At 39.9% G+C, this 57671-nt stretch carries 48 protein-coding genes, 1 other RNA gene and 3 pseudogenes; 30 read left to right on the forward strand and 22 right to left on the reverse strand.

What is annotated here, in order from left to right; translation table 11 throughout:
• Positions 1-127 precede the first annotated feature (127 nt).
• The 5 genes and pseudogenes from psbO to IQ274_RS36760 all read left to right on the forward strand — a co-directional run.
• Positions 128-370: pseudogene (gene psbO / locus IQ274_RS26200) on the forward strand (photosystem II manganese-stabilizing polypeptide); the annotation flags it as partial.
• An 815-nt stretch (positions 371-1185) separates the two neighbouring features.
• Positions 1186-1962 carry an RNA polymerase sigma factor SigF gene (locus IQ274_RS26205; protein WP_163934369.1) on the forward strand — a complete coding sequence of 259 codons (777 nt, stop codon included), beginning with the start codon at positions 1186-1188 and terminating at the stop codon, positions 1960-1962.
• A 165-nt stretch (positions 1963-2127) separates the two neighbouring features.
• The gene (locus IQ274_RS26210) at positions 2128-2982 is read left to right on the forward strand and encodes a hypothetical protein (RefSeq protein WP_163934367.1); all 855 of its coding nucleotides are present in this window, start codon (positions 2128-2130) and stop codon (positions 2980-2982) included.
• A gap of 2 nt (positions 2983-2984) precedes the next feature.
• Positions 2985-3236: a hypothetical protein gene (locus IQ274_RS26215; RefSeq protein WP_163934365.1), complete on the forward strand. Its 252-nt coding sequence runs from the start codon at positions 2985-2987 to the stop codon at positions 3234-3236.
• A 469-nt stretch (positions 3237-3705) separates the two neighbouring features.
• Positions 3706-3831, forward strand: a pseudogene (locus tag IQ274_RS36760) (ABC transporter ATP-binding protein); the annotation flags it as partial.
• Between the two features lie 11 nt (positions 3832-3842).
• Here the strand turns inward: IQ274_RS36760 and IQ274_RS26220 are convergent.
• The gene (locus tag IQ274_RS26220; protein ID WP_114086120.1) at positions 3843-4523 is read right to left on the reverse strand and encodes a tetratricopeptide repeat protein; all 681 of its coding nucleotides are present in this window, start codon (positions 4521-4523) and stop codon (positions 3843-3845) included.
• A 627-nt stretch (positions 4524-5150) separates the two neighbouring features.
• Here IQ274_RS26220 and IQ274_RS26225 point away from each other — a divergent pair.
• Entirely contained in the window at positions 5151-5477 is a 327-nt protein-coding gene (locus IQ274_RS26225; protein ID WP_094327544.1) for a YbjQ family protein, read from the forward strand.
• Positions 5478-5835: 358 nt separating this feature from the next.
• Entirely contained in the window at positions 5836-6468 is a 633-nt protein-coding gene (locus IQ274_RS26230; RefSeq protein ID WP_163938379.1) for a hypothetical protein, read from the forward strand.
• A gap of 78 nt (positions 6469-6546) precedes the next feature.
• On the opposite strand, the gene IQ274_RS26235 is transcribed toward IQ274_RS26230, so the two are convergent.
• A complete protein-coding gene (locus IQ274_RS26235) occupies positions 6547-6708 on the reverse strand; it encodes a hypothetical protein (protein WP_194143935.1) in 162 nt (53 codons plus the stop codon).
• A 447-nt stretch (positions 6709-7155) separates the two neighbouring features.
• Between IQ274_RS26235 and IQ274_RS26240 the strand changes: the two genes are divergently transcribed.
• Positions 7156-7485 (forward strand): general stress protein, encoded by a 330-nt coding sequence (locus IQ274_RS26240; RefSeq protein ID WP_163938383.1) that lies wholly within the window; start codon positions 7156-7158, stop codon positions 7483-7485.
• Between the two features lie 176 nt (positions 7486-7661).
• On the opposite strand, the gene IQ274_RS26245 is transcribed toward IQ274_RS26240, so the two are convergent.
• Together IQ274_RS26245 and sufR are read right to left on the reverse strand one after the other, a co-directional pair.
• The gene (locus tag IQ274_RS26245; protein WP_012411123.1) at positions 7662-7922 is read right to left on the reverse strand and encodes a hypothetical protein; all 261 of its coding nucleotides are present in this window, start codon (positions 7920-7922) and stop codon (positions 7662-7664) included.
• Between the two features lie 58 nt (positions 7923-7980).
• Positions 7981-8664 carry an iron-sulfur cluster biosynthesis transcriptional regulator SufR gene (sufR, locus tag IQ274_RS26250; protein ID WP_163938386.1) on the reverse strand — a complete coding sequence of 228 codons (684 nt, stop codon included), beginning with the start codon at positions 8662-8664 and terminating at the stop codon, positions 7981-7983.
• A gap of 250 nt (positions 8665-8914) precedes the next feature.
• Here sufR and sufB point away from each other — a divergent pair, with 250 nt between their 5' ends.
• The 6 genes from sufB (at position 8915) to IQ274_RS26280 (ending at position 19046) form a co-directional block, all read left to right on the forward strand.
• Positions 8915-10354: a Fe-S cluster assembly protein SufB gene (gene sufB, locus IQ274_RS26255; protein ID WP_109009508.1), complete on the forward strand. Its 1440-nt coding sequence runs from the start codon at positions 8915-8917 to the stop codon at positions 10352-10354.
• A 105-nt stretch (positions 10355-10459) separates the two neighbouring features.
• A complete protein-coding gene (gene sufC / locus IQ274_RS26260) occupies positions 10460-11251 on the forward strand; it encodes a Fe-S cluster assembly ATPase SufC (RefSeq protein WP_194143936.1) in 792 nt (263 codons plus the stop codon).
• Complete coding sequence (gene sufD, locus IQ274_RS26265) at positions 11251-12642, forward strand: Fe-S cluster assembly protein SufD (RefSeq protein WP_194143937.1); 1392 nt, start codon at positions 11251-11253, stop codon at positions 12640-12642. Before sufC ends, sufD begins: the two co-directional genes overlap by 1 nt.
• 15 nt (positions 12643-12657) lie before the next feature.
• Positions 12658-13920 (forward strand): cysteine desulfurase, encoded by a 1263-nt coding sequence (locus tag IQ274_RS26270; protein ID WP_194143938.1) that lies wholly within the window; start codon positions 12658-12660, stop codon positions 13918-13920.
• Between the two features lie 595 nt (positions 13921-14515).
• Positions 14516-16750, forward strand: coding sequence for a hypothetical protein (locus tag IQ274_RS26275; RefSeq protein ID WP_194143939.1), 2235 nt, complete (start codon positions 14516-14518; stop codon positions 16748-16750).
• A gap of 13 nt (positions 16751-16763) precedes the next feature.
• Positions 16764-19046 carry a hypothetical protein gene (locus IQ274_RS26280; RefSeq protein WP_194143940.1) on the forward strand — a complete coding sequence of 761 codons (2283 nt, stop codon included), beginning with the start codon at positions 16764-16766 and terminating at the stop codon, positions 19044-19046.
• Positions 19047-19114: 68 nt separating this feature from the next.
• On the opposite strand, the gene IQ274_RS26285 is transcribed toward IQ274_RS26280, so the two are convergent.
• The 5 genes from IQ274_RS26285 to IQ274_RS26305 form a co-directional block, all read right to left on the reverse strand.
• Positions 19115-20317 carry an FtsW/RodA/SpoVE family cell cycle protein gene (locus IQ274_RS26285; protein WP_163934309.1) on the reverse strand — a complete coding sequence of 401 codons (1203 nt, stop codon included), beginning with the start codon at positions 20315-20317 and terminating at the stop codon, positions 19115-19117.
• A gap of 345 nt (positions 20318-20662) precedes the next feature.
• Entirely contained in the window at positions 20663-22111 is a 1449-nt protein-coding gene (locus IQ274_RS26290) for a sensor histidine kinase (protein WP_163934306.1), read from the reverse strand.
• Between the two features lie 10 nt (positions 22112-22121).
• Complete coding sequence (locus tag IQ274_RS26295; protein WP_163934303.1) at positions 22122-22673, reverse strand: heme NO-binding domain-containing protein; 552 nt, start codon at positions 22671-22673, stop codon at positions 22122-22124.
• A gap of 300 nt (positions 22674-22973) precedes the next feature.
• Positions 22974-23708 carry a TenA family transcriptional regulator gene (locus IQ274_RS26300; protein WP_194143941.1) on the reverse strand — a complete coding sequence of 245 codons (735 nt, stop codon included), beginning with the start codon at positions 23706-23708 and terminating at the stop codon, positions 22974-22976.
• Positions 23705-24472, reverse strand: a complete 768-nt coding sequence (locus IQ274_RS26305; RefSeq protein ID WP_163934297.1) for a class I SAM-dependent methyltransferase — start codon at positions 24470-24472, stop codon at positions 23705-23707. Before IQ274_RS26305 ends, IQ274_RS26300 begins: the two co-directional genes overlap by 4 nt.
• A gap of 500 nt (positions 24473-24972) precedes the next feature.
• Between IQ274_RS26305 and IQ274_RS26310 the strand changes: the two genes are divergently transcribed.
• Positions 24973-25974 (forward strand): hypothetical protein, encoded by a 1002-nt coding sequence (locus tag IQ274_RS26310; RefSeq protein ID WP_194143942.1) that lies wholly within the window; start codon positions 24973-24975, stop codon positions 25972-25974.
• A gap of 423 nt (positions 25975-26397) precedes the next feature.
• On the opposite strand, the gene IQ274_RS26315 is transcribed toward IQ274_RS26310, so the two are convergent.
• From IQ274_RS26315 to IQ274_RS26330, 4 genes are all read right to left on the reverse strand, one after another.
• Entirely contained in the window at positions 26398-26604 is a 207-nt protein-coding gene (locus tag IQ274_RS26315; protein ID WP_012411143.1) for a phycobilisome linker polypeptide, read from the reverse strand.
• A gap of 223 nt (positions 26605-26827) precedes the next feature.
• A complete protein-coding gene (apcB, locus tag IQ274_RS26320; RefSeq protein ID WP_069068902.1) occupies positions 26828-27316 on the reverse strand; it encodes an allophycocyanin subunit beta in 489 nt (162 codons plus the stop codon).
• Between the two features lie 65 nt (positions 27317-27381).
• Complete coding sequence (gene apcA, locus IQ274_RS26325) at positions 27382-27867, reverse strand: allophycocyanin subunit alpha (protein ID WP_012411145.1); 486 nt, start codon at positions 27865-27867, stop codon at positions 27382-27384.
• Between the two features lie 366 nt (positions 27868-28233).
• On the reverse strand, positions 28234-31554 hold the full coding sequence (locus tag IQ274_RS26330; protein WP_228058382.1) for a phycobilisome rod-core linker polypeptide: 3321 nt from the start codon (positions 31552-31554) through the stop codon (positions 28234-28236).
• A 541-nt stretch (positions 31555-32095) separates the two neighbouring features.
• Between IQ274_RS26330 and IQ274_RS26335 the strand changes: the two genes are divergently transcribed.
• Both IQ274_RS26335 and IQ274_RS26340 read left to right on the forward strand, forming a co-directional pair.
• Entirely contained in the window at positions 32096-32626 is a 531-nt protein-coding gene (locus tag IQ274_RS26335) for a hypothetical protein (protein WP_163934289.1), read from the forward strand.
• Positions 32627-32726: 100 nt separating this feature from the next.
• The gene (locus tag IQ274_RS26340; protein ID WP_228058378.1) at positions 32727-33788 is read left to right on the forward strand and encodes a glycoside hydrolase family 2 TIM barrel-domain containing protein; all 1062 of its coding nucleotides are present in this window, start codon (positions 32727-32729) and stop codon (positions 33786-33788) included.
• A 215-nt stretch (positions 33789-34003) separates the two neighbouring features.
• Here IQ274_RS26340 and IQ274_RS26345 read toward each other — a convergent pair whose 3' ends face one another.
• From IQ274_RS26345 to IQ274_RS26380, 8 genes are all read right to left on the reverse strand, one after another.
• Positions 34004-35155, reverse strand: a complete 1152-nt coding sequence (locus tag IQ274_RS26345; protein ID WP_194143944.1) for a glycosyltransferase family 2 protein — start codon at positions 35153-35155, stop codon at positions 34004-34006.
• Positions 35156-35188: 33 nt separating this feature from the next.
• On the reverse strand, positions 35189-35962 hold the full coding sequence (locus tag IQ274_RS26350; RefSeq protein ID WP_194143945.1) for a glycosyltransferase: 774 nt from the start codon (positions 35960-35962) through the stop codon (positions 35189-35191).
• A gap of 26 nt (positions 35963-35988) precedes the next feature.
• Entirely contained in the window at positions 35989-37305 is a 1317-nt protein-coding gene (locus IQ274_RS26355; protein ID WP_194143946.1) for an EpsG family protein, read from the reverse strand.
• A 26-nt stretch (positions 37306-37331) separates the two neighbouring features.
• Entirely contained in the window at positions 37332-38315 is a 984-nt protein-coding gene (locus tag IQ274_RS26360) for a glycosyltransferase (RefSeq protein ID WP_194143947.1), read from the reverse strand.
• 38 nt (positions 38316-38353) lie between these two features.
• Positions 38354-39088 (reverse strand): methyltransferase domain-containing protein, encoded by a 735-nt coding sequence (locus IQ274_RS26365; protein WP_194143948.1) that lies wholly within the window; start codon positions 39086-39088, stop codon positions 38354-38356.
• A 47-nt stretch (positions 39089-39135) separates the two neighbouring features.
• On the reverse strand, positions 39136-39870 hold the full coding sequence (locus IQ274_RS26370; protein WP_194143949.1) for an FkbM family methyltransferase: 735 nt from the start codon (positions 39868-39870) through the stop codon (positions 39136-39138).
• Between the two features lie 132 nt (positions 39871-40002).
• Complete coding sequence (locus IQ274_RS26375; RefSeq protein WP_194143968.1) at positions 40003-41481, reverse strand: lipopolysaccharide biosynthesis protein; 1479 nt, start codon at positions 41479-41481, stop codon at positions 40003-40005.
• Positions 41482-41555: 74 nt separating this feature from the next.
• Entirely contained in the window at positions 41556-43766 is a 2211-nt protein-coding gene (locus IQ274_RS26380) for a GumC family protein (RefSeq protein ID WP_194143950.1), read from the reverse strand.
• A gap of 894 nt (positions 43767-44660) precedes the next feature.
• Between IQ274_RS26380 and IQ274_RS26385 the strand changes: the two genes are divergently transcribed.
• Together IQ274_RS26385 and galE are read left to right on the forward strand one after the other, a co-directional pair.
• On the forward strand, positions 44661-46073 hold the full coding sequence (locus IQ274_RS26385) for a sugar transferase (RefSeq protein WP_194143951.1): 1413 nt from the start codon (positions 44661-44663) through the stop codon (positions 46071-46073).
• A 10-nt stretch (positions 46074-46083) separates the two neighbouring features.
• Positions 46084-47100, forward strand: a complete 1017-nt coding sequence (gene galE, locus IQ274_RS26390; protein ID WP_194143952.1) for a UDP-glucose 4-epimerase GalE — start codon at positions 46084-46086, stop codon at positions 47098-47100.
• 88 nt (positions 47101-47188) lie between these two features.
• On the opposite strand, the gene IQ274_RS26395 is transcribed toward galE, so the two are convergent.
• Entirely contained in the window at positions 47189-47920 is a 732-nt protein-coding gene (locus IQ274_RS26395) for a 2-phosphosulfolactate phosphatase (protein WP_194143953.1), read from the reverse strand.
• Between the two features lie 92 nt (positions 47921-48012).
• On the opposite strand from IQ274_RS26395, the pseudogene IQ274_RS26400 reads away from it, so the two are divergent.
• From IQ274_RS26400 to ssrA, 11 genes and pseudogenes are all read left to right on the forward strand, one after another.
• Positions 48013-48081: pseudogene (locus IQ274_RS26400) on the forward strand (element excision factor XisI family protein); the annotation flags it as partial.
• A gap of 82 nt (positions 48082-48163) precedes the next feature.
• Entirely contained in the window at positions 48164-49345 is a 1182-nt protein-coding gene (locus IQ274_RS26405) for a class I SAM-dependent methyltransferase (RefSeq protein ID WP_194143954.1), read from the forward strand.
• A 507-nt stretch (positions 49346-49852) separates the two neighbouring features.
• On the forward strand, positions 49853-50335 hold the full coding sequence (locus tag IQ274_RS26410; protein WP_163936151.1) for an ATP synthase subunit I: 483 nt from the start codon (positions 49853-49855) through the stop codon (positions 50333-50335).
• 60 nt (positions 50336-50395) lie between these two features.
• Positions 50396-51157, forward strand: a complete 762-nt coding sequence (atpB, locus tag IQ274_RS26415) for a F0F1 ATP synthase subunit A (RefSeq protein ID WP_175586935.1) — start codon at positions 50396-50398, stop codon at positions 51155-51157.
• A 148-nt stretch (positions 51158-51305) separates the two neighbouring features.
• Positions 51306-51551, forward strand: coding sequence for an ATP synthase F0 subunit C (gene atpE, locus IQ274_RS26420; RefSeq protein ID WP_012411162.1), 246 nt, complete (start codon positions 51306-51308; stop codon positions 51549-51551).
• A gap of 182 nt (positions 51552-51733) precedes the next feature.
• Positions 51734-52165 carry a F0F1 ATP synthase subunit B' gene (locus IQ274_RS26425; RefSeq protein ID WP_194143955.1) on the forward strand — a complete coding sequence of 144 codons (432 nt, stop codon included), beginning with the start codon at positions 51734-51736 and terminating at the stop codon, positions 52163-52165.
• Positions 52166-52358: 193 nt separating this feature from the next.
• Positions 52359-52931 carry a F0F1 ATP synthase subunit B gene (locus IQ274_RS26430; RefSeq protein WP_114086143.1) on the forward strand — a complete coding sequence of 191 codons (573 nt, stop codon included), beginning with the start codon at positions 52359-52361 and terminating at the stop codon, positions 52929-52931.
• Positions 52928-53482 carry an ATP synthase F1 subunit delta gene (gene atpH, locus IQ274_RS26435; protein WP_163936145.1) on the forward strand — a complete coding sequence of 185 codons (555 nt, stop codon included), beginning with the start codon at positions 52928-52930 and terminating at the stop codon, positions 53480-53482. Before IQ274_RS26430 ends, atpH begins: the two co-directional genes overlap by 4 nt.
• Positions 53483-53666: 184 nt before the next feature.
• Positions 53667-55187: a F0F1 ATP synthase subunit alpha gene (atpA, locus tag IQ274_RS26440; RefSeq protein ID WP_114086145.1), complete on the forward strand. Its 1521-nt coding sequence runs from the start codon at positions 53667-53669 to the stop codon at positions 55185-55187.
• A gap of 98 nt (positions 55188-55285) precedes the next feature.
• Positions 55286-56233 carry a F0F1 ATP synthase subunit gamma gene (locus IQ274_RS26445; protein WP_114086146.1) on the forward strand — a complete coding sequence of 316 codons (948 nt, stop codon included), beginning with the start codon at positions 55286-55288 and terminating at the stop codon, positions 56231-56233.
• Positions 56234-56684: 451 nt separating this feature from the next.
• Positions 56685-57074, forward strand: a transfer-messenger RNA (tmRNA) gene (gene ssrA, locus IQ274_RS26450).
• The last annotated feature ends 597 nt before the right edge of the window (positions 57075-57671 follow it).

The following is a 57671-nucleotide window of genomic DNA, read 5'->3' on the forward strand; positions in this document are numbered from 1 at the left end:
GCATAGATGAGGGGGAGAAAAGGGGTTGCCCTCGGCAACCCCTTTTCTCCCCCCTTAAAATGATTATCATTCTTGAGAAAACCTGTCTCTTGTTTTTCTTGGAATAATTTATTCTTTGGAAGTCCCTAATGCCGTCGCTCTCCCCGCCCAAGCCGATGATGAAGAACTTACCCGCACTAACGTCAAGCGTGCTGAAAATCTTAACGGTAAGATTTCTCTGCAAATCGCTAAAGTAGATAGTTCTAGTGGTGAAATTGCTGGTACTTTCGAGAGCGAACAGCCATCTGATACAGACTTAGGTGCTGGCGAACCAAAAGAAGTCAAGATTCGCGGTCTATTTTTTGCACGGGTTGAATCGACTCGTAGCTAAATTCTCTAGAGCTTAGATAACTGGCCTGGCATTCAGAACTACAATTCTGTAAACATCAGGTTTGATCGCAAAAGTTAACTTCTTTGCCCACATTTTCAGGGCTGTTTCATTCCTATAAAAGCCTTACAGAGACGAAAAGAGACAAGAGAAGAATTATTCCTTCCCTTGTCCCCAATTTTTCAAGAGGCTTTGAAAGAATGAAACAGCCCTGCCTTTTTTCAGGGTGGTACATAGGTTTCTGACAAGAGGGGAAAGTCTAAAGCCTAATATGCTTGGGTTAGTGATATTTTGCCCTGCAATATCTCCCCAGTACAACAAAGATCAATCTCGCACTTTGTTATGTTTGCTTGCGTAAATATACATACTATTTTTCAAATATTATTAGTTATTTTTAATTGTTAGCTGAATTTCGGTTGAATGGACACGTAATTTTACTGTAAATCAAACTTTTACTATCTAACAAAATTCTGACTATTGTTGTTTTATTTTTGGAAATTAGCTTCACCATTAATTAATTAAAGTTAAGTAAAATCTCGGTTTGATATTTAGTGATTAATTTTATATTTTATTTCTATGTAGTTCTAAAAATAGCTACAGATTATCCCAAAGATAAATAACAAACTAAATACCAACTTCACCCATTTAAATTTTGCGCGGTTGTCAAGCAATTCTATTGGGATTTTACCTAAAAAAAGTTGTTAATCCCATAGTAATTGCTATTACATATAGCGCGATATTTTGTTTAATATCGCACAATCGCAACTTAATTTAAAAGTGAGTAATTGATTGTTAATTTACTCAATAAGTACGGTGCTATGCCTACCACAGTCACCAATGAAATAAAACATGAAATTTGGCAGTTGTTGCGAGAATATCAGCAATCTCGGTCAGAAAATGTTCGCAACCAACTGGTAAAACTCAACTTTGGACTTGTGAGAAAAGAAGCTCACTACTGGACGAATCAATGTCATGAAACCTACGATGATTTGCTCCAGGTTGGATGTTTGGGTTTAATCAGAGCGATTGAAAAATTTGAACTTTCCAAGGGACATGCCTTTAGTTCCTATGCTCTTCCTTATATTCGGGGTGAAATTCAACACTATCTCCGAGATAAAGGTGTCACCGTGCGAATTCCTCGGAAGTGGTTAGCACTCCAACAGCAAGCAATAGGAGTGTCACGTTCTTGGCGTGAAAAGCATAATCGCCAACCAACAGATACCGAATTAGCAACAGCGCTAGAAATTTCTCCAAACGAATGGCAAGAAATTAAGTTAGCGTGGATAAATCGCGCTCCCTTGAGTCTTGATGTGCCAATCCAAGATGGAGAAGAAGGTTCTACTTGTTTGGGAGAATTGGTTCCCGATCCTCACTATCGCAGCTTTCAATTGGCACAAGAAGACCAACTTCGCTTGCAACAAGCATTGGTTCAACTCGAACAACGCACCCGTGATGTCTTGGAATGCGTATTTTTACAAGATTTGACACAAAAACAAGTTGCAGAACATCTCGGGATAAGTGTCGTGACAGTTTCCCGTAGAGTCAAGAAAGGTCTGGATTTGATGAAACAGCTGATGGGTGTAGCAGACGATTAACTGCAAATAAACTAAATCCGCAGTTATGCTGGGCTGTTAGTGTTAAAAATAACCCTTGAAATGTAAAAAATTAGGTTATAAAGGTAACATACTTTGCCTTTGATACAAATTTTAGGCATGTATATTTCCATTTTTCAATTTTCCAATGGCTTTTGAGAACAGCTCATGGGCAGAAATTCAAAAATTACAATTGCAGCTATTTTATCCTTAGCGATCGCTGGATGTGCTTCTGAAGATACACCACAAGCCGTCAATCCTGCGCCGATTCCTAAAATAGTAGCAAAGTCCACACCAACGGCTCAATCCTTTAAGAATCCAGTGATACTTGCCAAACAGGTTTCACAAGTTACTCCTGCATCTGCTAACTTGATTCAATCTACTAATGCTACAGAGCGGACACCGTTAATTCTAGTATCAAAAGAACGGACTGACCCATTTGCCCAAATTTTTGGGCAGACGGTTTCGGGAATGCCTAAAACATCTGGAACTGGAAAACCTGTTCCTATCTTGCCTAAGCTACCGACTGCATCGCTAGCAGGACAAAAACTTTCAACACCTCGCATAGCTTTAAATCAGAAGAAAAATATTGCTTCTGTACCAAAAAAAGTTAATTCTACTTTGACTTCAGTCTTACCTAAGGTTTTGCCTCAAGTTGTCCCCAACCCAACTTTAGTATCTGTGTTGCCACCAGCAGCACAACCTGAGTTAGCAAGGGCAGTTATTGTGACTGGTGTAGTTCTAATTAGTAAGGAACCGCAGGCAATTATCAAAGTACCAGATGAGCCGACGAGTCGCTATGTGCAAGCAGGACAGCGATTAGCAAATGGCGTACTGATTAAACGAATTGAAATGAATGGAGGCTCTAACCCGATTGTAATTCTCGAACAATTTGGTATCGAAGTTGCCAAAATGGTAGGGGAAGGGTCTGTCAACTCAACACCATCAGCTACATCTGCTAATGGCAATCCTATTTCAGTGGCAACGCCCTCCTCAAATCCTCTTAATGTTGGAGCTTCATAGAGATGGAGACTAAGGAAAAAATTGAATTCGCTGGTTGTCCTTTAGCTGTCTATAGAGAGATAGCAGCTCATTTACGTCAAGTTGAAGGGGTAGAAGTGGATTTAATTCCTCAATCATCCCAACAGTTTGATTACAATCAAAGTCAAATTGGTGGTTTGTCCATTTCGTGGACAGCGAATTCTGGTTCACAAAGTCAGCAACAAGTTAAGCAAATTTTGGCTTACTATCAAAATCGCTATATAAATCCTATTTGATTTGTGAAACCTATTTGATTTGTGAAAATTCAAGCCTCAGATTCCCGACTTCTTAGAGAAGTCGGGAATTTTGTTGTTCATAAATCAATACGGTTCAAAGCGCTACTTGTATAAAATCGTGGGTTTTTGAGACGCGATAAATAGCCGTCTCTACAAGTGTTTTGGTCTTATCTGAACTGTATTAGTTCATAAATGACCGAGTAGGACTATGGTGTATGACGACTTAATACCAATTATTTATTAAACTGCACAAAACCGAGCTTGGTGAAACTTGGGAATTTTGCCCCTTGTTTGGGAGCAACCTCAGAGAAAATCTGTATTAGTACTGAGGTTATGGCTGGAGGATGTTGAGCTAGCAGAAAAATGTAATGATTTGGTAAAAATCCTGTCTGGGAGTATGAAACGGAAAAGGTTTGTGATAAAGCAATTGGGTGTGTCTGAAGTGAGAAATGATAGTGTCCGTAGTTGAGAATATTTGTTTTTCCCATCTTTGGAAGCAGTAAATGTCTACTTAAATCAATAGCCCGATAAAACCGGAATGGTGGTGCGTCCCTCTAATCTGGAAGATATTTTTGTGGAATTAACGGGACGCTAGTTAGATTAACCTCATCCTCCTAACTGCCGCAGCATAGCTTCTACTCTGTCCACTCCTTGTAAGTCATTGCGCCGCTTGTACAAGTCGCGGGCTTTTTGAAGCAAGCTGTTGGCTTGTTTGGTTTGTCGTCGCTGTTTATACATCGAACCCATCAACTCATAAGTCTGGGCGTTGTTTTTATCCAAATCTATTGCTTGTTGATATGCCCAAGTAGCAGCATTATAGTCTCCCATACGAGATTGCGTCACAGCTAATCCTAAATAGGCGTTAACGTTATTACGGTTTAGCTGTATGGCCCTACGGTAGCCTTCTTTTGCCCCAGCGGTGTCTCCCAAATTGGCTTTGATGTAACCCACAGCGTAATAAAAATCACTGTTGTTAGGGTTGATGGCGATCGCACGACGATAAGAAGTTAGTGCTGCCTGGTAATTTCCCTGTTGAGCGTATAGGTAGCCAATACCTGAATGGATTTTAGCATTTTTAGGATCTAGACTAGCTGCTTGCTGATAAACTGCGATCGCACCACCATAATCGCCACTATCTACTAACCTCCGTCCTTCTTCTAGTAGTTGCTTTAATTGTGGGTTTTTGGCTTGCGCCACTAATACCTGAGCTTGAGCTACTGAAGGTATGGTGAAGGCAAAACATCCTAGTAACACCACACTAAACACGAATGATGTTGGCTTGTACACAGTAAATTTCCTGAAATTTTAGAGGACTTTTTTCTTGTACATTAAAACAAAAATATGGATTTTTGAAAACTGTATTTATTCGTATGAATTTAGATGTTAATAGTTCATTCACTGTTCCTTTACATTCAGCACTCCATAAGAGAGTTTTGACTGAAGGATGAGTATAAGCTATCAAAGATTAAATTAAGTTATCCTATATAAAACAGTACAACAGCAAAACGACACCTTTCTTAATCAGTATTTATACGCATTTTCTAAAAAATATTAATAGGCACTTAACTTAATCCTATATCTTGATAGGTCAAGCTTACAGGGTTTGGTATTCTATTTAATTCAATAATTTGCTGACTATATATAATTTTTAGTCTTTTATACTACTTTTTTAGAAGTCATCATCCCGGCATTAACATCCTTTTATGGTCATTACACGGTAAGATAAATTTGATCAGTCAAATGTTCCTTTAAGTCCTAGTTTTTGGTGAGGATAATACTAAAGCTGAAAGCGCAATCTCAAGTTGTGCGAGAGGATGTTTATTCAACCTATATTTTGTAATAAAAGTTACAATTTTCACACATTTGGATAAACATCTGAATAATCAATATGTATATTATTTAGGAGGTTAATTTATGATTATAACTACTACTGATGTAATTCAAGGAGCCGTGATTGAGTCATATTTAGGTATTGTGACAGCCGAAGTAGTCTACGGCAGCAATTTCTTACGGGATTTTTTGGCTGGTATTCGCGATATTATCGGTGGACGCACTGCTAGCTATGAGCGTCTATTTGAGCAGGGTCAACGCAAGGCATTAGAAGAATTAGAACAACGGGCACAACGTTTAGGAGCAAATGCTGTAATCGGGATTGAAATTGATACTGGCACAATTAATCTTGACCAATCAGGAGTTCTTTTGCTGATTACTGCCACAGGTACAGCTGTAAGGATGCGTTAGTTTTTATTGGCTATCTAAATTATTTTGTTATAACTTTAATAAGTATTACAAGCTTTTTTACTAAGTTAAAGCTCCAGTCAGATAGATTATTTTATTATGTCAGGAGATAAGTGTATTTTAATTTAAGTATTTTCCTGAATCATATCTAGAAAATTATTAAAAAATAAATACTAAAATTATTGGATTAAATATTGTTAAACAATTGTTAAACAAATTGGAATTTTATTACTAAAGATAGATTAAATAACTATTTCTATTGATAGATATAAAATTATATGATTTAGCTATTTAATTTTAAGCATAAAGATGAATATACCTCAGATAAAGTTTGCGGAAACAGTACTGGAGAACATAAACTATGTCATACGTAAATCGGACAGGTAATGAAGTTATTTCTACTGACCCTGTGGTAGCAGGGCGAGTAGCCGAGTATCATGACCTTGTTCGCTGGGGGCCGATTATTTCGGGTTTACTAGTATCTTTAGCTACTCAACTAATTTTAAGCGCTATAATTGGTGCGGTTGCAGCAGGCACAGTTGAAGGTTCAGGTGCGCCCAGATCAATTGCTCCTAACGCTGCGGGTAATGCAGGACTTTGGTCAACTATCGCTTTGCTAATATCCTTATTTACTGGTGGTTGGGTTACAGCCCGTGCTTGTGGACCAATGAACCGTAATACTGCTCTTCTTAATGGTGCAATTCTTTGGGCAACGACTTTGGCAGTTAGCTCATGGTTGCTAGCAAGTGGAGTATCTGGGGCTTTTGGTGTTGCTGCTTCTAACGCTGGAGAAGTTATAAACCAGGTACAACAGCAAGGTGGTGTTAATGTACCACGAGCAAATATAACTGCCCAACAAGCTCGTGATGCGGCTGCTAATTTGCGTTCGGGACTGTGGTGGTTTGTGTTTGGTTCTTTGTTGGGTTTAATAGCCTCAATGATTGGAGCCGTAACTGGAGCTCGTAGTCCTAGGGCTAACAGTTACAATCCTTAAATAGTTGTTCGACAAACAAAATTTTATCAACTTTAAAAGCACTTTTTTAAGGTGCTTTTTGTTTATTATTTAAGATTGCTATTTGTAGCATCCAATTGATTCTGCCGTTGCCAAAATACGACTATCAATTGCTTCTAAAATTTGGCTTAAACTTAAAACAGTAGCGATTGATGTTACTGGGAGGATATCAACAACTGTAACCAAACTTGCAAAAATAGTTTTTGCTCTGTACTCTGCCATTGGCTCAAGTTTTACAGCCGCAATATTGGTAATTGGCGAACTCTAGCTGGAATATAAGAAAAAACCTAATAAACGAATGTCTATCCAGATGCCTCAGGAGCATTGACAATTAATACTATGCTTTCTGTTCTAGTGGAATATTAATTTCATTTTCAAGATAATATTTTACTTTTACTACTTTATAAGACTACGCAATATTAACCAGATATTAAAAAAAAGTAATTCATTATTTCACTATTTTTTACATACTAAATTTATAAGTAAATAGCAACTTTCGTTGTATATCCGAAGTTGGATACTAGTATAGGATGTTTCGTACTAAAGGAGCATGAATCTATAATATTTGAGTAGCTAAATTAAAAAAGTCAATGTGTTAATACAAAACCTATATAGGGTTTTGTATTGCTAAAAAACCAAGAGTTTTAGTTAATTACAAGGAGTACTATCATGGCAGACACAAGCAAACGTGGTTTTGCTTCAATGGATGATGACAAGCAACGGGAAATAGCAAGTAAGGGCGGACAAGCTGCCCATGAGAAGGGTACCGCCCATGAATTTACATCTGAAGAAGCTCGTGAGGCTGGGCACAAAGGTGGTGAAGCAGTGAGTGAGGATAGAGAACACATGGCTGAAATCGGTCGTAAGGGTGGCAAGAAATCTCACAGTGGCGGTCGTAATCAAGATAGTGATGATGCTGATAGTGAAGAAAAAGGTACCCAAGGAGGCACGCCAGAACAACATGCTGAGGCTGGGCGGCAAAGTCACAAAAATAAATAGACTCATCGCCTAGCATTTAAAAGATTCTCACTTTAATATTGCGGTTTAGGATAATTTTCAACATATCCTATCTGTTAGTATCCCGCTTCTAAGCAACAATAATGTTTTTTAGATGCGGGATATCCTATATGAATATTTTTTCAAAGTCAATGAGATGCAAATTCTACTACTACAGATCACCACTTAAGATATGAACCTTCAATGCCCTCTTCACGGCGGATTTTACCATCTTTCTCAAACCAGGCTATTATTTGCTGTGCTGTCAAATCTTCAATAACAACACCATATTCTTGGGCGATATGTTTCAACAGCTTAAGTGATGAAATTGTCAATCTTGTTAAAAACTTTTCTGGGGAAGACAACAACGCTGCGTCTACTTTCGCTGACTCTTCCAGAGTTAAAAATTGTGCTGATGGTTGCTGTGTTGGTACATCCATAAACGCTATCTCAAATTTAGTTGATTATTAAAGAGGGGGTAGTAGTTTTCACAAATGACTAATGACGAACTTGTACTAAATAGCCACAACGATGTTCGCCATCGATAATCCAGTGGGTGCGCTCTACGGTACAATCTGGTAAGACGGCTGCAAACATTTCTAATTCGTGACCACAGATGCTGGGGAAAGACTCGGCAACGTTGGAAATGGCGCAGTTATGTTCCATTAAGATAAAGCGATCGCTCTCAAAGGAGTCACTGACATCAACGGGGTAACACTCCGCCATGAAGCCTTCCGCTTTTCTCAACTCTACTAAGTTGGCTACACGTTCTCGCAGTGAACCGTTACCGACGCGATCGCGATATTCTTTGGCTTTGCGCTGCCACTGTTTCTCTAAAATCGATTTAAATTGGTCATGTCCTACCGTTTCGGCTAAGGTGTCTAGCAGCGAAACCGCAAAATTTCCGCTTGCATCACCAAAGCGATCGCTCATTGTTCGATGCAAGCGATCGCGTCCTTGACGACTCAGTTCATAAAGATGCTGCGGCCGCCCCATCCCCGCCGCTTGCACTGATGTCGAATACAAAACTAGCTCCTCCGTCTCCAAATCTTTGAGATGGCGACGAATAGCTTGGGGGGTAACGTCTAAAACTTCAGCTAGCTCTAAAGCTGTTGCTTTTTCGTGTTTGTGCAGATACTCAAGGATATCTTGCTTGGTTGAGGACTGGTGGGTAGTCGCCATCTTCATGTGGTGCGAGACGTTTAGCGAACGCCCCAAAAATTTATTTGAAAATTTGACTTTGACAACATTGTTGTTGTTAATTTAGCGTAAAATGAAGATAGATTAAACAACATAGCTGTTGTTTTACTCTCCACCACTATTCTAGCAGCCGTGTAACCATTCCGTAACGGTAGATGGGAATCGGCTAAAGAAACCCCGTCTCCCATCCTTATAGAGAGATTCAAGTTCCGAACACGAGAGATTATTACTGATGAGTGCCACTGTCAAAACCTTAGTCAACCAACCCTACAAGTACGGCTTTGTCACCGATATCGAAGCCGACACTATTCCGCGTGGACTAGACGAGGACGTTATCCGCTTGATCTCCTCTAAGAAGAACGAGCCGCAGTTCATGCTGGACTTTCGCCTCAGAGCTTATCGCCAGTGGCAAAAAATGACGGAACCAACTTGGCCGAATGTCAAGTATCCGCCAATAAATTATCAGGATATTATTTACTACTCAGCGCCAAAACGTAAGAAAGAAAAACTAAACAGCTTGGACGAAGTTGATCCAACCCTTTTAGAAACCTTCGAGAAGTTAGGCATTTCCCTATCTGAACAGAAGCGGCTGGCAAATGTCGCCGTTGATGCAATTTTCGATAGCGTCTCTGTCGCCACTACATTTAAAGAAAAGCTAGCGGAAGATGGCGTTATTTTCTGTTCGTTTTCGGAAGCGTTGCAAGAACACCCAGAACTGATCAAAAAATATTTGGGTAGCGTTGTTCCCATAGCTGACAATTATTTTGCCGCATTGAACGCCGCCGTATTTAGCGATGGTTCTTTTGTCTATATTCCTAAAGGCGTGAAATGCCCAATGGAACTGTCTACCTACTTCCGCATCAACTCTGGTGACACGGGACAATTTGAGCGGACTTTGATTGTCGCCGAAGAAGGTAGTTATGTTTCTTACCTCGAAGGTTGCACCGCACCGATGTATGATAGCAACCAACTACACGCCGCAGTTGTGGAACTCGTCGCCCTCGACAACGCCGAAATTAAATACTCCACTGTGCAAAACTGGTACGCTGGAGATGCTAACGGTAAAGGCGGTATTTACAACTTTGTCACCAAGCGCGGTTTGTGTCAGGGCGTAAATTCCAAGATTTCCTGGACTCAAGTAGAAACAGGTTCGGCAATTACTTGGAAATATCCTAGCTGTGTGTTGGTGGGTGATAACTCTGTGGGTGAGTTTTACTCGGTGGCACTGACAAATCATCAGCAGCAAGCTGATACTGGCAGTAAGATGATTCACGTAGGTAAGAATACCCGCAGTACAATTATTTCTAAAGGAATCTCCGCAGGTAATTCTAGTAATAGCTATCGGGGTTTGGTGAAAGTCAATCCGACGGCGAAAGGGGCGAGAAATTATTCTCAGTGTGACTCAATGCTGATTGGGGATAATGCCCATGCCAACACTTTCCCTTATATTCAGGTGCAAAATAACGGTGCGAAGGTGGAGCATGAAGCTTCTACTTCTAAGATTGGGGAAGATCAGTTATTTTACTTTGCTCAACGGGGTATTTCTTCGGAAGATGCTATTTCGATGATGATTAGCGGTTTCTGTAAGGATGTTTTCAATCAGCTACCGATGGAGTTTGCTGTGGAAGCTGATAAGTTGTTGAGTTTGAAGTTGGAAGGCAGTGTTGGATAAATGGAAGCAAGGATAAACACAGGGACATCGGCGTTCTGTGTTTATCTTTTGAAAGAGTAACGAACCGCGAAGACGCTAAGAGCGCGAAGAGAGAAGGGAGAGAAAATGATTATTGAAAATAGTGAAGTTGTGCTGTCAGTACGGAATCTGACGGCTAATGTTGATGGGACACCGATTTTGAAAGGTGTGAATCTTGAGGTGCGATCGGGTGAAATTCATGCGATCATGGGGCCGAATGGTTCTGGTAAGAGTACCTTTTCTAAGGTGTTGGCTGGGCATCCGGCGTATGAGGTGACTGGCGGTGAGGTGATTTTCCAGGGACAGAATTTACTGGAGTTGGAACCGGAGGAACGCGCTAGAAGTGGTATATTTTTGGCGTTTCAGTATCCGTTAGAAATTCCTGGTGTGAGCAATTTGGATTTCTTGCGGGTGGCGTACAATTCCCGGCGTAAGGCGCAAGGTTTAGAAGAAATAGACGCTTTTGATTTTGACGATTTGATTGAGGAAAAGCTGGATGTGGTGAAGATGAATGCCAGTTTTCTCAGTCGGAGTTTGAATGAAGGGTTTTCTGGTGGCGAGAAGAAGCGGAATGAAATTCTGCAAATGGCGCTGCTGGAACCAAAGTTAGGAATTTTGGATGAAACTGATTCGGGTTTGGATATTGACGCGCTCCGAATTGTGGCGAATGGGGTAAATCAACTGGCAAGCCCAGACAATTCGACAATTTTGATTACTCACTATCAGCGATTACTTGATTATATTGTGCCTGATTTTGTGCATGTGATGGCACAAGGGCAGATTATTACGAGTGGTGGTAAAGAACTGGCGCTGGAATTAGAGTCTCGCGGTTATGACTGGGTGTTGGAAGAATTTGCAGCTGCTGAGGTAGGTGTGTAATGAATATTCAAGTATCTCCTAGTCCAATACCTAATTCAAATGCAGTTAGTTTGACATCGATGTTAGATAGAGATGATTATCTGACTGGGTTGTTAAATCAAGTAACAGCAACTAAAACAGAAGGTTGGTTGCAGGAATTACGCCAAAGTGCTGCAAATTGGGTACGTCACTCAATTATCCCGACTACCCGCGAGGAAGAATGGCGATTTACTGATTTGTCGTCTCTACGGCAAATTCAATTTAATTTTCAGCCAGGCGAGATATCAAATGCAGAGGGTACACCTTTATCGCTGCCAGAAGCACTAAAAAGTCGTTTAGTGTTTGTTAATGGCAAATTTGCACCTACTTTATCTGCAATTGCCAACTTACCACCTGGCGTTAAGGTGAGTAATTTAGCTAGCTTGTCTGCGCATAATCGTGAGCATTTAAAACAGTATTTAGCTCAAACAGAAGGAGCGCAAGAAGTATTTACCGCGCTCAATACTGCTGGCATAAATGATGTAGCGGTAGTGTGGGTTTCCAAAAATGTAGAAGTGGAAACGCCAATTCATTTACAGTTCGTAACTGTGGCTGAACCTTCAATTTTTTCTCTACCGCGTTGTTTGGTAGTAGCTGAGGCTGGAAGCAGTCTTATTTTACTTGAAGAGTATACAACTCCTTCAGGTCTTGTAGGCAATTTTGTAGAGAATACCACACCAGAATTTGTTGGCTTTACTAACGCGGTAACGGAAATTTGGTTGGGAGAAAATGCTCAGGTAAATCACACTCGCATTCAATGCGAATATCTGGCCGATTTTCATATAGGTAAAACTGCTGTAACCCAAGCTCGTGATAGTCGATATACTTGTCATGCCATAACTTTAGGCGCAAAGTTGTCACGGCACAATTTAGAAATTTTGCAAACTGGTGAGCAGACACAAACTACTCTCAATGGTTTGACGATAATTTCTGGTAAGCAGTTGTCTGATACTCACAGTGCGATCGCACTCAATTATCCCCACGGTACAAGTGACCAATTGCATAAATGTATTGTAGGCGATCGCGCTCATGCGGTGTTCAATGGTAAAGTTTTTGTACCCAAACTAGCGCAGTTAACAAATGCATCCCAGTTGAATCGCAATTTGCTGCTATCGTCTAAAGCCAGAGTTGATACCAAACCCCAATTGGAAATTACAGCAGATAATGTCAAATGCGCTCACGGTGCTACTGTTAGCCAATTAGAAGATGACGAAATATTCTATCTGCAAAGTCGGGGAATTGATGAAAACGATGCTCGGAAGTTGTTAATTAACGCCTTTGCTGCTGAAGTTATCAACCAAATACCGATTCCCTCTCTGCGAGAAATCCTTTTAAACACAGTAAATAATCTCAAGTCCCTGACTAATGAGTAATAACGTAATCTACCAATGACTTTTACTCCTACCAAAACCCTTGCTGATAAACTTCGCGCTGACTTCCCGATATTGCATCAGGAAGTCAACGAGAAACCCTTGGTTTATCTCGATAATGCAGCGACATCGCAAAAGCCTTTGTTCGTATTAAATACCCTGCGGGATTATTACGAGAAATATAATGCTAACGTGCATCGAGGTGCCCATTCTCTGAGTGCTAAAGCTACTGATGCTTATGAAGGTGCTAGAGATAAAGTTGCCAAATTCATCAATGCTGCATCGCGTCAGGAAATCGTCTACACCCGCAACGCAAGTGAGGCGATTAACCTAGTAGCTTATAGCTGGGGAATGAACAATTTACAGCCGGGAGATGAAATTATTCTCTCGGTGATGGAACACCACAGTAATATTGTGCCTTGGCAATTGGTGGCACAAAAAACGGGTGCAGTACTGAAATTCGTAGAATTAACACCAGAAGAAACTTTTGATTTGGAACAGTTTAAAAAGCTGATTTCCGAAAAAACAAAGTTAGTTTCGGTGGTGCATATTTCTAATACTTTGGGTTGCATTAACCCAGTGTCAGAAATTGGTGCGATCGCTCACAGCTACGGTGCTAAATTCTTAGTTGATGCTTGCCAAAGTGTTCCTCATTACCCTGTTGATGTACAAAAAATAGATTGTGATTGGTTGGTAGCATCTGGTCATAAAATGTGCGCTCCAACTGGGATAGGATTTCTGTATGGCAAGTTAGAATTGCTAGAATCAATGCCACCATTTTTTGGTGGTGGTGAGATGATTGCAGAGGTGTATTTAGACCATTCTACTTATGCAGAATTACCGCATAAATTTGAAGCTGGTACACCTGCAATTGGAGAAGCGATCGCACTTGGTGCTGCGATCGATTATCTTAGCAGTATCGGCATGGATAAAATCCACGCCTACGAAGCAGAATTAACCGCTTATTTGTTCCAACAATTAGAGCAAATTCCCCAAATTAGAATTTACGGCCCCAAACCAAATGCGAAAGGTGAAGGTAGAGCCGCTCTTGCGTCATTCACCGCCGGGGAAGTCCACGCTAACGACTTATCTACATTATTAGATCAAGAAGGCGTTGCCATCCGTTCTGGACACCACTGCACTCAACCATTACACCGTTACTTAGGTCTTGCTGCAACCGCACGAGCAAGTCTATCTTTCTACAATACCCGTGAGGAAATTGATATTTTCATCAAAGCACTGAAAGAAACTCTCGACTTTTTTGCAGGTTTCCTTGCTTAAAGTTACAAAATATTCAGATACTAATTGTGCCAAATATCAGCAAAATATCTTGCTAATATTTGGCACAATTTAATTATCTGGATTATTTATAGGAGAAACTAAGGTTTTCGAAACTTCTTTTCTTGGTCAAATGGTTGAAATTGACTTGAGCAAATATTATATTGTAAATAGTTAAAATTATACTAAAAGCTTTACGTATTATATTAATAATCATTCAGTCAATCATAGCAAGTTTCTACTTTTGTAAAGCAATAATAAGTATGTATTTTTGCTGAGTTATTAAATAAACATTTGGTATGGGTACTAAAAATCAGTTTTTGTGGTAGTTTTATCAGAAACACCCAATTTTTCGCCCATAAACTTGGGTTATCAAGCTTTATTGGGAATTGCGACAGATATCCAATTGATAAATTTCTATTTGAATATACTATATAGCTTTTATGAAAATGACTTTTATCAATTGAGAAATTTATTACACAATATTGAATATATACATTTGAATAATCAAACCAAAAAACGATTGTCACTTTTTCGCAGATATTAATTTTTTAATAGTATTAGTCATGGAAAATAATAAAATAGTATAAATAATAGCATGGAAAAAAGTGTTATTAATGCCAGCCTTTCTACTCAGAACCTAACTTTTCGTCCAGGTGATACTCCTGTATCATTTGAGGTAACTGTTAATAATGACAGCGATCGCTTTGTCAATTTTCAGGTAGAAATTACCGCCGCCGGAGAAACCCGGAACACTGGATACCGATGGTATCGACTCGAACCAGAGGTAGCAGCAGCTAAACCACCAGGAAGCAGTACCATATTTCAAGTCTTCATATTTAATACACCCATTCCAGGATTTGTCGGTACTGTCAACCTGATGGTGAATATTTTTTCGCCGCAATTAGCACAACAGTGCAGACTTGTGCTACGTCTGAAAATCGAACGAGATAACAGACCAACACACTTAAGTGTCGAATTGCCTGTGCGAGAGTTCCAAGTTTATCCCCGCAATTCAGTAGATATACCAGTGCGGGTGCGGAACTTGGGGCAACAACCAACTGATGTGGGGCTACGTTTTACAGGCGTTGATCCATCCTGGCTAACAGGTAGTGCAGAACGCCGATTATCTTTAGATCCAGGTGGATTAGCAGAAGCCACATTTCAATGTCAACCTCCTTCTGTAGTGCAAGCGCCCAGTCAAAATTACCCTTTTACTATTGAAGCTGTTAGCAATAATGGTTATCCAACCAGTGCTGAAGGCAACATTGAAGTCTTACCAGTAGGTTTTATAGACTTTACCACCACTGAAAAACACCTCAAAACTCCTAGTAAATCGGCATGGTTGCCTGACTGGAAATCTGATACAGCTTCCTTTGAATTACTATTTAAAAACGCTAGCAACCTCAACCAGCAAATTAATGTCCAGGTACAGGGTAGAGACTGGCGAAAATGTACTTTCAAAAAGCTTCCTGAAAATGCCAATCTCCATTTAGGAGAGACAAGTAAGGTCATCCTTGATGTTAAAACAAAACGCCCTTGGGTCGGAATCGGTAAAACTCTTTTATTAGAGGCTAAATCTGAATTATCCGACCAACGTTTAGGGAGTACAGACCCTGCCACGCAGACATTAGAAGTTGAGGCTCTACCAATTATACCTCTATGGCTACAGCTAGCTGCGATCGCACTCTTAGCTGCACTCCTAGCATTAATACTGCAACCAAGAGATATAATGCATACACGTTCTGTAAACTCAATACGCTTTAGTGGTATTGGTTTATCTGTGGTCAGTGGCTCAGATGATTGCACATTAAGACTTTGGAGAATTGCTGCTGACAGCTTGAACCCCGATGACACAGTAACATACGCTGGGCAACCCGTAGCTTGTGACCAACGGCAACAGCCTAAAGGTTTAATGGCGATTACTGATGATGCTGTAGAAGTCTTACGCTTCATGCCATTACAAAATGATCGTGTTGCCGTTGGTCTCGATAATGGTGTAATTGAACTTAGAGATGTACCATCAGGTTTAAAGATTAGCGAACTTCAAGACTTTAAAGATCCTAAAGCAAAAGGCGATCGCGTCTTTGACCTAGCTTTCACTTCAAACTCACTTAACTTATTCAGTGGCTATGGCAGTGGTAAAGTTAGAGTATGGTCAAGATCAGCGCCTAACAGCGATTTTCTGCCAGAACCGCAAGTTATCGACGTACAAAGTACATTGAAACTATCAGGTTTCCAAGTCCGGGCATTAAATCTCAGCCCAGATGCTAAAACTCTAGTAATTGCCGGAAACTTTAAGCGTTTTATCTTGTGGCAGTGGAACCCAACTCAATCCGATAAAAAATTCCCAAGTTTATCAGTGCAAAATCTAGAAAAACTAGACCCATTAGTTGGGCGTGAAGACTATATTTGGGGATTGGCTTTTGTTCCTAACTCCACAGAAAAAATACTAGCAACTTCCGATTCTGCGGGATTCATTACGATTTGGAATTTGAATCAGTGCCAAACTCTCAAAAATCCCAATCCGCAGGAAAAAGTTAATGAACTCAATTGTTCGCCAATAGATCGCTGGCCAGCATCAAAAACATCTGTGCGTAGTCTAGCATTTAGTGATGATGGTGGTTTGCTAGTAAGTGGTGGCGATGATGGACGAGTGGTGCTTTGGTACTTAACTCCCGAACATAAGCTCGACAAAATAAAAGCAGCAGAAGGTAAAACAATTTATCAAAGCGCTAAAAAAATCAATAGTATCGATTTGAAAACTAATCAAGGAACCATGATTGTTAGTGGTGGTGAAGATTTTCAAGTCAAACTACACCGCATCAAATAAGAGAGTCAATGACATGCAAGCTAAATTCAATCCACTGCAAGTTATTATCAACCCACCTGGAATTCAATTTGGAATGCCAGGAGATACCATTGAACTCTATGTTGTTGTAATCAATCAAGGAGACCAAGATGCGGTTATTGACTTACATTTTGTTTTTGACGAAGTATTTCAAAATTTAACCGGTTGGTCTAGTTCTCCCAGAGAAAGTTTAGCATTAGCTTCCCAACAGAATAGCGACGAAGTAAAATTTGAGTTTCAAATTGCCGCAAACACTCTTCCCGGAACCTATGACTATACATTAGTCGTAGATTCACCTCTACATTATCCTCAAGATACACCCATAACCTTCCCAAACCAAATTAAGGTTCTGCTACAAGAACAGACTGCAATTCGGGTGAATGACCCGACATTTTCCATTAGACCTAACACCAACCCCAACAAGCCGCTAATTTTCAATCCTAGTGAGCCTCTGCAAGTAGAGGTTATAGTTGATAATCGCTCTTATCTTGTCGATAGGTTCCGTTTGAGTTGTCCCGACTTAGACGAAGACTGGTTCACAATTAATTACCCCGCAAGTGGATACGAGGGTTCTGGATTGGTGTCGGAAGCTACTGCCCTAGAACTCAACCCTGGCACTAAAGGTCAAATATTGTTGAAATTTCACCCACCTGGAGATACACTCGCAGGAAGCTATTCTCCGACAATCCGCTTGTATTCGGAGAACTCTCCCGATTTAGTACTGCTAGACTTGGTGTACATTCAAATTCCGACAAATTATCGCTTAGATATAGAACTTCATACGATTTTGGGACAAGTTAGCCGTAGTCTAGGCAAATATGAATTATCACTAGCAAACCAGGGTAATATTGTCCGCGAACTGATATTAAGCTTAAAAAGTCGAGACGAAGAAGAACTATATACTTACAAATTTGATCCGACTGAAATAAGATTATTACCGAATAGAAGTGCTGTGGCCAACTTGACGGTCAAACCCAGACCTTGGTGGCGTAAACCGTGGTTTGGGGCAGGGTTAGTGGTTAACTTTCAACTCGACATCAAAGACCAAAAAAATTTACCCCTACCTAACACATTGCCTCAAGGCAGCTTGGTATGGAAACCCCGTCCTTTGTGGCAATTTATTCTGTTAATTTTGGCAATTTTGGGATTATTAGGAGGAATAGGATTTATCCTTTGGCGAATTTTAAATCCCGATCCTTTGAAATTAGAAAATTTTAGTGCAAAAGACTCTCAAATTACTGAAGGTGATGAGGTTGCTTTGAACTGGGAGATTCACCACTATAAACAATTGCAAAAGTTGGTTCTGACGGCTAAAGGTTCCCAACCCATTGAGCCTATTATTTATGACTTTAGCAATGGCATTCCTGAAGCACTGGGTAAGGGAAGTACACCTCTTTGTCAGATACAAGAAAGACAAGAGCTTATTTGTAGTAACGTCAAAACTGGAGTGAAAACAAAAGGAAATTACACTTTTCAGTTACAAGCCTCTTATCAAAATGGTATACAATTATTTTCTCGAACTAATCAAGTAGCAACCCAAACAACCCAAGTAGAAATAGCTGAGAAACCAATTGCTGAAGTTGTTCATTTTCAAACAGATAAACCACAGTATACAAAAGGTCAAAATATTCTTTTAAGTTGGACTATCGCACGTCCATTACTGCTGCAACAAATTCAAATTGGTGGCAGTGCAGATGATGAAACATCTTACGGCGAACCAATTACTTATAAAATTAATCAAGGTAATCTTACAGACCCTAAGCTTAAAAAGCTATGTACACAACAAAATCAAGAGCTACGATGTATAAATATTCCTATACCTGCATATAAAGCAGGAAAATTTGCCTTTCAAATCAAAGCTTTTTCTAATGGAAGTCAAAAAACTAGTTTTAAAAAGACTGAATCTAAAATAGAAATTTTACCAAAACCATTTAGGATTGTTTCTTTCACAATCAACGGTAGCGATCAACCAAATCTGGTTCTCAATGAAGGAACAACTGCTACCCTAAGTTGGAGAGTAGAAGGGGAAAAAGAAAATATTCAAGTTAAACTTTTGCCATACGGCGATGAAGTTGCATTAAGTGACTCAAAGCAGTTTCCAGTTAATCTAGCCTTCCCACCTCAAATCACGCTGCAAGTTAATGATATATCTAATAAGCAACCACCCCAGCAAAAAGGATTTGTAATCACAGTCCTCAAAAAAGTAGTACCTACTCCTATACCTAGCATTAACCCAATTCCACCTAACCCATTTCAAAGCCCCTTACCTCTCAGGTAAATTTTATCAGGCTCTTAGGCACATTCTAAATAGGCTGTGAAAGGTTGCTTGCCCTATTTCCAACTAACTCAATTCTTATTTTTCTGAAAACCTCGATGTCTTCGCCCATTTTGAAACAGGGGTTTTCGTAACGGTACTACCTCAGCTTCATTACTCTCGCGTGCTACCCGAATCAGCAACCCAGCAGCTATTAAGCTAGCAATCATAGAATTACCACCATAACTAAACATGGGTAAAGGTAAGCCTGTAGTTGGTAGAGAACCTGTAGCCACACCAATATGGAGCAGTGATTGTCCTATCATCAAAATCGTCACGCCGATCGCTACTAATCGATGCACTATATTTTTAGCCTTCAGCGCCACAATTAATCCGAGGGTGGCGAATGTAGCTAAAAGTGCTAACAACACCATACTGCCAACAAAGCCAAACTCCTCAGCGAACACGGCAAAAATAAAATCGGTATCCTGAATGGGTAAATAAAACAGTTTTTGTTGAGAAAGCCCAAACCCGGCTCCCCAAGTCTTACCAGAACCCACAGCTAGTAGACTTTGCACCAACTGGTAGCCATCTCCTGTAGCATCGGCCCAAGGATTGAGGAATGACATCACCCGCTTACGCTGATACTCTTTTATGCTAATACTGAGTATCGCCAACATTACTCCGCCAATTGCTGTTCCTCCCAGGTACTTGTAAGGTAAGCCAGCCGCGAGAGCAATTAGCCAAATAGTCATACCGCAAAGTGCTGTTGTACTTAAGTTGGGCTGGGCAAGAATTCCTAAAAGTACCAAACCAAAAATACCCAACCAAGCAAAGCGAACCCGCCAACTGATACGTTCCCACTGACCAAAAAGCCGCGCACTTTGCAGCACCAAAAAGGGTTTAATTAATTCTGAAGGTTGAATAGGAATTGGCCCGATCGCAATCCAACGGGCTGCGTCAAAAGCCTTTTTTCCCAATCCTGGGATTAGTGTGACGAAAATTAATGCCAAAAACAGCAACAAAAACCAATGGGATACTCCCAAAATTTTCTGCAACGGCAAATTAACAATAATATTAAATCCGATTAAAGAAACTAAGACCCAAAGTAGTTGACGCTTAAAGTAGTACAGTCCATCACTCTGACGTGCGTCAGCGACGGGATAGGATGCTGAAAATAGCATTATCAAGCCGACAAACAGCCAAATCAAAGTTAACCAGCGCAACAAACGCGCTTCTAGTGCCCAGTTGGAGACTGAACTATCAAAAATTGGAATCAGGCGGCGTAGATTCACGAGCAGTACAGGTAAAAAGTTAGGAATTAGGAGTTAGAAATAAAACTCATAAATCATAACTTATAACTCATAAGTAAGCTTTGCAACCATAAATCTTAGAGTTGTTAACTTCAATACACCGTTAGTTAAATATTTTTGACAAATTTGGTTGGCTATGAATGCCATACCCTTAGACGAAACAAGCTATGCTTACCATCCCATAGAGATGGCATCACTACACGTAAACTAAAACAATATTTTATACATTAAACGCAGTAGTTTTAAAAACAATTGAGAATTCAGAGAGTTAAAAAATAAATGGTTAGTGCTTCTCTCCCAGTGCAAGCATTTCTTAATTCTCATAATTCATAAAACATAACTCAACGATTTGACGCAATCAACTGCTTGTGTGTCCATAGAGAGGGGAATTTCAATCCAGAATTCAGTGCCCTGCCCGGGTTCTGATACACATTTCAGTGTTCCCCCATGTTTTTCAACTACAATTTGATAGCTAATTGACAAACCTAGTCCTGTACCCTTACCCACAGGCTTAGTTGTGAAAAATGGATCAAACAGTCGTTCCTTAACTGCTTCTGTCATTCCTGAACCATTATCAGCAATTCGGATAACACAGTTCGTTTCAATGACTTCTGTAATAATTGTAATTATATTCGGACTGGCAAGAATTTCTGCGATCGCGCGTTTATCGTTATGGCTTTCGAGTGCATCGATGGCATTACTGATAATATTCATGAACACTTGATTGAGTTGTCCGGCGTAGCAATCTACCAAAGGCAAGTTTCCATAGTTTTTAACTACTTTGATCTCAGGATGATCTACGCTATTCTTAAACCGATTCTGTAAAATCAGCAAGGTACTATCTAGTCCGTGGTGAATATCAACCTTTTTCATTCCTGCTTCATCAAGACGAGAGAAGTTCCGCAGAGACAAGACAATTTCAGAGATCCTTTCGGCTCCTACTTGCATCGAATCTAAAATTTTGGGCAAATCATCTAGTAAAAAATCTAATTCGATTTCATTAATGCATTCTTTAATTTCTGGCACAGGATTGGCATAAAATTGCTGGTAAAGAAGCACAAGCTTTAGCAAACACTGTGTATAATCTTTTGTATATTTTAAATTCCCGTAAATAAAGTTAACGGGGTTGTTAATTTCGTGAGCAACTCCTGCAACCAACTGCCCAAGGCTGGACATTTTCTCAGCCTGAACCAATTGGGCTTGAGTTTGCTGTAGCTCCCGGAGGGATTTTTCCAATCTTTTAGCCTGAGCCTCAGCAATTTCCGCTAGATTCTCCTTAATTTGCAGCGCACTCCGCAGTTGTGCCCTTTGTTGTTTCAGTTCGCTTGTTAACTTTTTGGCATCACCCAAAGCGGTGTTTTGAGATTGTAGTAAAAACAGAAAATCAACTATTGGGTCGTGAATCGCAAAGTCTTTGAGTTTGATACCCAAAGGAGCCAAGCTAGTTGTATCTGTAATCCAGGGAGAACCTAAAAAAAATATTACCTCCTCCTCTGGTTGATACATCATCTGACCCTTGAGCTGCATTCCATTGTGAAGAAACTCTAAAATAAATAGGGCACGAGGCTGCTTACTAATAGCATCAAAATCAATCAGAATCTTTGGACGGTTAATTTGAAAATGTTGCTCAATCAATTTACCAACTAATGGCTCAGGACTAATGCGTCCCAAGACCTCACCAGTTTGTACAATTTCACGATTACGGCTAAATGCAAAGTGGAAGGGAAAAGCTTTCGCCAATAACTCTGGTGAAAGCGTAAGGTGAGGAGGAGCCATGCTGCTACACTCAATTTGGTTTATAAATCACTAAAAATTCATCATGTTCAGCACCTTCATCCCGATTCTGGGTTTGGGTAATATGAACTTCTGTATCAAACCTTGTTCCCAATCCTTTGATTAGACCAATAACCATTGGAGTTAGCCCTTCTCGATCAGAACGATAGTGTAAACTTAGAGAATTTTCCTCCATATCAGTACACTCAAATGATGGGGGCTGGAGTTTAGGAAAGCTAACTCCTACACGAGCATGAAGATTGTCGAGGTTTTCTAAAAACTCAGGCAATGTATCTCCACTCATGTCCAGCATTTCACCATAGCCTTCTTGGGCTGTGTACTGAACCCAGAATTCCCCAAAGGCTTGCATAATTTGTTTGGGAGATAAACTTAGAACGACACTAGCTGCTTTTACCAACTTGTGGGTGATGTCATCGGGATAGCCTTCCATACTGAGGAAAACATCTATGTCCACCTCTGCTTTGTGCTTAATTTGTTTCCAAGTCTCTTCGCCAAAACGACTGCATACCATGTCTTGAATCGCCTTGTTCACTAAACCGTACATGGAAGCCTCCTGATGACTACACCTAATTTTGCTTTGTGAATTTGCCCAAGACTCGACAACTAATTTCTTAAAAAGATTATTTTAATGACAAAATTTTCTGTAGTTATACTTTGAAAATGCTTTATTTACAGATTTAAAATCCCAAAAAAACAAGTAAAACTGTTTGTATTCTAATGCTACAAATCCTCATTGCTACAACCGTATTTTTACTTATTGCTTTGCTAGTTTTGAGGATTTGTAGTAAGGACTTTAGTGCTTACTACAAACTTGTTTACCCATCAATTTAAACTTGACACAATACTACAGCAATGCATCAAAATGCACCCATGAATCAGGATACAAGCTGTATTTAGAGATTTGACGCTGAATTCCATTAAAAAATTGGACACGCGCATCCATAGCTTCTACAATAGCCAGTTTTACCTTGATATCCTCCTCATTCATGGTAATTCGAGGTTCAATCACTGCTGCTAGCTTTGCTGCATGACTATCATCTACATCAATATGGACTTCAAAAAAGATCAGGGCTTCTTTGGGTAAGGGAGTAGCACCAATAATTCCTTTATATAGTTGCGTGTAGAGTGAGCTAACAATCCCTTCGGAAGCATAACAGACAGCACCCAGTGCAGCTAAGTAGCCATATTTATGTGGTATCTGCAAGTAAGTTTCAATCAGGGCACAAGTTTCAGGTGCAGTGGGTAGTGCTGCCAAAGTTTCGTCGTCGATACCAAGGGCGCGGGTAAATTGACGAAACAACTCTGGGTGGGACTGAGTTATATCTCCTTGTCCCATTTCGTCAAAGAGGTTTTCTAAGATGACTAACTGACTACTTTCATCTTCGCAACAAGATAAGATGCTAGCTAAAATCCGATTAAATTCTTTGGAGAATTTGTACATCTGAACAGCTAGTATCTGTACGTCTGGTAAAAATAAATTTCCAGTTCGACAACGGATTAGGAATTCATGGCTCCATAGAGGATGATTAACCGTTATTTCACGGAAGGAATTTATCACTAAAGAAGATGTCTGTGTCATCGTAATATTTGTAGGGCTAGATGAAGTGGTTGGTCAAGTAAGGGGCTAAAAAATGATTTGTCTACTGCGATATGTTCTGAAGTTACACGCAATTCCTGTAAAATTGGCATAGTATTAAAGCCACCAATTCTAAGGGCATTAAAATAATCTTCAAGAGTTTTGTGAATCAATTGGACATTTAACCAGGAGCCATCTCGTTTCCAAATACGACCAGGAAACTGCTGATCTCGCTTACTGAAATAGCCTGCACCCTCAACTTGAAAATAAAACGGATATGCTGCCTCCCGCATATATGGAAAAGATGGATGGGGAACGCTAAATACAAATCGACCGCCGGGACGAAGAATGCGTGCAACTTCTGCCATACATTCTTGGGTTTGAGAAATTGTCAAATAGTTAAATAGAAATACTGCAACAACTAAGTCAATTTCGCCATCATCAAACTGCTTGAGATTGGTAGCACATCCTACTTCGTAGCTAATACTTAAAGGATGTTCTACTTCTTGCAACTTTGCGGCTTCAATCATGCCTTGGGAAAGGTCTATTCCATATACTTGTGCAGCACCACGCCTATGTAATTCTCGACTGCAATAACCTTCTCCACAACCTATATCAACTACTCGCAGTCCACTAACAGGCTCACAAAGCTCTAGTACAGAAGGGCGTGCTGTAAAGTCTGAGAGAGAACTAGGTTCTCCTCTAATCCAGTCTGATGCTGTGTGATTGTATAAGTTTATAGTTGAGTCTTTGTGATTATTTGACATTTTTAACTATCTATTTATATTAGATTTATGTTGCTTTTAACCAATCGGAGTTTAGTAAGAATTAAATACTGTATATGTTTTAACATTTTGCTAATTTAATGCTAATGTTGATTTTACTGATTTTTGTTTTCTGGTTAATTTTGTGTTAAAAAAGCATAGGTTTCAAGATATAACCTAGTTCAAATATTCTAAACTTTTTAATTTCTTTAAATATAAAAAGTTTAATATAATTAGGCTTCATGAAGTTTTCGGAATACTTAGTTAATGCCTATTTCACACATAAATACTTTGAGGTTTAAACCTTACCTTTACATATACTTTACTAATCTGGTTAAAATTAACTCTTTAAATCAAGATAAAAAATAGAAAGTAAACAGTATATTTTACGAAGTATAAGGAGAATAATCTTGTTAGGTTGTAATAGTCAGATCGTTTTTAAAATGAAATGGCTTGGGATGTATGAGTGATTTAAATAATTTAGAATAACCTTGGAAGAGATCATGTTAGAAGAACTGTTAGCCAAGTCAGTAGTGGGCGATCGCGTAGAATACGATCGGGCGATCGCATACTCTCAACTTGGAGATCGACTCTTTGATGAGCTTGCTGATAAAATTGCTACAAGACGACAGTACCGATTATTGTTTGAACACACATTAAAGGCTGAGTTGTTCCAGCAGATCCGCATTGCTGCTGCTGGTTATATTTCAGCGTGTCTGAATAGTCACATAATTCTTTCAGAAGCTGAAATGCTGGAACGACTATTGGAAGCAAGAAATACATTACCGAACTACACCGGTACTGGTCTTTTGATGCCCAAGCGAGAACATACTTTAGCATTTAACCTCTTTCAAAAAAGTGTAGCTGAGGCTTTCTACCAACTAGGAGCAAATGAACTGATTGATGCAGTAGATTTACCAGTCAATCTCCGCATAGTTTATGGTAAAATTGATGCAAAAAAATTGAGTTTGCCCTTCGCTAGCTCAAAATGCCATAGTGATGTCTGGGCAGGTGTTGCTGCTGATGCGACTGTAGTAGTTCTGCCACTATTTGGCGACATCGATAATATAACCATTGAAGCAGGTGAGATGCCGCGCGAGATTGAACTACAGTCTATGCAAGTGATGTCAGACTTCGATGAAGGCCGGGATGTTCCAATGGTTGTCTCCTATACAGAAGCACAACTGCAACATGGCACGATGTACTTTAATGATGCTCGTGGATTGCACCAAACAGTAAGAAGGAAAACTGAAGGTCTAAGAATTTCTGTAGATTTCCGGTTTCGGAGGAAATTCAATGAAGCCTACCGGTTAATGGTAGCACCTAGTCTTGGTGGTGTTGAAGAAGATATGAGCGTGCCTTATGAAGACTGGCTAAAAGTTGGTCAAGAAACGCTAATTGTGTTTGATGAAAGTTGTGAACAAGCCAGGAAAAAACAGAATTCTGGCGCTCCAGTTCCGCTATATACTCGTGGTTATCGCCTTATAGAAATGTTCAACTCTTAACTTTCAGAAATATAAGTAGGGCTTGCTGAATAAGTCTCTCAAGCAAATCTAGAAGCTACACATCTGACAAAATAGTTGTTTCATCGCTCAGTTTCCAAATTTACCCAGCGATCGCTAGCGATTGTGCAAGGGTTTTGAGACTCTCAATGTTATAACCTTGCACTTGTTTGTTTGAAAAAGGCTTAAAACCCTTATCTGGTCTATATTACACTTCTATTCAGTAAGCCCTAAGTAATAAAAAAAGAGGTCTGGTATTAGACCTCTTTATCAATTTTTATCACCCATAGACCTAGATTCATAAATTTTGCGATAGTCTAATTTTCCGAAATAGAAAACAGATTTTTTGTAATATTAATTCTCAACAAAAAAGAGGTCTTTTTCAACCTCTTACCAATTCCCTAAAATAATATTCTATTTACAAAATTACGACAAGCCAGTATTAGCACCTTGCTTACCAGTTGCCAGTTCCACTTTGATAATTTTGCCGCCTGCTTTTTGAATACGTTGTTGTTCACGGAACCAGTTTTCATAGGGAACTAGCTTAGTGAAGTAAGTATTTTGCAGTTCGCGTTGGGTACGAATTCGGGTTTGGCTGGGAACTAGAGCAGTAATTTTAAACAAACGGGACATATTTTGAAAATCTCCTGTAAACTTTGTGAAAACTTTTTTTATCTCAAAATCTTGAGTGCAAATCTTTTAATCATTCCAAGGCTGGAAATCAAACATCAATACTAGACCACCAACACTCATCACTGATAATTTACCAAGATAAGCAATATAACGTTCTAGCACTCACGGTTGATTTCCAGACCTTAATAAAGCCGCACCTAAATTCTTAAGCGCAAACTAGCTCTTAGCTTAAGCCAGAAGAGATATAGTCTAAGTAAACGCCCATTTCCTTACCAGCGTCAGAACCAACCAAGCTAGCAGTTACTTCCTTGATTGCTTGGATAGCTTGCACGGTAGCACCAACGGGAACTCCTAAGGAGTTGTAGGTTTCTTTCAAGCCATTTAATACACGCTCATCCAAAATGGAAGGATCGCCAGCTAACATAGCGTAGGTGGCATAGCGGAGGTAGTAGTCCAAATCACGGATGCAAGCAGCATAGCGGCGGGTGGTGTACATGTTGCCGCCGGGACGGGTGATGTCAGAGTATAGCAAAGATTTTGCTACAGCTTCTTTGACGATCGCAGCAGCGTTAGCGCTGATGGTGCTAGCAGCACGTACCCGCAGTTCGCCAGTAGCGAAGTAGCCTTTTAGTTTTTCTAAAGCAGAGCTGTCTAAGTATTTACCTTGAACGTCTGCGGAGTTAATGACAGCGGTAATTGCGTCTTGAGCCATGTTGTTAATTCCTTATTTCCAACCGTATTGCAATACTTCTGTTTCGGCAGGGAAACAGCATCACCCTATAGCAGGGCACCAACTAGGTAATCGAAGTAGGTACCAGCTTCAGAAGCATCATCACCAGACAGCAATGTAGTAGCTACATTCTTCAGTCCACGGATACCTTCAGCAACACCATCAATAGGGGTTCCCAAGGACTTGTACAGTTCACGGGCACCGATAACACCAATTTCTTCAATCGGTGTAACATCACCAGCAACGATACCGTAGGTAACGAGGCGGAGGTAGTAATCTAGGTCACGCAGACAAGTAGCAGTCAATTCTTGACCGTAAGCGTTACCACCAGGAGACACAACATCAGGACGCTTTTGGAACAATTGATCGCCAGCTTGCTTAACCAGCCGCTCACGATTTTCTGTCAAAATTTGAGCAATCCGCACGCGGCGTTCACCACTGGCAACAAAGGATTTGATCCGATCCAATTCACCAGGGCTGAGGTAGCGAGCTTCTGCGTCAGCATTCACGATAGCTTTCGTGACGATACTCATTAATGGATTCCTCCAATACAAATGAAACCAGGATTTGATTAAACTGGTGAGACTCTAAATTTGGTTTACTGAGTTTGTTCTCTCGTTCTTTTAGACACAACAGTTTGATAACTGCTACGGCTAATTAATTACGAGTTTTCTTGAGTCAACACAAGTACACAAGCTTTTAAACTCAGTTACCTTCCGCAAAACATTTTCCGGCATTCTGTTGAGCATTTATGACTGCTCTTAACACTTTGTAATATTACCTTTCAGAATTCCCTGTTTTAGCTGTAATCTGAGAGTGATATTACGAAAGGTTACAAAGGAGAATTGGGAATTGGGAAAAAATTAAATTCCCAGTCCCAAGTCCCCAGTGTTCAATCTCTACTCAGCCGCCTGTACACTGCCTAAGTAATTACCTATTGGCAAAGATGGGAAGCGGTTGTAAGGCACAACATATTCACCGAAGTAGCGGCTATATTCTGGGCTTTCGACTATTGCTTCTACAGCAGCCGACAAACCACTATCAGCTAGCAGCTGGTTATACTGGCGAATTTCTTCCTGATCTGCGGGTGTACGCCCCAACAGGTGACGGAAAAGGAACTCAATGACCTTGGCATGAGGATAAGGTGACAAGAAGCGCTGACGATAGATTTCGGAACTAGCCAGCTCACGCACAAACTCCCGCACGGAAATTTCACCATTCTGGAGTTTGTTGTCTAGGTCAGTACGGCGGAAATTATCAGGCACTTCACCGCTAAATACATCCAATACCTGACAGTAAATGGCGTTGATTGCCTGTTGTGTTTCGGCTTGGTTTGCGGTTTCTGTTAGACGGTAAATGCGTGCATGTTTACGCACACCCAGTTCTACGGGTTGTCCGCTACCATCGTTGTAGGAACGACCCAGTTCAGCAAAAGCGGGCTTGCTCTTGTTGATACCGTTTGTTTGGGCTGCTATATCTGCGATCGCCTGCGTCAAAAGTGTCGTATCGTTACTAACTCCTACACGTGCTTGCACAGGTTTAAAGCTAGGCACAACTACGTCATCATTTTGCTTGGTCAGCTGGTTGTACAGCTTCTCGGTATTCGGGAAGTTTGCCGCAGGTAGGGTTGGGAAGCGACGGTAAGGAACCGTATCTTCACCAAATACCTGGTTATATTCCACACTATCTACCAAAGCACCAATAAAGGCACGAATCCCTTGAGTAGCCAAAATTTGGTTATACTTACGTATTTCTGCCTGGTCTAATGGCGCACGTCCCAAGAAGTGTTTTGTTCCCAACTCAATCACTTTGGTGTTGGGGTAGGGTGTGTAGAATTCTTTCAGGTAGAGGTTAGAGTAGCCCAAACCTTGAATAAATTCCTTCACACTGATTTCGCCGTTACCCAACTTGCTTTCCCACGCCGTAAATTCATTTTTAGCGATGTAGGGTGCAATATCGCGCTCAAAAATCTGACGATAGGCAGCGCTAATCAAGGTTTTTACTGCAACTTTGTCACTGGTATTGGAAACCAGTTTGAAGATTTTGGTTTGTTCGCGTTGCTTGCTAACACCTTGGTTAATACGGAACTGAATATCTGGTTCTGACCGTTTTTCTGTGACTGTACCCAATGTCACAAAGCTTGGCGTTACTTCCTTCTGAACTTTTGCAGCAACATCTTCACGAATGCTACCAACGCGCAATTGCCGCCCTGATACACCACCGGGAGTCAGATACCGTTCGTAAGGAATTGTATCTTCACCAAATGCCTCGCTGTATTCTACGCTGTTAATGATGGCATCAACGACGGCGTAAAAGCCTTGTTTGGAAGCAATGTCAAAGTACTTGTTGATTTCTTGACGACCATAAGTCGGACGACCCAACAAGCGGCGGTGAATATACTCGATCGCTTTACAAACATAGAGCGATGACCAGTACAGATTGCGGAATACATCAGACTTAGCCAAAGCACGGATAAACTCACGTACAGAGATGTCGCCGTTTTCCAGCTTAATTTCTAATACCTTCGGGCGCTGACCTTCGTAAAGATCGCGACCAAAAACTTGCAGATAAGCAGCTCTAATCACTGCTTGTGTTGAGCTTTCGGAGAATCTGACGCTAGAATTTTTGGCAGCCTTTTTACCTCTTGTACCAGGTAGTTGGTCTAATTTGAACACCTTGGGCCCAAGAGTACCAGGAGCTTCACCCCGTGCTTTGGGATTACTATTTTGGTTATTAATCCCTGCCCCTTGGTGAATCAGGATGCGTTTGGTATCTTTGCCAAAAGGGGCCGGACGGGTGCTGGGGTTGCGAGTTTCTTTCGGGAAAATCGCGCCAAACTGAATTTCTAAGGGGTCATTACCAGAACCGTAAGGATGTTGGTCTGGTAGTGGCTGTTCGTAAGCAGCAAATGTGGTAATAAACTGAGGTATTTTGCGGAAAGGCGCACTGTAGTTAAACAGGTCTTGCTGCGGTCCCCAGTTGCGACATTCTTGTGCTTCTTGTCCCAGACCCCGGAGGTAAGGTACTGTTTCTTCACCAAAATAGTCGCCGTATTCAGCAGAATCTACTAAGGCATCTACCAGGGCTGGCAGACCACCATTAGAAATAATCGAGAAGTATTTTTGCACTTCTTCCCGGCTACTTGGCCCCCGCCCTAAAATGTGGCGGAAAGCAAGTTCGACGACTCGGCTGTTAATAAAAGGCTGGTAAAACTGTTTTTGGTAAAGGGGAGATTTAGCTAGACGACGAACAAACTCCTTCACGGAGATGTCGCCATTTTTCACCTTGGATTCTAAGTCAGATATGGACAAGCTATAAGCACGGGTAATGTCGCGCTCAAAAATTTGCCGATATGCTGCTTTGATGACTTCATTTTTTTCGCTAGCTGACAACCCAGTTTTCATCACAAACTTGGGACGGCGTTCTGCTGCATTAAAGTAAATTTGCGGCAGTTGCAACCCTTGCTGGTCGCTAGAGGGACGTTGACGGACTTTATTTGAAGGTGTGGCTGCTTTGAATTCTGTTAACAAAACATCCATATACTGAGACACAATTGCTGTAGCCTCAGCATCCTTGCGGAAAAAGGAAAGCGATCCGGCTTTGATTTCTTGCAAAGCTACCAGCGTTGCTTCACCAGAGCAGGCATTTTCAATTATTTCCCGCAAACCCCGTGTGTTCACCGCTATGATGTTGGGGTCGCCAGCAACGATCGCATAAGTAGCGTAGCGCAAGAACCAGGATAAATCCCGTAAGCTCTTGGCCATATTGCTGGGGCCATAACGAGCAATGTTAATTGGTCTGAAACCTGCGGGTACTGGACCACTGGGGGATGAGTTAAATATTGATCGTAAATTTTCTAGGAACCCGCCACGACTTTCAACGTAGGTTACAGTTCCTAGTTGCATCCCTTGCTGAACATTAGCACCACCACCAGCAGTTACTAGTTCTGCTTCTCTGGGCTTTTCTAAAAAAGCCATTGGCGAACCACCGACAAAAATCCGGTTGGCAGCGCGAGACACAATAATCTCGGCATTATCTGTAAGCGTCTGGGAAATCTCTAAACGCTTTGCACCAGATGCAAAATAGCTTGCCAGTTCATCTAGTTCACCACTTCCCAAAAAGCGGTCTTGCTGCTCGGCTTGGGTAATTGTCGCTACAGCTAGGGTTTGATATAGTTGCGGACGCGCAACTGAGCTTCCACCACTCGCCTTAACACTCATCGGCTTTGTAAAACTCCCATCATAATCGTTATATATGTTAAATCTGGGTCGCTTTGAGGGTTGACACATCGGTGTCTCTGTGCTTTATGAGCTTGAGAGTATTGCCTGCAAAACTGCCAGTAAATTAACCCAGTTAGCTTTTAGATTAGAACGTTTTGCGTTCTCAAGGCTGGTTTATTAAGAAGTGTGTAGAACCTGTAGCTTAGATACATCCAGTCTCAAGAGTACATACTCTTGTTTGGCTGAGATCAAATCTAAGTTTTGTAACTCAGAAATAAGCTAGGTATGGTCTACTGATGCTAAAAACCTCTATTTTGATGTTTGGGCAGTATCCATTCTACGATTATTGCAAATGTTACAAAATCTTAGTTGAAACTAAATTTCCTTCAGCAATGATCTGTGGACAGTAGTCATTAGTCGATGTTAAGTTGTTTTTGCTACTGATAACTGAATATTACAAAATAACCCCGCCCTGGAAATAATTCTTAAATTGCGGTGTTTTTTAGCATTAGCTATCAGTATTCTTTAACGGGAAAATACTATGCACAAAAGTTCTAAATTTAACTATTTATTCAAGGTTGCCCTGTCTGCGATCGCAGTTATTTTAGCTGTCACTCCTGCAAATGCGCTTCCAGAGCAGAACATCAACACCGTTGTTAAGTGGGCAAAGACTCGTTCGCAACTACCAACTTTGAGATACAACAGTGAAGCCCACGGCTACGAGGGAACAAAAGGAAAATTATACTTTTATGCTGATGTCACTGAAGAAAATGGGACAGTGACCAAAGAAGGAATAACCGTGAGTGGTGACTCAAGCATCAAATTCACCACAAAAAATGCCAAAGCGGTGAAACTGTTACAAAATATTTATAATTCTAATATTGCTAATGACTTCCAGAAGTCTCGGTATGCCACCAAGGTTGGACGTGACCAGTTTTATCGTGGACAAAAGTTTGCTTACATCACGGCGGCGGTGCAAGGTGGGTCATCATTCCAGATAATTCCCTTGAATAAGTTGCAAGAGTTTATAGATAATGCCAAATATTGCCAAACTAATCAATGCGACATTTAATTAAGTGTATTATTAAATTTGGTATTTCATGCTGATAAAGCGACGTAAATTTATAGGCTTGATTCCTGGTTTCGTAATAGCTAGTACTAGCTGCATTCTTTTGAGTTTCAATACCACCAAATATTTAACAGTTAATCGGAAACGGAATTTACCCTTCTTCTTGGGCTGGTATGACCACATTTACAATATTGATGTTTCAACCCAAGTATCTTCTAAAGGAATTGATCTATTAATACCTTATGTAGGAGAAGCAGACAAGGAAAAAATTCAAGCATTTCTGGATACTTCTAAGAAAGCAGGAGTAAAAGTTTTATTAGAGATTTATCGTCCCCTGGTTGAATCAGAAAATATCTTAGGGGTAAAACATTTTATTCGTACTTATAAAAATCATCCTTCCGTTTATGGTTGGTATCTGTATGATGAACCAGAGATTAAAAAACCTACACCGCTCTCTCCAGATTTATTAAAAAAGATATACCAAGCTATTAAGGAAGAAGATAATTCTAAGCCAGTTGCTTTAGTCTTTGCTGACATTAAAAAAATTGAATCTTACGCCGATACAATGGATATACTGATGTGGGATCGCTATCCTTGCGAGGAGGGAGTTTCAGAATTTGAATGGGTATTATCTTACCGAAAGGCACTGTATAAAGTAATTTCTCTAGCTTATGTTAAAAAGAAAAAATTTTGGAACGTACTACAGGCTTATAGCAAAAATCAGTTTAAAAAACGACTACCAACAAAAAGAGAATTTCGCTATATGTTTTACTTATCAGTCCTTACAGGGGCAGATGGGCTGCTATTTTGGACGCACTACCTCTCTTCACATTTCTGGAATGAGTCAGTTTTGTATCCTACTATTCAGGAATTTCGAGATTATGTTCCTGCAATTGTTAGAGGGGAAGATTCAAATAATCAAGTACAAGTAAATCACTCAGATATAGAAGTTAAATTATTCTCTATTCCTAATACTAAAAATTTTGTGATGATAGCTGTTAATCACAATGATACTCAGATTAATCTCACCGTAAAACTACCTCAAAAATTAGCTAATAAATTAGTTACTTTTAATCAAAATCCTATTGCTAAACTATCTGCTGAGGCAGGTTTCAGTACTATTTTAGAGGCTTACGAAGTTCGTCTATATCAAATTGGGATGTAAAAGATGCTTTGATAAGATTAAAGATTTTCCAAATCAATAAAACAGTAAATACTTCAAGCTTTTTGCATAGAAGGGTAATTTTATGGCGTTGCAAAAATTAGCGTATTCGATAATAGATTTGGAGGCATCGCTTTGAGTTAGAGGATAGAAAATTAGAAGCTCTGCAAAGAAATAAAAAGTGCGATTGCATCTTAATTGATTAACCAATATATAATTTACCAAGTTCTTACTCCCATAATTTTCTGGCGAAATAATTGATATGTATATCCAGAAAAGTGAGCAATCGGCATACTTAATAAAGTAACACCACAAAATAACCAACGGCTAAAAAATGATGGTATTTTATCTTCATTACCTCGCCAAATTTCGGCAGAAAAGCTTTTCCAATATACCAAATTAACTCGTAAACTCTCTAAAAAAGGCAAAAATAAACCTATTATAACTAATATTTCTATAGGTAGACCTAGATTGGGAAACAGTAAATCAACAATCAGAAGTAAAATTACAGTAGATATAAATACAAAAGGTAATAAACCTCTTAACTGCGATTTGAGTTTGTGTTTTGTACTCGTTAAATAGCGACCTCTGCCATATCTAAAATATTGAATAAACAAGGACTTCCAGTTTTTTCGAGGGTAGTACCAGGCACGAATTTTGGAGTCAATATATATTGCTTGTTTATTGTGGGAAATTAATCTTTGATTTAATTCAGCATCTTGGTTAGTAATTTGTGTTGTATCAAATACCTTTTTTAATCTCAAGTTTAATTCAGCATCTTCATTAGAACTTGCTTCGATATTATAGCCTTGTATCTCTAGTAAACTCTTTTTCCAGAAGCACCCTAAATAAACTGTATCCGCATAACCTGTATAGTTGGGATTTCTATATTTAGCTCCACCATTACCAAGAAAACTTTTTGATGCAAGGGAAACACCAGCTTGGAAGGAAGTTTGTGCAACAAAACGCTGCGCTCCACCAACATTGTTAGCTTTTGATTCTAGTAAAGCCTCGACACATCTTTCAATGTAGTCAGGTGCATAGTCCGAATGGGCATCAATTCTAATAAAAACATCACCGATACATTCAGACAGAACTAAATTAAGACCAGCCGATTGAATTTTTTCAGGATTGTGTATTAATTTAACTCGTGCGTCTTTATCTGAAAGTTTTTTGACTATTTCTTGAGTACCATCATTGCTGCCACCATCAGCTACAAATATCTCGATTAGGTTAGGATAATTTGTTCTTAAAAACCCTAAAACCAGGTTCTCTATAAAATTTACCTCGTTATAGGTTGGTATGGCTACGGTTACAGAGGGAAAAGTCTTGACTCTAGGTTCAAATAACATATTAGACTTAGCTATCATATTCAATTTACTTTGGATAAATAAAAAATTAAATTACAAGAAGATTTTCATCGGGATCATCATAAAGCGCATACATGCTTTTAAAAAGCACAAACTATCAGTTTTGAAGCTATTAATAGGAGATAGTGTAAAGTATTTCTTACGTAACTCTCTGTGTATCTTATAATGTTTAAAGACTTTTATAGAAGATACACCTGTCGTGTCATAGTAAGAAATTGGAAAATAGAGCAGGTGTGGTTGAGCAATCAAGGAGGCTCTAATATTAAAATCATAATCCATTTCTAAATTTAGCCGCTCATCATATAAGCCGACTTCCTGGAGAAGTTTTTGTGAGAAAATAGTAGACTGGTGACAGATAGGATTGCGAGACAAGAATAAATTTTGATTCCACTGACTGTACTGTTTAATATGTCTTTTTAAGTATTGCTTCCGGCTCATAGAAATAGTTTCTCCAAATGCCCAAATCCACTTTTGTTTTATATAAGAATCTACAATTTTAGTAATTACAACTTCATTAAATAAAGTATCCCCAGAATTTAAGAAAATCACTAAATTGCCTGATGATTTCATTAATCCTATATTAAAAGCATTAGCAATTCCAACACCATTTTGCTGAAATATAGTTACTTGTTTCTCATGATTATATTGGTTGACAATATCGACTGTTTCATCTGCTGAATTCCCATCAATAATAATGTGATTTATGTATTTATAATTTTGCATACTAACACTATCCAAAGTTTTAAGTATACAATTTGAAGAATTTTTTGTTAGAGTAATTACGTCAACTTGAATTTGGTTATGCATTATTTATTAAACTTATAGGGAGTTATTTACCATCGAGAAATAGCCAGATCAATATAATCTATAATAGATGATGTGAATATATGACCTTCTAAGTAATTAAATGTAGGATTTGCACGAGAGTTAGCTTGTAAAAAATAAATAAAGTAACTAAACAATAACGTAACTAAAGTAAGCATAGACAAAAACTTTATTGGTGGTTTAAGGTTACTCTTTCTTTCTAAAGGTAAATAGAAGAAAATTCCTAAAAAGGATAGAAGTATAAGACTCAATCTCAAAGGAAGGTAATCAAGATTGCGGGTAAATAAAAATAAAATTGACTGCAATACATAAAGACATAACATACTTAAGTCTAAACGTTTTTCTTCTAAAGTAAGGCAAGAATTTAAACTTGTCCCAATGTAATTATCTCGTGATAAATTTATATAAAAATAACCAAGAAAGGCTACAAGCACTAGATGAGCCAAAAAACCTATACTCGCCAATTGATTTTTTACAAAAAATGAACTTTTAGCAGCTAAGAAACTAAGTTGGGGAATACTACTAATTCTATCAAAGAGAGATGCGATAGTAGCTTGATTCACAGAATATATTAATCCAAATACAAATAAACTAATACTGGTATATTTAAGTAAAATAATGATTTTATTAAAATATTTACCATGTAATAAGCTATTTACATCAACGAATTGCATGGTTATTATAGGTAAATAAAGGAGTATAGAGTAATGATTTAAAATACTTAAAAGCAAGAATAATATACAAGTTACCTTATTTTTTTTAGAAACTAATGCACACAAAAAAAAAGTACTTGACATGAATTGGCGCATTATAAATGCTTGAAGATAAAATGCCGGATTTAGTAAAATAAAAAATATAAGTAAAGCATAATATTTTTTTGAAACCCCCTTACAGACTACGAAAAATGTCAGAAAATTAATAATAAAAGACCAAAATAATAAGAAGCCGAAATCTGAACCATTACAAATAATAAATAATATAGAAGCAAGCAAATAAAATCCTGGTTCAAATGGAAAATTGGCTGACTGAAAACATTCAATAGGATTATCACCATTACAATCTCGATATGCTATTAAATATTGCTCGGTATCAGCTTGAATATCTATAAGACAACAGAAAAGAGTGACGGTGACTGCAACTAGCAGAAGTATAGAATTATTGAGTAAGCTGTCTAGACTATAGGATTTTGAGTTTCTATTGAGAAATACAAATAAAAGTAGTGGTAAAACTCCAATTATCGGAATTTTTAGCCATATAATTATTCCAACAAATAGCAAAATATACTTTTGATAGTTACTTTTGACAATTAATAAATTTAAACTCATTATCTAATTTTTATCTAATTCTATACTTAAGTATTCAATGATTTTTGAAATAAGCTTAACCAGATTATATGTTCTTGTTTATCCATTCTGATAATAGTAAATAAACTATAAATCTGACCTTTAGTCCAATTCCACATGATTAATGCTTCTGCTTTATTTTTCGGATTAATTGAAGCTTTAATATAGCAAGCAATTACTTGCAAAAACCCTTTGAAAATTCGGAGAATAGATACAATCAACCAAATATAATAAGAACGGTTCCAACGCATAGCAGCAATGTAAGGAGCTGCGGCACCAAAACCATACATTAAGTTAAAAAGATAAGTTTCTGATATGCGCTTTGTGGGGATAAAATGGTAGAGCACACAATCAGGTGTATACCACAGTTGATAACCTGCGTTCAGAATTCGTAAAACTATCTCAGAATCTCCTCCTGCACTTAACTTTTTTCCTTCTCTATCGTTGAGTAATTGTTTATCTAACCAGCCACTTTTCTCAAGGGCAGTTCTACGAATAACTAAACCTGCGCCTGGAATCTGGTAATTACGCCGATTTAATTGTTTTGAAGTTTCGCCGCGCTCATAGGCTGCAAATTTACCTGAATGTTTGACAAGGATGGGCGAAGGAGTTATTTCCCAATCGAGAACTACCTTGCCACCAAAAGCACCACAATTTGGATGACATGCAGCAAATTGTATTGCTTTATCTATCCAGTCTTCTGATAAAAGGCAATCATCATCAACAAAAGCGAGCCATTCACTAGTTATATTTTTAATTCCGCATAAACGGGCGTGAGTTAATCCTTGTTTTTGCTCTACTATCCTACGCAAGTTAGGGATTAGCCGTGAACTAATGTGCTTGTTGACAATATCAGCAGTTTCGTCTGTACAGTTATTATCTACAACTAAAACTGACCAATTATAGATTTTAGAAACTTTCTGTAATGAGATTTTTGTGAGAACACGATCTAATAAAGCTGCATTGTTATAAGTACAAATTACAATATCCATAACTAAAATCCTCCACAAGTAACATGATGTTAAATTGGCTAAGAAAGCTTATTTTTTATCATTCTCCATATAACTTTCATTAGTACTAGTGATGATTCGTTTATGGAAATACCATTCTGTACTTTCAAATAAAAATCGGGATGAATTATCGGAATCGGAGGTTCATGGAGAGGAGTAAAATTTTGCTCAAGAAAAGGATAATTGTGTAGACAAGATTGCTTGACAAAAAGAAACATATTTTGTGCATACCACCAAGGAACATCTGGATTTTGCCAAAACTTCATTCTGAAGCAATCAAATACGATATACCCCTTTTCACTAAAGATTTTTGCCCAATAATTAGGCCACTGACAATTTATATGTTTAGTTCCAGGTTGATTAGGTACGGCTGCGGAGAAGATAATAGCGGCACCAAGATTAACAAGTATATTAACAAAACTCTCAGCCTTTTCAATTGGCAAATGTTCCGCAACTTCTAAAGATACAACTAAATCAAACTCCCGTTTGAATTCCAGTGGTTTTACTAAATCGTGTTTGAGAAAACATTCTTGGGGAATATTTAACTTATTTACATCTACAAAATTACCATCAATGCCTAAAATCTCTTCGACTCCGTTTTGCTGAAAGACAGCTAGCCACGTACCTAAACCACAGCCGACATCAACAACTGATTTTGGTTTAATTAACTCCATCACAAAAGGAACAATTTGCTTGCTTCCTTGTAACGCATTGTCGTCAATATAATTGTAGAATTTTTCTGTATATGCTTGCATTTTAATCTCTTTTTGGTTTCAACTAATCTAAAATTCTCAAATAAGTATCAAGACCAGTTTTGGTTTTTCAAAAGCCAGTGGTCTTTACGAATGAATAAAATATCACATTGTCCCATTGCATTATCCAATGGTCTACGTAGAACATTGACAATTTCATAGGGTTGAAAATCTTGTTCATTCATCCATACTATTGATTCATGCAGTAAAATCATCTCAGATGAGAATTGAAATAATTGCAGTTCTAGTAATATAAAATCTGAAGATTTTAGGACTTTTTTAGCTCCTGATAGAACTTTGAATTCATAACCTTGAACGTCAAGTTTTATAAAATTTGGTTGTTTAATAACTCCTTGGTCAAATAGATTGTCTATAGATACAATTGGTACTTCACGAGAGGCAGTACCAGAATACATCAGACTACTACTATCCAAATCTTTAGTCACACCTATCTGTAATGTACCAGGCTCAGAACCAGCCGCAGCCAAAATAAACTTAATATTATTATGTTGATTGGTCAGGGACTGTAAAGCTTGTACTCGCTCTTCAAGAGGCTCGATCATAAAATACTCAGCATCTGGCCAACTTTGTATTCCTAACTTCGTCCAACAACCTTGTGCAGCTCCAATATCTAGGACTACTTTAGGGCTATAACCACGTTGAGCCAACCCTTTCAAACATAAGTCCATACCTACACCTTGAGCAAGTCGAACAAGTCGTAAGTTAAAAGGTTTTAAGACTTTATTTGCTAGAAATTGTATATTTTCTTTGATAACAGATACCATAATTATTTACTTATCTCTTGTTATAATGTGCAGCATTTAAACATTGAAATACAAATATCTCATATTAGATACATGAATACAAGATTTAATTATCTTAACTTAATAATCCTTTTTAGGATATAGCTATAAGCCTTATTTCTTAGCAGCAATATAATTTTTTATAGCTGAAAAGTTGTAGCTATTACTAATAGCAAACCATATCAGAATAATAGTTGTTTGCATCATTAATATTGTATATCTTACTAGATAATCATTTGGAAGCTTAAAGTTTACTAATACAACCATAAAAAACCATATTAATGGAAACCATAACCATTTGAACCAGAGATAATAAGAAACAGATAATCGTTTCATTCCAAATACAGTTACTAGAAAGGCTGTGAAATATCCAAAATTACCTAAAATTGCTCCTGTTAAGCCAAAATTATAAGCACCAATGGTAATTAATCCTAGTGACACAAAACTGCTTAGTAGCTGAATCAATGCACAAGTCTTAACTGCATTTGTCCCTAATAAAGAGTAGTAGCCAACTGCGTGACATGAATAAAGTGCGTAAATTCCTGTTGCAATACAAAAGAGAATTAAGTATTGACTTGCAGTTTGCTCAGAAAATAATAGTTTGAGAATTAATGGAGAAAGTGTTATGAGAGTTGCTCCCATTCCTAAAGCAACTAATCCATTGATTTGGGTAGCTTGTTTAAGTTGCTGTTCTAGTTGACGCTGATTAACATTCTGCTGTCCAATTAGATTGCTTAAAGTTGGAAGTAAAGGTTGTACAGGTAATGCAGAAAATGAGTTGATTTGTGCGGTGATATCAGTAATACCTGCATAGACTCCAAGCACCTGGGTACCTAACAAGCTACCGACAATTAGCCGATCGCCTCTACTAAAAAGCACACTTCCCAATGTATTTAACCACATCATTAAGCTGTAGCTTCCTACTGCTACTGCTTTGTGTTGATTCCAACTTAGACGCAGGTTCATATTTTGGAGTATCGATCGCACTACCCAGAGATGACTGAACAAACTCACTACACCAATTCCAGCCTGCCACTGCATTAACTCGACTGTGTGACCTCCTAGCAAAACTATAATCAACATTCCGACATTAAGTAGTACGGACTGCATTGTATTAAGCACATTCATCAAGTCATAGCGCTGATGGGCTTGTTCGACACCAATCAAAATTTGTTGCAACAATCGCGCTGCTACTACTAACCCACCAATTTTGATAGCTTGTATAACTTTTAACTGTTGTAACTGACCCAATTTAGGAAATAAATTCATAATCGGTTCAGCACCCATCCAAAGAGCAACTACTGCTAAAGTTGCCAATATCAACATTACCCCAAGAGTGACAGTCAAGGTTTGGGACAGTCCATCAACATCTTTCTTTCCTAAGTCTTGAGAAACAAATACAGTTGTGGCTGTGGAAAGACCCGCTTCAGCTAAAGTAACCATTACCACCACAGCAGAAGCTAAAGTCCATAGTCCATACTCTTCAATTCCCAACAGGCGAATTAGTATAGGGATAATTAGTATGCCTAGCCCTATTTTGATTAATCCTGCTATTGAGTTGTAAAAACCGTTCTTAAGTAAGCTATTTTTCACCAAAAATGTTCTCTTTTAATACAAGCATTTCCGCAAAAATACTAAAATAGTTAAGTTAAATTGCTATCAAGGGATTAGGAAATGTGTATATTGGGAAACTTCACTTCACCCTTACCATTCCGTGGCTTGCCGCCGTAGGCATCGCTACTATTTTTGTCGTAATAACTCTTCTGGTTGTAGTAAATAAAACCGCTATCGGCAGTAACTCCATTCATCACCATTCCCAAAACACGCGATCGCGCTTGCTCAAGCATCATCTTCGTACTCTTAGCAACAGCACAATCAAGCACTCCAGGACGTACAACTAGCAATATCCCATCTGCCATCTTGCCCAGCATCAGTGCATCACCAAACAAACTCAAGGCAGGAGTATCAATAATGACGCAATCATAGTCTTTGGCTGCCTCTTGAATTAACAAAGCCATACGCTGTGAATCTAGCAATGCTGCGGGGTTCGGTGGAATTGTCCCAGCCGTTAATATATCCAAATTAACTAATACTTCTTGAGTAGTGTGGAGAAACTCCGCTTGACCAACTAAAACATTACTTAGTCCGGCTGGGTTGGATAATTTCCAAATTTCTTGTTGGCAGGAGTGACGCATATCCGCATCTACTAATAGGATTCTGCGTCCCATGTGTGCCTTGGCTACTGCCAGATTTGCTGCTACAAATGATCTGCCTTCACCTGGAGTTGAACTAACTACGGCAATTACTTTTAGTGGTTTATCAGAGATGGTAAAATCCAGGTTTGTCTGAAGCATCTCAAAGGCTGAACTTGCTCCCGAATATGGATTATCTCTGACCGGCAGTTCAACTAAAGCTTCCCCACCATTTTTAGCTTTTTGACCCAAATGAGGAATCGTACCGAGTAAAGGATAACCTAATAACTGCTGGGCTTGCTCAAGAGTTTTGAGGGATTGATCCATAGCCTCTAACATCAGAGCTAACCCTACACCCAGTAAAATTCCCACAAATCCACCTAGCGCCAGGTAAAGGGCAATTTTGGGAGAAACAGCTTTTTTAGGAAGTAAAGCCGCAGATACTACCCTGGCGTTACCGACATTCTGATTTACTACTACTTCGACTTCTTGCGATCGCTTCAGCAGTTCTTCATAGGTAGACCTCGCTACTTGCAACTGTCGCTCTAGCTGCTGCTGTTTTTCTTGCAGTTGGGGTAAGACACTTAATCGTCTTTGGGAAAGTGCGTATGCATTCTGCAAAACTGTAACTCGGTTAGCTAATGCTGACCGTTCTACATCCGACTGTACCAGTTGGGCCAGTAGGGTCTGCTTGAGTTCTCCCATCCCCAAATTCTGCGCTGGTACAGATTTTTCTCTGCCTGCATTCTCAAAAATTCGAGTCTCTAGCTGCTTTTTCAGGGCTACTTCTTTTGCTAATAAATTAGCGATCGCAGGATGTTTGTCTGTATAGCGAGTCTGTTCTACTGCTAACTGATTTTGCACCTGCTGGTATTCTGTTAATACCTCCTGTACAGCTTTTGATTGAGTTAAATTTCCCATATCCACAGCCTGCTGGGAATTCAATCTCAATTGACGTTCCAGAAGTTGTGAGCGAGTCTCAGCATCCGTTAAATTTGCCTGAGCTTGGGTAATCTGGTCTGATAAATCCGCGAGTCTGTCGACTCCTTTTGCCGCTTCTTGCTCTAAGGCAATTACCCGATTTTCTTCTTTAAACCGACGCAAAGCTGCCTCTGATTTGACTACCCTTGCTTCAACTTCAGGCAATTGCTTGCTCAAAAACTTCTGTGCCACTGTCGCTTGGGTTTGGTTAATGCGAATATTATTCTCCAGGTAATATCTCATCAGCAAATTCACAACATCTGCGGCTTCTTTGGGATTGCTACTGCTGTAGGAAATCGCCAAAATATCTGTACCCCGGACACTCTTAATTTTGATTTTTTTGAGAAACTCATCTATTTCTAAGGGTATTCCTTGCTTACCTACCAAGTTGAGACTAGTGATAGTTTTTTCAACTATCGGGTTAGAACGAATTACCTCTGCTTCTGTATCCAACGGGCTGCTGAGTTGAGTCACACTGCTCAACTCTCCAACTTGTGCCGAGGGACTTGTCAGCGAAGAAACACGGTCAGTTTTGCTGAAGAGCAACTTGCCTTCTGCTTCATAAATTGGTTTTTGTCTGATAGCAATTAAAGCTGACAGTCCAAAAACAGAGGCAGTCACCGCAGCTATGACTAGCCAACGCCTTTTCAGAATCAGCGAGTATTGTTGCAAATCTGGGGATTGGTCTTCTTGGTTAGAGGGCATGGAATATATTGCGAATATCTGAAATACTTACTAATTTTGCTTCAAAATTTTGGTAGCCCAAAATAGTTATTTGGACATACTTAAATATATTTACTTAGAAAAAATTTGTATAAAAAATATTTAATTTCTCTGTAATTTTTGGATTACTTTCCTTTTTATACATCTTTTTAGTTTTATCCCAGAAACATTATCAAAATGTCAAGGTATTTTTTATCCACTTTCTCTGAGATTTTATATTACTTTGACAAGTATTTAAATTAAATAAAACTTTAACCTTCATATAACCTTTTACTACGGGTATATAAAAGTACACAAGCTAAATTAGATAACTTCTATCTTATTGTATATATGTTTTAAAATTTTTTATTTATCAAGTATTAGTACGTAAAAATATTGCTTGCTCTGGTGTTATTGACTTAACTAGTATTTACGCCTTGATAAAAACGCAAACTCTTGCAAACAGGGAAGATTACATTACTGCATCCTTAATTTTTACACTATTTTATACTGATTTATTAACAGTATTTTACTATGCTGAACAATTTAATACCAAAATTACATCTATATGTCAATACGTATTTTTAAGTAAATTCGTGTTAATTAAATTTCAACTTTATATTGACGATATTCATGGCATCATGCAAATATAAAGCTTGGACAGCTAACCTTAGTAAGATGTATGTAATACATGCATGCCACGTAAGCGCACTGACAACTGCCCTTCCAGTCCATAATATTCAATACCCAATTCTTTTGAAAAACAGAGTATTACAAAAGTTTGTAATCTATGTATGCTTTGAAACAAGAGAGCTAATTTTTATACTACTATCATTGAATCTCTTGCTGCCTTAACAAACAAATAAATACCAGGATACTGAAGAATCAAAAAAATCAATGACTCTTACAAGTTATGTCAGTTCTCCTGCCAATACTAGGTTGCCCAACATAATCCGCAGCCTACCGATATTGCTCTTGTTAGGGGATATTCTTGGGTTGCTCGTTTGTTTAGCGATCGCCCAATGGTTGCGTTTAGATCAACCCTTACATTGGCTCAATCCATTGCTTTATGGATTTGTGTGTATGACACTTGCAGGATTTTATTTAGCAGATGCGTACCATCCAGAGCGGCAAATTGCAGGTTTAAGAGCGCCTGCTCGAATTATTGTTTGTAACATTGCGATCGCGTTTTTCATTTCTGCCCTAATTTATTTGTCAGGTATTGGCAAACATCACCCGGTATTGTGGCGGAGTGTGTTCTTACCTAGCATCGGGATCTTTACCATTTGGGCAGTAATATTGCGCGTAGTAGCAGTGAAATGGGTGCGATCGCACGCCCTTAAAAGTCGTTGGTTAATACTAGGAGCAGGGGATCATGCGATTAAATTTGCACAAAAACTGCTGGTACTTAATCCTTTAGGAAAGTTGACTGTTCTAGCAGAAGAAAATCAAACAACCATAGATTTACCAAAAAGCAATCTGAGTTATCAGGGAAATCTGAGCGATCTGTCGCAATGGAGTCAAGAATCCTGGTCTGGGGTCATAGTTACAGCTCAGATAAATTTTTCCCAATCTCAAGCACAACAGTTAATGCAAATGCGGTTGCGAGGTATTCCAGTTTATACATTGCCGGATGTTTACCAAACATTTTGGTATAAACTTCCTTCATCGCTCCTACAAGATAAATGGTTGGCTTTTAGCGATGGTTTTAACCTAATGCCTGGTTACTTCAGTATGAAACTGAAGCGAGTTGTCGATCTCATATTGATCCTCTTTTTACTAGTATTAGTTGCACCACTTCTGTTGTTGGTTGCATTACTAATTAGATTAGATAGTCCTGGCCCAGTATTGTACAGTCAGCAGAGAAGTGGGTTGTACGGTAAACCATTTAGAGTTTATAAATTTCGCTCCATGTATCAGGATGCAGAAAAGTTGGGGGCGCAGTGGGCTAGTCAACGCGATCCACGGATCACTAGACTCGGATACTGGCTACGTTTGTTACGTATTGATGAATTACCTCAAATATGGAACGTCTTACAGGGTGAAATGAGTCTGATTGGGCCTCGTCCAGAACGGCCAGAATTTGATGTCAAACTCAAACAAGCCATTCCCTACTATGAAGTACGCTATTTGGTAAAACCGGGAATTACAGGCTGGGCACAGGTTATGTATCCATACGGAGCATCTATTGAAGATGCTTACGAAAAGCTTTCTTACGATCTGTATTACATCAAAAATTATTCCATTTGGTTAGATTTAGCGATCGCCTTCAAAACGATTCGAGTTGTTTTGTTAGGTAAAGGTAGATAAGGAAAAGGAAATGAAAAAGAAAATATTGGTAACTGGCGGTGCTGGTTACATTGGCTCCCATGTAGTTCGTCAATTGGGGGAAGGTGGTTATGATGTCGTGGTTTACGACAACTGCTCTACAAGTTCACCAGCATCCGTACTACACGGGAAATTAATTATTGGCGATTTAGTAGACACCGGGCATCTTTATCAAGTTTTTGCCCAGCATGAATTCAGCGCAGTCTTACACTTTGCCGCTAGTCTGATTGTTCCAGAATCAGTAGCTCATCCACTCGATTACTATGCGAACAACACCCGCAACACTTTAAATTTGCTGCGCTGCTGTAGCGTAATGGGTGTTAACAAGTTCATTTTCTCCAGCACAGCAGCAGTGTATGGGGAAGTAGAAGAAAATCCTGTTACTGAGTTGAACCCTACACAGCCGATTAATCCTTACGGACGTTCCAAGTTGATGAGTGAATGGCTGATCCAGGACTATGCAGCAGCATCTTCAATGCGCTACGTAATTCTACGTTACTTTAATGTAGCAGGTTCCGAACCACGTGGACTATTGGGGCAAATGTCACCGAATGCCACTCACTTGATTCGGGCTGCTTGTGATGCGGCACTCAAGCGTAAGCCAGAAGTACGAATTTTTGGTACTGATTTTCCTACGCCTGATGGAACCGCAATCCGAGACTATATCCACGTAGAGGATTTGGCGACTGCTCATTTAGATGCTTTAGATTACTTAGAAAAAAGAGGTGAAAGCCAAATTTTCAACTGCGGTTATGGGCAAGGATACAGCGTGCGACAAGTTATTGAGAGAGTCAAGGCTATTTCTGGTGTCGATTTTCCCGTTATTGCCGCACCACGTCGTCCGGGCGATCCTGCCTGTGTTGAAGCTTGTGCTGATAAAATCCGTAGAGTTTTGGGTTGGCAACCAAAGCACAATGATTTAGACGAAATTATCGACACAACTATTACTTGGGAAAAACATAAGAGTAACTTGGCAAGACAAAGGCATCTAAATATGGCATACGCATAATTAAAACTTGGCACCTAATTAACCTTCTTTTTGGAATTTAGATAACTTGAATTCGACGGCTCATATAGTGTCCCTATAATTGACTCAATCAAAAAATTTCCACGTTTAGATAGGCATTATTTTTAAATAAAGGCACGCAATTACTTATGTTAAAGGCGGCTGATAATTCAAAATCTAACTCAAAACCTTTTTCAATCAACTCTTTACCCGAACTGCATTTTTTCAAGTACTCTAGTAAATCCTGCTGAAAAGCCTGAAATGTTGTCACAGCAACTTCAGCTTCTGGTGATAGATTGCCATCTAAATAACTAAGAATTGCCCCAGCACCAATTAAATCTTCAAATGCAGGACGTAAACTACCATCTTCTTTCCACCTCTCACCGGCAGGAATTACAGCGATTTTGTCGCCATACTTTTGAGCAAACTGCGCTACAGCTTGGCAATTTCGCAAGCAACCAGCCAAAGTTGGTGTATTTCCTGTATGTAAAGTCAGAAATGAACCATTAGGTGATGGTAAAACTAGTCTGGTTCCAGCAGGAATTTCAGCTACCGATTTTGGCGAGAGAGAATATCCAGTTGTAGTCCAACGTTGTCTATGACTTGCCAATTCTGCTTGTACTGACTTGGCATAATCTATGGCTGATTCATCTCTATATGCGTAGGGAAAAATTATCGCGCCGTTGTTGGTGGCAATTTCTACACAAGTAGAAAAAGAGAGAATATCAACTATCACAACTACATCACTGATGGGAGCAAGTTCAGCAACTCCTTGTGAACCCCATTCACAGCGTAAATTGAACTCTGATTGGTTATAAATCATTGGAGCGGCAAAAGACAATATGATAAAAATCAAACCATAGATAAGTAAAGCAGTGTAAATTCTTAAAGGTTTGTAGTCATCTACGAGTACCTAAAGAAGATATTGTATTAGGATTTCATGCTCCTTATAAACGCGAATTTACTGACTTTGCTGTTGGATAAGTAGTAGAAAATAAGCAATAGTAATCTTTGCTCTAATCATCCACTATCCGCTAAACTCAGAAATGCTGCGTTATTCCTCATCATGTCCGATTCCCAAACCGTTAGTGCTGCTGTTGCCAAACTCTACAATACATATCCGTTTCCGCCGGAAGCCCTGTTGGATGAACCACCACCAGGCTATAACTGGCGCTGGAACTGGCTAGCTGCTCATAATTTTTGCACAGGTCAAAAACCCCAAAGGCAAGATATTCGGATTTTAGATGCAGGTTGCGGTACAGGGGTAAGTACAGAGTACCTGGTTCATCTCAATCTCCAGGCTTCTGTTGTGGGGATTGATCTCAGTACTGGGGCTTTGGATGTAGCAAAAGAACGTTGCCAGCGTTCTGGTGCTAACCGTGTTGAGTTTCATCACCTCAGCTTGTTTGATGTGGAACAGTTACCAGGTAAGTTTAATTTAATTAACTGTGTTGGCGTTTTGCACCATACCTCCGATCCAATTCGCGGTATTCAAGCTTTGGCGCAGAAGTTAGCCCCAGGCGGCTTAATGCACATTTTTGTGTACGGAGAGTTGGGACGCTGGGAAATTCAACTCATGCAAAAAGCGATCGCACTTCTGCAAGGTGACAAAAAAGGCGACTACCGCGATGGTGTCCAAGTTGGGCGAAAAATATTTGCTTCTCTACCAGAAAATAACCGAATTGTCAAATACGATAAACAGCGTTGGTCATTGGAAAACCACAAGGATGAAAACTTTGCGGATATGTACGTTCATCCCCAGGAAATTGACTACAACATTGAGACGCTGTTTGAATTAATTGATGCTTCAGGATTGGAGTTTATTGGTTTCTCAAATCCGAGTTTTTGGGATTTGGAGAGACTTTTGGGCAAAACACCAGAGTTAGTAGAACGGGCAAAAGGATTGAGCGATCGCCAGCTTTATCGCCTGATAGAATTACTAGATCCAGAAGTAACTCATTATGAGTTTTTCCTTGGCCGTCCTCCCTTAGTTAAAACTGACTGGTCAGACGACAAAGCTTTATTAGCAGCGATTCCCGAACTTAATCCTTGTATTGAAGGATTTCCCAGTCAATGCTTCTTTAACTACAATTACCAGATTGTTAATTTATCTGAACCAGAGTTTGAATTTATGCAAAAGTGTGATGCGAATTCAACGGTTGCAGAAATTTTGGTTGATGTGCAACTGGGATTAGATGAAGTAAGAAAACTTCTTCAGCAGCAACTGATATTATTAACACCTGCTTAATCGGCCTCCAATTCAACACTGGCTTAATAAAAGCAATTTATACTTATGGTGATGAGCGATCGCCCATCACCACTTTTGGTAAATTAATGTAGATTAGGAAAGTGCCTAACAAACGGGTATTCTAAATCCCAAAAGTTGGAGTTTTCTGAAATTCAGCAGTGGTGCGCTGCTTAATGACAAGCCGCTACTCTCCGATTTCTGATTTGCGGTACGCCCATACACTCCTCAAGCACCAGTTGATTTTATTGACACCCAATTACTTCAAACACCAAGATGCTATGTAACGACTTTGGAGGACAATACTCTACTCAAAAAAGCTGGAATTGGAAGAAATTTTGAATTTTTAGGCAGCTATTATTCGATTATTGACCCACACAGTCTTTTACATCATCAGCCGCTCTCTCGCTTCTGGAAGCGCGATTTTACTGACTGTGTAACGTTGCCAAGAAGTTAATTGTTTTTTCCTAAAGTATTGTTACCGGATCGTGATATGATTCAGCTGACTGAATGTGCAGTCATCATAATTTAACTGTACTGGTTTCAAGTCTCGTGAGCTTGTCAGACGAATCAATTGCGCCCACTCCGACAACGCAACAAGATGCTAAAACTGATTCTGGAGACACAGAATCAGGTAACTCTATGCAAGAGTTTTATCAACTCTTCCAGCGATTGTTGGTAATCACGCTTGTCTTGACGGGGGTTATTTTTATCTCTGTGTGGATTTTTTATTCCTTAAACATTGCCCTAAATTATTTAATTGGGGCGTGTACAGGTGTGGTTTACTTAAAAATGTTGGCTAGAGACGTTGAGCAACTTGGTAGTGAAAAAACCAGTTTGAGCAAAACTCGTTTTGCTCTATTTATGGGAGTCATGATCGTGGCAACTCAATGGCGTGAGCTACAGATTTTGCCCATATTTTTGGGATTTTTAACTTACAAAGCCACGCTCCTCGTCTATATGGTGCAAATTGCGTTCATTCCTGATTCTTAAAAAGTCAGGCTCACAAAGATAGTAATCCCATCCTCGATCGTTGGGGAAAATGCTTGAAGAATGCAAATGCTTAGTGTCTTAAACGCCTTTAATTCTTTTCCCCTCGCCGAATTAGAAGTAGGTCATCATTTCTACTGGCAGTTGGGCAATCTTAAAATTCATGGGCAAGTTTTTCTCACCTCATGGTTTGTGATTAGCATTTTAGTAGTGGCTTCAATAGCTGCTACTCGCAACGCACAAAGAATTCCCAAGGGCATCCAGAATTTGATGGAATACGCCCTAGAATTTATTCGTGATTTGGCCAAAAACCAACTTGGTGAGAAAGAGTACCGCCCTTGGGTGCCATTTATTGGCACATTATTCTTGTTTATTTTCGTATCGAACTGGTCAGGTGCGCTAATTCCCTGGAAGCTCATCAAGCTACCTTCAGGCGAATTGGCAGCTCCTACCAATGACATCAATACGACTGTTGCATTGGCACTGCTAACTTCATTAGCGTATTTTTACGCGGGTTTTAGCAAGCGGGGTTTAGGCTACTTTAAGAAATATATAGAGCCAACACCCGTTTTGTTGCCGATCGCAATTCTCGAAGATTTCACCAAGCCCCTCTCCCTAAGCTTCCGGCTATTTGGTAATATTTTGGCGGATGAATTGGTAGTCGCGGTGTTGGTGCTGCTAGTTCCTCTATTTGTACCTCTGCCTGTAATGGCCTTGGGTTTATTTACCAGCGCCATTCAAGCCCTGGTTTTTGCCACCCTAGCCGGAGCATACATTCATGAGGCAATGGAGGGGCATGGCGGAGATGAGCATGAGGAGCATTAAACTTCTCAGTTGATAGCACAGTTTCAAGAGCATATTCGCTCAAAACATCGCAAAGCGCGATCAAAGAACTCATGTGCAGCGTGAAAACCACGTTTCTAATCGTTAACGTACTTTTGTTAGTTTTGTAATCAAAGCAAGGAAAATCAACATGGATCCATTAGTTCAGGCTGCTTCAGTTCTCGCTGCTGCTTTAGCGATTGGTTTAGCTGCAATTGGCCCTGGTATTGGTCAAGGTAACGCTGCTGGACAAGCAGTAGAAGGTATTGCTCGTCAACCTGAAGCAGAAGGAAAAATTCGCGGTACTCTGCTATTAACCTTGGCATTCATGGAATCTTTGACTATCTATGGTCTAGTAATTGCCCTGGTATTGCTGTTCGCTAACCCCTTCGGCTAATACCTGAAAATTTTTGTGAGTGTGGAGACGTGAATCATCACGCCTCTACAATCAAAACGTTTTGGGTATCTCAATAGTTATAATGTTCAGTTGACCCTTGTTGGCTATGGGTCTCTAAAATATGAAAGGTTGGATGATGTTGCTAGCCATGAAAACTGCTACTCCAGCCAAAGAGGAGACAAATGTTTGATTTCGATGCTACCTTGCCCTTCATGGCATTGCAATTCCTGCTATTAGCAACTGTGTTGAATGCAATTTTCTATAAGCCACTGACTAAGGTACTAGACGATCGCGATAATTATATCCGAACGAATACCCTTGAGGCGCGGGAGAGCTTGGCTAAAGCCGAGCGCTTGGCTACTGAATATGAGCAGCAACTCGCAGACGCTCGCAGACAATCGCAAGCTACTGTAGAAGCTGCTCAACTTGAAGCTAAGAAAATTACTGCCGAAAAAATTGCTGAAGCCCAAAAGGAAGCTCAGTCTCAACGAGAACAAGCTTCTGTTGAAATAGAACAACAAAAGCAACAAGCTTTTAGCACCTTAGAGCAACAAGTTGATGCTCTAAGTAGGCAGATTCTAGAAAAACTATTGGGGCCAACTCCAGTTAGATAAGCTAACGAGATTGGTTCTGTGTAAAGCATACGCGCAACTGGCCCCTAGTCCAGAGCGCAAAATTTAAGTGTCAAAAAAGGCACTTTTTCCCTTCTTGGGAAAGATACTTAATTTCCTGACAGGGAAAAGATACTTAAATTTCCTTCCCTTGGGGAAAATACAACGTATTAGCAAGCGAGCAGCGCACTTGTAAATGGGTATCATGGGGACATTCTTATTACTTGCCGCAGAAGCGAACGCTGTTCACTCTGAATTGGCAGAAGGCGCAGCAGAAGGTGGTTTCGGTCTAAACCTAGACATTTTTGAAACCAATCTGATCAATCTAGCGATTCTGGTTGGCATACTATTCTACTTCGGACGTAAAGTTTTAAGCAATATCCTGAACGAGCGACAATCCAATATTGCCACCGCAATTCAGGAAGCAGAAGGGCGCTTAAAAGAGGCAAAGACCGCCCTTTCCCAAGCGCAAGAGCAGTTGAAGCAATCTCAAGCAGAAGCAGAACGTATCCGCCAATCGTCCGTAGAAAATGCTCAAAAAGCGAAAGAAGCCTTGTTAGCGAAAGCAGCGCAAGACGTAGAACGCTTGAAACAAACAGCAGCAGCAGATTTAAACAGCGAAACCGAACGAGCGATCGCTCAACTACGGCAACGAGTTGCTACACTAGCATTGCAAAAAGTCGAATCGCAACTCAAAGGCGGAATTGCCGACGATGCTCAACAAAGTTTAATTGATCGTAGCATCGCACAACTGGGAGGCAATGTATGACAAGTCAGGTAGCGGCAGCCGAAGTAGCACAACCTTACGCACAGGCACTTTTGTCAATAGCGCAATCGAAAAATTTGACAGAAGAGTTCGGGGAAGATGCGCGGACTTTCCTGGGACTGCTCAGAGCAGACAAACAGCTACACAACTTCTTCAGCAACCCGTTTATTCAGGCTGAGAACAAAAAAGCTCTCATCAAACAAATACTCGGTGAAGGCTCTAACCCCTACTTACGCAACTTTTTGTTGATACTAGTAGACAAACGCCGCATTGCATTCTTGGAATCGATTTTTCAACAATATCTGGCGCTGTTGCGGCAGCTGAATCAAACCGTATTAGCGGAAGTAATTTCAGCCGTTCCCCTCACAGAAGCTCAACAGCAGGCAATCACCGAAAAAGTGATTGCCATCAGTAATGCTCGCCAGGTAGAACTAGAAACCAAGGTAGACAGTGAGTTAATTGGTGGTGTGATTATTAAAGTAGGTTCGCAGGTAATTGATGCCAGTATCCGGGGTCAGCTGCGTCGCCTTTCATTACGCTTAACTAATAGCTAGAAGGTTAGGAGTTAGAGAGACACGATTAATCGCGTCTGTACAGGAGTTAGAAGTTAGGAGTTAAGTAAATAGTAATTTATTTTGACTTTTAACTTGTAATTTTTGCATTTTTAACTTATCACTCCTAACTCTTAACTCCTAACTGAATTAATTTTTCCGTCTCGAAAGCAAACAAGATAGACACATGAGCATATCAATTAGACCTGACGAAATTAGCAGCATTATCCAACAACAAATCGAGCAATACGATCAAGAGGTCAAAGTTGCTAACGTTGGTACTGTCCTACAAGTAGGTGACGGTATTGCCCGGATCTATGGTCTGGAAAAGGCTATGGCTGGGGAACTCTTAGAATTTGAAGATGGCACAATTGGCATCGCCCAAAACTTAGAAGAAGACAACGTGGGCGCGGTGTTGATGGGTGAAGGGCTGGAAATTCAAGAAGGTAGTTCTGTAACCGCTACTGGTAGAATTGCTCAAATTCCAGTAGGAGAAGCCTTAATTGGAAGAGTTGTAGACGCTTTAGGTCGTCCCATTGATGGTAAGGGAGACATCAAATCCTCAGAAAGCCGTTTGATTGAATCTCCAGCGCCTGGTATCATTGCTCGTCGATCTGTACACGAACCTATGCAAACGGGGATTACAGCTATTGACTCAATGATTCCCATCGGTCGCGGTCAACGGGAATTGATTATTGGAGATCGCCAAACCGGTAAAACTGCGATCGCGATCGACACAATCATCAACCAAAAAGAAGAAGATGTAGTTTGTGTGTACGTTGCGATCGGTCAAAAGGCTTCCACCGTCGCTAACGTGGTGCAGACATTGCAAGAAAAAGGCGCGATGGATTACACCATCGTCGTCGCCGCTAGCGCCAGTGAACCAGCAACACTGCAATACCTAGCTCCTTACACAGGCGCAACTATTGCCGAGTACTTTATGTACAAAGGCAAAGCTACCCTAGTAATTTACGACGATCTTTCCAAGCAAGCCCAAGCTTATCGCCAAATGTCCCTGCTGCTACGTCGCCCACCCGGACGCGAAGCTTACCCCGGAGATGTATTCTACATTCACTCTCGTTTGTTAGAAAGAGCCGCAAAGCTAAGTGACGAATTAGGTAAAGGCAGCATGACCGCCCTACCAATCATCGAAACCCAAGCTGGTGACGTTTCGGCATACATCCCCACAAACGTAATTTCCATTACCGATGGTCAGATATTCCTATCTTCTGACTTATTTAACGCTGGTATCCGTCCAGCTGTGAACCCAGGTATTTCAGTATCCCGCGTGGGTTCTGCGGCGCAAACCAAGGCAATGAAAAAAGTTGCCGGTAAGATTAAATTGGAACTAGCCCAATTTGACGACCTGCAAGCCTTCGCTCAATTTGCTTCTGACTTAGATAAAGCCACTCAAGACCAGTTGGCACGTGGTCAACGGTTACGCGAACTCCTCAAGCAACCACAAAATTCGCCACTCTCGGTATACGAGCAAGTAGCAATTCTTTACGCTGGTATCAATGGTTACTTAGATGATGTACCTGTAGATAAAGTCACCACCTTTACCCAAGGTCTGCGGGAGTACTTAAAGACTGGTAAAACCCAGTATGCCGAAGGAGTAAGAGCCTCCAAAGCACTAGGTGATGCAGAAGAAGCTGCCTTGAAGGAAGCACTTACCGAATACAAGAAGACCTTCAAAGCAGCAGCGTAATTAGTCATTAGTCATTAGTCATTAGTCATTAGTAAATAACTTAATGGCTATTGACTGTTGACTGTTGACTATTGACTAAGGACTTAGAACTTAAAAATATGGCCAATCTAAAAGCAATACGCGATCGCATTCAGTCGGTCAAAAACACCAAAAAAATCACAGAAGCCATGCGTCTCGTAGCTGCGGCTAGAGTGCGTCGGGCGCAAGAGCAAGTACTAGCGACTCGCCCCTTTGCCGATCGCTTGGCACAAGTATTGTATGGTTTGCAAAGCCGTCTACGGTTTGAAGAAGCAAACCTGCCACTGCTGAAAAAAAGAGAAGTTAAGTCAGTCGGGCTGTTGGTAATTTCAGGCGATCGCGGTTTATGCGGCGGCTACAATAATAACGTTATCCGTCGTGCAGAAAACCGCGCCAAGGAAATCAAGGCAGAAGGTTTAAACTATCAATTTGTGATCGTCGGGCGCAAAGCTACACAGTACTTTCAACGCCGTGATCAGCCAATTGATGCCACCTATAGCGGCTTAGAGCAAATTCCCACCGCAGCCGAAGCCAATCAGATTGCCGATCAACTACTTTCCTTATTCCTTTCGGAAGAAGTAGACCGCATCGAATTAATCTATACCAGATTTCTTTCCTTGGTTAGCTCCCGTCCTGTAATCCAAACCTTACTGCCCCTCGATCCGCAAGGTCTAGAAGCGGGTGATGACGAAATCTTCCGCTTGACAACCCGTGGCGGTAAATTTGAAGTCGAACGGGAGAAAGTGGCTAGCCAAGTCCGCGCGTTGGCTCCTGACATGATTTTCGAGCAAGATCCAGTACAGATCCTCGATTCTCTGTTGCCCCTGTATCTGAGTAACCAGCTATTGCGGGCGCTGCAAGAATCTGCGGCTAGTGAACTAGCAGCGCGGATGACAGCTATGAGTAATGCTAGTGAAAATGCGGGCGAATTGATTAATACCCTCACACTGTCTTACAACAAAGCTCGACAAGCTGCCATTACCCAAGAACTCCTAGAGGTTGTAGGTGGTGCTGAAGCACTAACTTAGGAAAATATTTGTTGTGGATTATGGAAAATAGCCAATTGCTAATGGTTTTAAAATTAGCGATTGGCTATTTTGACTAAGTAAAGCCATATATTCTGACTTTGATAAAAGAAAGGCAGGAGGCAGGAGGCAGAGGGCAGAAGGAAGAAAAAGGTACAAACCTTGCACGCCACTTGCTCATCTTGACTACGAGCCAAGACCGCAGTGGCTCCCCTTGTGGGCAAAAAAATTAAAAACATTCTTTGCGAAAGCGTTGCGGCACGAAGTGCGATGCGTCGCACGAGAAAAGATGTGTCCTTGTTCAAACCTCTTCCCTTTATGGGAGAAGTTTCCCTCCTGCCTCTTGCCTCCTGCCTTCTGCCTTGCCGCCTTTAGCGGCATTGATAATTACGAATTACGAATTACGAATTACAAATTCAAGAATCGCGTATTATAATCGAAGTATGAAGCGCATGGGTCCGTCACGGTTTCGACAGGTTGGCGAACGCTGCTCTGTGATTCAGGTCGAGAGTGAGTCTCCTCTCGGAAATCAAAGGCTCAAACAAAAAGTAAATGCGAATAACATCGTTAACTTTGCTCGTAAGGATGCTCTAGTAGCTGCCTAAACACCTCTTATAGGTTCGAGCGTCTTTAGTCTGACTCCGTTAAGGACTGAAGACCAAACCCCAACGGATGCTCTAGTAAGCGTTCTCTGGTTGGCTTGCTAGCTAAGATTAAATCAGAGAATCCTACGTTCGGGATAATGAACGATTCCCGCCTTGAGGGTCAGAAAGGCTAAACCTGTGAATGAGCGGGGGGTCAATACCCAATTTGGACAGCAGTTCGACTCTGCTCGGATCCACTAAGAATAAATAACAAGTCCACCTGATAATCTTATATCAAGGTGGATTTTGTTTTGTGCTGTCTAAATATGTTAAATCAATAGACCGAATGCAATACGGTTCGGATAAGCATTTTTCACTTTCCTTGTGGTCTGGGTAAAGGGGCAAGGATGTATTCAAAACATGAGTCCCTTTCCCCTTTTCCCTTTAACCGAACCGTATTGAGACCGAGTGGAGCCAAGAAAGGAAGCAATTCAAAATCCAAATCTAAAATTAGTGGACTTTCAGCATTTTCTGATGAAAGGATGTTCATTTTACCCTACTTAAATTATTTAGCACTTTGATATACCTGAGCCACATCACTATCAATGTGCTAATTTTTACCAAAGTTTATTCAGGCTATTAAAATCTTCTTGGTCTGCATCATCAAGGTTCAAAGCAAAAGTTCGACGTTCTAAATCCTTGCTTTGCTAATTGCTGCAAAACCTTGTCCGGTGATTTAATCCGTAACAGAGCCCCAGCAGCCTTTGACTTTGGGAGAAACGCCAAAGCGATCGCCTCTTCAGTTTTACTATTACTATCGTTGTAGTAAAGATATGCGATCGCCTACCAATCCTGGC

It is taken from the genome of Nostoc sp. LEGE 12447, assembly GCF_015206985.1.
Classification (GTDB): domain Bacteria; phylum Cyanobacteriota; class Cyanobacteriia; order Cyanobacteriales; family Nostocaceae; genus Nostoc.

Bases quoted from the DNA above. Each gene is read 5' to 3' on its own strand.
- IQ274_RS26205 (WP_163934369.1), top strand. From the start codon at position 1,186: ATGCCTACCACAGTCACCAATGAAATAAAACATGAAATTTGGCAGTTG.
- IQ274_RS26210 (WP_163934367.1), top strand. From the start codon at position 2,128: ATGGGCAGAAATTCAAAAATTACAATTGCAGCTATTTTATCCTTAGCG.
- IQ274_RS26215 (WP_163934365.1), top strand. From the start codon at position 2,985: ATGGAGACTAAGGAAAAAATTGAATTCGCTGGTTGTCCTTTAGCTGTC.
- IQ274_RS26225 (WP_094327544.1), top strand. From the start codon at position 5,151: ATGATTATAACTACTACTGATGTAATTCAAGGAGCCGTGATTGAGTCA.
- IQ274_RS26230 (WP_163938379.1), top strand. From the start codon at position 5,836: ATGTCATACGTAAATCGGACAGGTAATGAAGTTATTTCTACTGACCCT.
- IQ274_RS26235 (WP_194143935.1), bottom strand. From the start codon at position 6,708: ATGGCAGAGTACAGAGCAAAAACTATTTTTGCAAGTTTGGTTACAGTT.
- IQ274_RS26240 (WP_163938383.1), top strand. From the start codon at position 7,156: ATGGCAGACACAAGCAAACGTGGTTTTGCTTCAATGGATGATGACAAG.
- IQ274_RS26245 (WP_012411123.1), bottom strand. From the start codon at position 7,922: ATGGATGTACCAACACAGCAACCATCAGCACAATTTTTAACTCTGGAA.
- sufR (WP_163938386.1), bottom strand. From the start codon at position 8,664: ATGGCGACTACCCACCAGTCCTCAACCAAGCAAGATATCCTTGAGTAT.
- sufB (WP_109009508.1), top strand. From the start codon at position 8,915: ATGAGTGCCACTGTCAAAACCTTAGTCAACCAACCCTACAAGTACGGC.
- sufC (WP_194143936.1), top strand. From the start codon at position 10,460: ATGATTATTGAAAATAGTGAAGTTGTGCTGTCAGTACGGAATCTGACG.
- sufD (WP_194143937.1), top strand. From the start codon at position 11,251: ATGAATATTCAAGTATCTCCTAGTCCAATACCTAATTCAAATGCAGTT.
- IQ274_RS26270 (WP_194143938.1), top strand. From the start codon at position 12,658: ATGACTTTTACTCCTACCAAAACCCTTGCTGATAAACTTCGCGCTGAC.
- IQ274_RS26275 (WP_194143939.1), top strand. From the start codon at position 14,516: ATGGAAAAAAGTGTTATTAATGCCAGCCTTTCTACTCAGAACCTAACT.
- IQ274_RS26280 (WP_194143940.1), top strand. From the start codon at position 16,764: ATGCAAGCTAAATTCAATCCACTGCAAGTTATTATCAACCCACCTGGA.
- IQ274_RS26290 (WP_163934306.1), bottom strand. From the start codon at position 22,111: ATGGCTCCTCCTCACCTTACGCTTTCACCAGAGTTATTGGCGAAAGCT.
- IQ274_RS26295 (WP_163934303.1), bottom strand. From the start codon at position 22,673: ATGTACGGTTTAGTGAACAAGGCGATTCAAGACATGGTATGCAGTCGT.
- IQ274_RS26300 (WP_194143941.1), bottom strand. From the start codon at position 23,708: ATGACACAGACATCTTCTTTAGTGATAAATTCCTTCCGTGAAATAACG.
- IQ274_RS26305 (WP_163934297.1), bottom strand. From the start codon at position 24,472: ATGTCAAATAATCACAAAGACTCAACTATAAACTTATACAATCACACA.
- IQ274_RS26310 (WP_194143942.1), top strand. From the start codon at position 24,973: ATGTTAGAAGAACTGTTAGCCAAGTCAGTAGTGGGCGATCGCGTAGAA.
- IQ274_RS26315 (WP_012411143.1), bottom strand. From the start codon at position 26,604: ATGTCCCGTTTGTTTAAAATTACTGCTCTAGTTCCCAGCCAAACCCGA.
- apcB (WP_069068902.1), bottom strand. From the start codon at position 27,316: ATGGCTCAAGACGCAATTACCGCTGTCATTAACTCCGCAGACGTTCAA.
- apcA (WP_012411145.1), bottom strand. From the start codon at position 27,867: ATGAGTATCGTCACGAAAGCTATCGTGAATGCTGACGCAGAAGCTCGC.
- IQ274_RS26330 (WP_228058382.1), bottom strand. From the start codon at position 31,554: ATGAGTGTTAAGGCGAGTGGTGGAAGCTCAGTTGCGCGTCCGCAACTA.
- IQ274_RS26335 (WP_163934289.1), top strand. From the start codon at position 32,096: ATGCACAAAAGTTCTAAATTTAACTATTTATTCAAGGTTGCCCTGTCT.
- IQ274_RS26345 (WP_194143944.1), bottom strand. From the start codon at position 35,155: ATGATAGCTAAGTCTAATATGTTATTTGAACCTAGAGTCAAGACTTTT.
- IQ274_RS26350 (WP_194143945.1), bottom strand. From the start codon at position 35,962: ATGCATAACCAAATTCAAGTTGACGTAATTACTCTAACAAAAAATTCT.
- IQ274_RS26355 (WP_194143946.1), bottom strand. From the start codon at position 37,305: ATGAGTTTAAATTTATTAATTGTCAAAAGTAACTATCAAAAGTATATT.
- IQ274_RS26360 (WP_194143947.1), bottom strand. From the start codon at position 38,315: ATGGATATTGTAATTTGTACTTATAACAATGCAGCTTTATTAGATCGT.
- IQ274_RS26365 (WP_194143948.1), bottom strand. From the start codon at position 39,088: ATGCAAGCATATACAGAAAAATTCTACAATTATATTGACGACAATGCG.
- IQ274_RS26370 (WP_194143949.1), bottom strand. From the start codon at position 39,870: ATGGTATCTGTTATCAAAGAAAATATACAATTTCTAGCAAATAAAGTC.
- IQ274_RS26380 (WP_194143950.1), bottom strand. From the start codon at position 43,766: ATGCCCTCTAACCAAGAAGACCAATCCCCAGATTTGCAACAATACTCG.
- IQ274_RS26385 (WP_194143951.1), top strand. From the start codon at position 44,661: ATGACTCTTACAAGTTATGTCAGTTCTCCTGCCAATACTAGGTTGCCC.
- galE (WP_194143952.1), top strand. From the start codon at position 46,084: ATGAAAAAGAAAATATTGGTAACTGGCGGTGCTGGTTACATTGGCTCC.
- IQ274_RS26395 (WP_194143953.1), bottom strand. From the start codon at position 47,920: ATGATTTATAACCAATCAGAGTTCAATTTACGCTGTGAATGGGGTTCA.
- IQ274_RS26405 (WP_194143954.1), top strand. From the start codon at position 48,164: ATGTCCGATTCCCAAACCGTTAGTGCTGCTGTTGCCAAACTCTACAAT.
- IQ274_RS26410 (WP_163936151.1), top strand. From the start codon at position 49,853: ATGTGCAGTCATCATAATTTAACTGTACTGGTTTCAAGTCTCGTGAGC.
- atpB (WP_175586935.1), top strand. From the start codon at position 50,396: ATGCAAATGCTTAGTGTCTTAAACGCCTTTAATTCTTTTCCCCTCGCC.
- atpE (WP_012411162.1), top strand. From the start codon at position 51,306: ATGGATCCATTAGTTCAGGCTGCTTCAGTTCTCGCTGCTGCTTTAGCG.
- IQ274_RS26425 (WP_194143955.1), top strand. From the start codon at position 51,734: ATGTTTGATTTCGATGCTACCTTGCCCTTCATGGCATTGCAATTCCTG.
- IQ274_RS26430 (WP_114086143.1), top strand. From the start codon at position 52,359: ATGGGTATCATGGGGACATTCTTATTACTTGCCGCAGAAGCGAACGCT.
- atpH (WP_163936145.1), top strand. From the start codon at position 52,928: ATGACAAGTCAGGTAGCGGCAGCCGAAGTAGCACAACCTTACGCACAG.
- atpA (WP_114086145.1), top strand. From the start codon at position 53,667: ATGAGCATATCAATTAGACCTGACGAAATTAGCAGCATTATCCAACAA.
- IQ274_RS26445 (WP_114086146.1), top strand. From the start codon at position 55,286: ATGGCCAATCTAAAAGCAATACGCGATCGCATTCAGTCGGTCAAAAAC.